This is a genomic window from Haloactinopolyspora sp., from assembly GCF_027324685.1.
Classification (GTDB): Bacteria; Actinomycetota; Actinomycetes; order Jiangellales; family Jiangellaceae; genus Haloactinopolyspora.
The window spans coordinates 1-43,215 of the sequence record NZ_DAHVSH010000205.1 but is presented as its reverse complement, the minus strand read 5'-3'; the positions used below and the strand labels follow the sequence as shown (position 1 = coordinate 43,215).

Below are 43,215 nucleotides of genomic sequence, written 5' to 3'. Positions count from 1 at the left end.
CGGAGGTGGACGTGATCAGCCTGACCGCTGAGCACGCGACGAACCCGCTGGGCTTGCCGGTCGAGGCGCCGCGGCTGGGCTGGCAGTTGCAGTCCGGCCAGCGTGGCGTCGTCCAATCCGCGTACCAGGTGCAGGTCGCCTCCAGCGCACAGGCGTTGGCCGACGGCGCGGCCGACGTGTGGGACAGCGGCCGGGTGGAGTCCGCGGACTCGACTCTCGTCCAGTACGACGGCCCGGCGCTGGAGCCGGCAACCCGCTACCACTGGCGCGTCCGGATCTGGGACGGCGACGGCGTTGCGTCGGACTGGAGCGAACCGGCCTGGTGGGAGACCGCGCTCGCGGACGGATCCGACCTCGGCGCGCAGTGGATCGGGCGCGAGACAAAGGAGCTGCTGCCGCGCAGCAACACCGAGCAGAACACGCCGGCCGAGCTCGAACCCGACACCACGCTGGGGCAGACGTTCACCACCGATCGCGCTTTCGACCTGGTCGCCGCCAAGGCGCCGACGTGGAGCACCACCGACTCCGCGGTCACGCTGACGCTGTACCGCGAAGGTCCCGGCGGCGAGCAGATCGCGTCGCAGCAGATCAGCGACGTCGCGGACAACTCCTGGATCGAGCTCGGCCTCGACGAAGCCGCGGAGCCGGGAACGTACTACCTCGAGATGGCCGACGTCGTCGGCACCGTCGGCTGGTGGAGCCACACGGACGATGTGTATGCGCACGGCGCGGCTTTCGCCGACGGCGAGCAGGTCGACGGCGACCGCACCATCCGGTGGCGCCCGGCCGTCGCTGAGCCCGACGGCCTCAGCCCACAGCTGCGTACCGAGTTCGAGCTCGACAAGCCGGTCGCCAACGCGCGCCTCTACTCCAGCGCGCTGGGGGTCTACGAGGTGCACCTCAACGGTGCCCGGGTCGGCGACCATGAGCTGGCCCCGGGCTGGACGGACTACGACACCCGGGTGCAATACCAGACGTTCGACGTCACCGACCTGCTGGCCGAAGGCGACAACGCCATCGGCGCGATGCTGGGGACGGGCTGGTACGCCGGGCACATCGCGATCTTCGGGCCGAGCCAGTACGGCACCCAGCCGTGGTTCCTGGCGCGCCTCGAGGTCACCTACGCCGACGGCACGACCGAGGTCGTCACCACCGACGACACCTGGCGCACGGCGGACGGGCCGGTGCTCACCTCGGACATGCTGATGGGCGAGACCTACGATGCGCGCGAGCGCACGCCCGGCTGGACCGAGCCCGGCTTCGACGACGGTGGGTGGCAGCCGGCCATCGTCAAGGACGACGTCACCGCCGAACTGGTCACGCAGGCCGACCCGCCAGTGCGCGTGACGGAAGAAATCACGCCGGTGCAGATCACCGAGCCCGAGGACGGCGTGTACGTCGTCGACATGGGTCAGAACATGGTCGGCACGGTCCGCTTGCGCGTCGAGGGCCCGGCCGGAACGACCGTCCAGCTGCGCCATGCCGAGGTGCTCAACGACGACGGCACCATCTACACCGACAACCTGCGCACCGCGGAGGCCACCGACCGGTACACGCTCGCCGGCGACGGCGAGGAGGTGTACGAGCCGCACTTCACCTTCCACGGCTTCCGTTACGTGGAGATCACCGGCTTCCCGGGTGAGCCCGACCTGGACACCTTGACCGGCCTGGTCAAGCACACCGATGCGCCGATGACCAGCTCGTTCGAGACCGGCAACCCGCTTCTGGACCAGCTGTACAGCAACATCACGTGGGGTCAGCGCGGCAACTTCCTGTCCATCCCGACCGATACTCCGGCCCGGGACGAGCGGATGGGATGGACCGGCGACATCAACGTGTTCGTCGGCGCGGCCGCGTACAACATGGACGTGTCGCGCTTCCTCACCAAGTGGCTGCAGGACCTGCGCGATGCGCAGTTCGACAACGGCGCATTCACCGACGTCGCGCCGATCGTCGGGTTCCTCGGCGGCGGATCGGCCGGTTGGGGTGACGCCGGCGTGACGGTGCCGTACACGTTGTGGCAGCGCTACGGCGACCTCGGCCTGCTCGAGGAGCACTACCCCGCCATGCAGGCGTGGATCAGCTATCTCGAAGAGCACTCCGAGGGCTATCTGCGCCCGGCCGAAGGGTACGGCGACTGGCTCAACGTGGACGACGAGACACCCAAGGACGTCATCGGCACGGCCTACTTCGCGCACAGCGCCACTTTGGTCGCCGAGATGGCCGCGACCCTGGGCCACGACGAGGACGCTCAACGCTACGAGCAGCTCGCCGCCGACGTGCGTGCGGCGTTCGTCGAGGCCTACGTCGACGACGAGGGCCGGGTCGAAGGCGACTCGCAGACCGCTTACGTGCTGGCGCTCGGGTTCGACGTGCTCCCGGACGAGCTCCGGGACCAGGCCGCGAACCGGCTGGTCGAGCTCATCAAGGCGCGCGACTGGCACCTGTCCACGGGGTTCCTCGGTACCCCGGACCTGTTGCCGGTGCTGACCGAGACCGGCCACATGGACGTGGCGTACCGGCTGATCATGCAGGACACGTTCCCGTCCTGGGGCTACCAGATCGCCAACGGCGCGACGACGATGTGGGAGCACTGGGACTCGATCAAACCGGACGGCACGTTCCAGGATCCGGCCATGAACTCGTTCAACCACTACGCCTACGGCGCCGTGGGCGAGTGGATGTTCCGCAACATCGCCGGTATCCAGCAGGCCGCGCCCGGTTTCGAGCGGATCGTGATCCATCCTCGTCCGGGGGCCGATCTCGACCACGCTTCGGCGAGCTACCAGTCGGCCATGGGCGAGATCGCGACCTCGTGGCGGCGTACCGAGCGCAGTTTCGAGCTCGACGTCACGGTGCCGCCGAACACGACGGCCGAGGTCTGGGTACCCGCCCGGGTGGCCGCCGCGGTCACCGAGAGCGGCGGACCCGCGGGCGAGGCCGACGGCGTCACGTTCGACCGGATGGCTGACGGATTCGCCGTGTTCGACGTCGGCTCCGGCGATTACCAGTTCGCCGCCGATCAGGTCCTGGGACAGCTGTACCTGGGCGAGCAAGCGGCGCCGGAGGTCAGCGACGCCGTCGACGACGTCCGGTCGAAGCTCAGCGACGACCAGGCCGCCTACCTCGACCAGCGGGCCGAAGCCATCGCGGACGTCGCAGCGGCGGCGCTGGAGAATTACGCACCTGGGGATGACGACGTGACGGTCCGGCAGGTGCATCGCGCGCTCGGAGAGACCGGCCGGGTGATCGACTGGTTGCGCCACCAGGAACGTGCGGGGTTGCCCGCCGACGTGGTGACGCAGCTGACCGATGCCGTGCGCGCGGTGCACACACCGCTGTCCGAAGCCAGCGCTTTGCTGCTCGGGGTGCGCGCGACGGTCAGCGCGGCCGAGGGCTCGGTGTCGGCCGGCGATGCCTTCGATGTCGAGGCGAGCGTCGAGAATGCCGGTGACACACGCCTGCAGGGTGTCGAGATGCGCCTCGACGTCCCCGACGGTTGGACGGTCGAGTCGACCGGCAGCGACCGGACGGCATCGCTGCCGCCCGGCGAGACGTTCACCGCCCGATTCACGGTGACGACTCCGCCAGACCAGCCCGTCACCGCCGGGGTGGACATCACGGCAACGTCGACGTTCTCGCGCGCCGGCGGCCGGGCCGACCTGACGTCGTCGACGTCGGTGGACGTGCGGTCCCCGGTGACGATCGAGGAGCTGACCGCGGATCCGCGCATCGTCGACGAACCCGGATCGACGGTCTCCGTCTCGGCGGTGGTGGTCAACGGCTCGGGAATCGACGTCACCGGTGACGTCCACGCTGCGGTTCCGGACGGCTGGAGCGTGGAGCCGGCAGCCGTGCCGTACGACCTCGCCGCCGGTGAGCGCATGCCGGTGACGTTCGACGTGCATACCCCGGATGAGCCGGCAGCGGCAGATGTGCGGCTCACGGCGTCGTATGCGGGCAACGACGGCGACACGGCGGCGATCCGGCTCACCTACGCCCTGCAATCGTGGCTGTTCGAGACCGACGGCGACGCCGAAGGTTGGCGCCCGGAGAACCACCTCGGCGACTTCGACGTGTCCGACGGGGCGCTGCGCACGACGTCGCTCGGCGGCGACCCGTTCATGGTCAACGACGCCGACCTCGAGATCGACGCCAGCGACGGGCTCACCGTCGAGATCACGATGCAGACGTCGGCCAGCAGCGACGCCCAGGTCTTCTGGACCAGCGACGCCGACCCCAACTTCACCGAGGGCAAGAGTACGAAGTTCAGCGTCGAGGCCGGTGAGATGCGTACGTATCGCGTGCCGATCCGTGCCTTCGACGGCGTGGTGACCGGGCTGCGGCTGGACCCGCTGACGACCGAAGGAGACATCGTCATCGACGCCATCCGGATCGTGCAGTGAGTACGGCTGAGCTCACGCCCGGGTCAGGGCGTGAGCTCAGCCAGCGGTACGTCGACGAAGAACGGTTGCTGCAGGTGTGCAACGCCCTGGTGCCACGATCCGAGTTCGCTGTAGACGTCGTCTCCTGCCCTCAGCGTGTAGGCCGTCAGCGAGACCTGTGGGCGGGTCTCGACTCGCCAGTATGCGGGGATACCGGCTTTGGCGTACTGGGCGGGCTTCGTCACCCTGTCGGTGGTGACCGAGCCAGGGGACACCACCTCGATCGCGAGTAGGACATCGGCGGGAGTCACCAGTTCGCCGTCATCACGCACGACCTTCCGGGGAATGACGCAGAGGTCCGGGGTCCGGTAGCTGGGATGCAAATCGAGCCCGACCGGCCCGAGGACGGTGTGGCTGCCAGGCACTGCCCGGCTCAAGATGAGTAGCAATTGGGCGGATACGAATTCGTGCCGAACGCCTGGCGGCGGCGTCATCGTCAGGGATCCGTCGACGATCTCGTAGCGCCACCCGTCGTCCGGGAGGTCGTGGAGGTCGCTGAATGTCCAGGGATCGAACTCGTGACCGGGTCGCCGAGGTACCGCCACGTGCACCATCCTGCACCTCCAATACGTCCGAGTCTGCCATGTCCAAGGTTCATGAACCCAGCAGACGGCTGGGCGATCACGTGCGCCATCCGGCGATCAGGATCTGTGGAAAACTCGGCGCGGAAACGAGAGCTGTGGACGACCGCGGATCCTGCCCGGCTCAAGATGAGCAGCTCAGGCGAGTTTGTTGGCGCGCATGCTCTCGTGGACCCGTGCCAGCCCTTCGCCGCCGTGCCCGGCCGCGATCTGCTGCCTGATGAGGTCGTGGACCGCCGCGATCGTCGCCGGGTTCACACCCTGGTCGTTACTGGCTCGCACGATGTGGGAGAGATCGGAGAACTCCAGACTCTGCTGGCCCGGAACCGTGTAGTCGCCCCTGTCGATGATCTCCGCGTACCCGGCGAAGGAATCGGTCATGGCTTTGATGAAGGGACCCGTGCGATCAGCGAATTCCTGCGCCGACATTCCTTCGGAGCCCACCATCGCGACGCCGTGGAAGAAGCCGGCGAACATCTGGTACATCCCGGACAGCATCGCCAGGTCGATCAGCGAGGCCATGCCCGCGTCCGCGCCGTCGAACGTGCTGGTGGCCCACGTGTCGAGCACAGGCTTGTGCTGCTCGTAGGCGGTGTGTGAACCGCTGTAGAAGATCTGCGCGTCGGGCGTCCCGATCATCTCCGGCACCGCCAGGATGGCGCCGTCGAGATACGTGATGCCGTGCCCGCCTGCCCAGGCCGCCAGTTCGCGCGCCTCGTTCGGCGTGGTCGTGGTGAGGTTGACCAGGGTGCGGCCACGCAGTTCGGCGGCGACCGGATCGAGTGTCTCGTGGATGGAGGCGTGCCTGAGCAGGCAAGCGACGATCACCGGATGGTGCGCGACTGCGTCGGTGATCGTCGGCGCGCTCACGCCGCCGCGCTCGATCACCGAGGCGTCTCGGCCCGGCGTTCGGTTCCAGACCGTCACGCGGTGACCGGTGTCGAGCAGGCGGGCGGCCAGGGCTGAACCCATCGCTCCCAACCCGAGTACCGTGACCCCGGCCCGTGCCGTGGGTGTTGCCGATTCCGATGTCATGCCGCCATGCTGGGCGAGAACGAGCCAACCGGGAAGTACCCACTATTCCGTGGGGTACTGACCTTTCCGTCAGTCAGGAGTTCAGTGGTGGCCAAGGCACCGAGGTCCGGGCCGTACATCTGCGGGACCGACGCTGCGCTCGACGTCGTCAGCGGTAAGTGGAAAGGGCTGATCCTCTGGGAGCTGCACGACCACGGCGTCCGCCGGTTCGCCGAACTGCGCCGTGCGCTACCCGGCGTCAGCGAGAAGATGCTCACTCAGCACCTGCGTGAGATGGAGGCCGACAGCCTCGTCCACCGTGAGGTCTACGCGGAGGTGCCGCCGAAGGTCGAGTACTCCCTCACCGAAACGGGCGCGTCGCTCAACAAAGCTCTCGGCCCCCTCGGTGAATGGGGCCGAGAGCGACTGCGACGCGAGGGACTCGAGGTCACTCCCGTGCCCCGCGACGATCAGCCGGTCGGCTCGAGTACCCGCGCGACGTAGTCGGGGGCCGGCTCGTCGCCGTCGATCCGTCCACCTGCCACCACGACGACGCGGTCGACCCAGTGCAGCGACTGTGGGCGGTGGGTGACCACGATAGTGGTTCGCCCGGCCGAGGCCACCCGCATCGCCTGATTGACTTTGCGCTCGCTGGCGAGGTCGAGGTTGGACGTCGCTTCGTCGAGGATCAGGATCGACGGGTCGCCCAGTAACGCACGCGCCAGGCACACCAGCTGGCGTTGCCCGGCCGAGAGCGAGCGGCCGCGTTCGGCGACGACATGGTGGTACCCGCCCGGCAGCCGGGTGATGAACTCGTGGGCACCCACCGCCCGGGCGGCCGCCTCGACCTCGGCGTCGCCGGCGTCGGGACGGGCATAGGCGATGTTGTCGCGGATGGTGCGCGAGAACAGGAACGGCTCCTGCGGCACGTAGCCCAGGTGACTGCGGTAGCTGGTGACGTCGAGCTCGTCCAGTGGCTTCCCGTCGATCAGTACCGTGCCGTCGGACGGGTCGTAGAACCGGGCGACCAGCTTGGACAGTGTGGACTTGCCCGCTCCGGTGCGCCCGACGAACGCGATGCGTTGCCCGGCCGGGACGTGCAGATCGACGTCGCGGATCGCGTCGACCGACGCGCTGGCGTAGCGCAGGCGGACCGACTCGAACCGGATGTCGCCCTCGAGTGAATCGACCTTGGCCGCGTCCGGACGCACCGGGGTCGACGTGTCGAGCGCCAGCAGCCGGCGCACTCGGACCAGCCCGGTACGCGCCCGCTGGTAGACGTCGAACACCTGCGACAGCTGTTGGATCGGCGCGAAGACCTGCGCCAGATAGAGCAGGAACGCGATCAACGTGCCGAGTGCGAGACTGCCGGATTCGATGCGCTGCGCCCCGACACCGAGGACGGCGGCGATGGCCAGGACCGAGAGCAGCTCGATGGTGGCGACGTACACCGACGTGGCGAACAGGCCGCGCAGGCTCGCCGTGACGTAGCGCTGCCCGAGCGCAGCGAAGCGGGCGAGGTTCACCGACTCGCGCCGGTAGGCGTGGGTGACGCGGATGCCCGACATGCTCTCCTGGATGTCGGCGTTGAGGGTGGAGACCAGCTCGCGGGCTTCGTCGTAAGCCACCGAGGCGCGCCTGCGGTACCACCACGTCACGGCCGCCGCGAACGGGACCACGCCGAGCACGACCAGCGCCAGCATCGGATCGAGGGCCACGACGACGACCGACATGCCCGCGAAGGTCGCCAGGCTGACCACGGCGTTGATGAGGCCCACCTGGAACAACTGCGCGATGGCGTCGACGTCGGAGGTCATGCGGGTCATGACCCGCCCGGCCTGGGTGCGGTCGTAGTAGTCGATGCCCAGGCGCTGGAGCTGGCCGAAGATCCGTACCCGCATCGCCAGCAAGAGCCGCTCGGTACTGCGCGTGGTCCACAAGAAGCCCGTGCGCTGGTCCCACCACAGCGCGACCACCAGCGCGGCCGCGACGGCACACAGGCCCAGCAGCGTGGGGACCGAGCCCGCGGTCATGCCGTCGTCCACGGCCTTGCGCACGATCATCGGGTTGGCCAGGACGATCACGGCTTCGAGCACCACGAGCACCATGCCGACGACCAACCCGCCGGCGTACGGGCGCAGGAACGACGGCAGCCGCAACGGACCGGACGTGTGGCCTTCACGGGCGAAGTCCACCTGCGGCGGGTCCTTCGGCGGCGGCAGCGCCGCGATCTGGTCGGCCACAGCCTGGGGCATGGTGGTGCGCGCCCCAGGAAGCGAGCCGGTGGCATCCTGCCGGGACTCCCACGCCGACGCCGTCGCCTCGAAATGACCGGCGCGAGCTTGGGACATCAGATCCGGTCGCCGCTCGTCGGGTCCCGTGCCGTCGCCGAACAGGTCGCGGTAGAGCTCTGAACGCTCCATGAGCGCGTCGTGGCTGCCCTGGTCGACCACCACGCCGTCGTCGATCAGCACGACCCGGTCGGCGAGCTTCAGCGTCGACTCGCGGTAGGCGACCAGCAAGACGGTGCGCTCGGCCAGGAACGGCTCGAGGTTCGCATGGATGCGCTCTTCGACCTGAACGTCGACCGACGACGTAGCGTCGTCCAGAAGCAGGATGTCGGGCTCGGCCAGGAGTGCGCGGGCGAGCGCGACCCGTTGGCGCTGCCCACCGGACAACGTGATGCCCTGCTCGCCGACAACCGTGTCGTAACCGTCCGGGAGTTCCTCGATGAATTCGTCAGCGGCCGCGGCCCGGGCGGCGCGACGGATGTCGTCGAGGTCGGCGTCGGGCCGGCCGTAAGCGATGTTCGCGGCGATCGTGTCGGAGAACAGGAAACTGTTCTCGAACACCACGCCGATACGCCGACGCAGCTCGGGCAGCGACCACCGGCGGACGTCGATGCCGTCGACGGTCACCGTTCCGGCGTCGGCGTCGAAGAACCGCGGCAGCATCGTCAATGCGGTCGACTTACCGCAACCGGACGGACCGACCAGCGCGACGGTCTCGCCGGGGGCGACGTCCAGGGTGAACCCGCGTAGCACCTGGTGGCCGTCGCCGTCGGCGTAGGCGAAGCGCAAGTCAGAAAAGGACACCGCGCCACCGCGCGGCTCGACGCCCACCGGGCGCAGCGGCTCGGTGATCTCGGCCTCGAGGTCGAGCAGCTCACCGACCCGTTCGGTCGCCGCCCGGCACTGCGGGGCGTTGGTCATGACCATGCCGGCGACGCGCGCGATACCGACGAGTTCGGCGAGGTAGCCGGTGCAGGCCAGGAAGACGCCGACGGTGAGCTGGCCGTTCATCACCAGCATCCCGCCAACCAGCAAGACGAGGACCTGCCCGGCCAACGGCGCACCCTGCAGCGACGCGATGAACGGCGCACGCAGGCGCACCGCGCGCACCCGGGCGGCGAACATGTCCAGCAGCGAGCGGTGCAGCCGCTTGGTCTCAGCCGGTTGCTGGCCGAACGCGCGGACGACCCGTACACCGGTGACCGCCTCTTCGACGCGGGAGGTCATCTCGGCTTCGCGGTCTTGGGCATCCCAGCCGGCGGCGTACACCCGGCGCCGCTGCCGGTTGGTCACGACGAAGACGACGACGATGACGGCGACCACCAGGGACGCGACAGCCGGCGACAGGGTGATCATGAGCCCGATGGCCAGGAGTGCGGAGGTCATGGCCCCGGCGACGTGCGGGATCCAGCTGAGCATCATGTGCACGTAGCGCAGGTCGCTGCTGATGCGCGAGACCAGTTGGCCGCTCTGCAGCTGCGCGTGGCCGGTGAAGTCCAGCCGCTGCAGCGTGTCGTAGACGTCGTTACGCAGGTCGTTCTGGATGCCGAACGCGGTCTTGCCGCCGATGTAGCGCCAGCCGGCCGAGAACACGAATCGGGCGACTGCGACACCGGCGAGCAGCGCGAGCATGGGGCCGATCGGCGTGGTGCCGCCGATGGCGTCGTCGATGACCCGGCCTTGAGTGACAGGAACCAGGGCGACGGTGACCGCCCACAACAGGGCGAGCACGACGGAGACGATCAGCGTGCGACGGTGGCGGAGGAGATACGGAGCGAGGCGGCGGAACGACCCCGGCGCTGAGGGGTCGGCTGACGCGGCCGGTGAGTCGGCGGAGGTCGAAGTAGGTGAAGGGCGGGCGGACTCGGCGCGATTGGGCACAGGGATCTCCGCGGAAGGAGGCTCGGTGGGCTGTGGGGACGTGTCCGATACGGACCGAAGGCATAGTTTACGCCTGTCGCGGGAAATCGATCAACCAGGTTGGTGAGCGTTTTCCAGATCCGCGATGGGTACCTCGATGGCGAACGGTTCGGTGAATCGGGCGACGTCGCCGACCTTCCAGGTGCCGAGTTCGGTGTAGGTCGAGGCGCCGCCCGGCAGCCTGTATGCCGTCAGCGTCGTATGTGGACGAGTCTCGATCCGCCAGAAGTGCGGGATACCCGCCGCGGCGTACTTGGCCGGCTTGAGGATCCGGTCGGTGGACTGGGAACCGGGTGAGACGACCTCGACGACCAAGCTGAGTTCGGACGGCTCGGCGCGATCCCGACCTGGGCGTACGGCGTCGCCGTCGATCACCACCAGATCTGGGATGAGATACGTCGGGTGCAAGTCGACGCCGACCGGGCCGACCACGCGTAACGTTGTGGGTAACCAGCTGTGGAGCGTGGCCCGAAGGGCGTCGGAGACACCTTCGTGCCAGATGCCGGCAGGCGGGGTCATCAAGAGCGCGCCATCGACGATCTCGTAGCGCCACAACGACTCCGGCAAGGAACGCAGGTCTTCGAACGTCCACGGCTCCACACTGTCGAGTGGTCGTTCGGCTGCGGCCACGCCGTCCATCGTTCATCGCCTCCTGCGGAGAGTGTCGCATCGTTCGTTGTCATCCGGCCACTGTCATCGGTCGTCCATCCCGTCCGCCAGTGCCGCCGATTCATTTGTGGACAAGCGAGCTCGCTGCTGCCGTATGTGGATGACCGGCGCGTTGAGCCGGTAGTCAGCTGGGGTGTCGCCAGCGGATGGCGAACCGTTCCGCGGCCGAGTGCCCGGCGTCCGACGGGGCGAGAACGAGACCGCCGGCGCCACGGCGGGCCGGTACGACGTCGGGTCGGCCCCGGCGGGCGGCGGTCGCCGCGGCGAGTCGTTCACCGCTGCGGCGGTAGAAGCGCCGCTGGGTGCGCCGGCCGAACAGCTGCCACCCCAGAGTGGTGATCAGCCCCAGCGTGGGCGCGCGCTGCGAATAGGCCTGCAGCCGGAAGCTCACCTGGCCGGTGTCGTCATCCTTGATGACCTCGTAGGAGATCCGGCCGCGTTCGAGGTGGCCGTCGAGTGTCTCGTAGGCGAACCCCCACATGCGGCGTGCGGCATCGCCCGGCTTCTCGTCGATGACCTCCGTGACCCGCACACCCAGGTAGAAGCGCAGGCCGTAGAACCGGGCTTCGAGCAACATGTCCCGCCCGAGCAGCGGCGCGGCCGGGGCGTACACGGCCCGCAGCACCGCGGGATCGCAGAACTCGTACGCCTCGACGAGTGCACAGGCGCTCTCCCAGGAGCCGCCCGGCTCCGGCGCACCCGGTCGTTCCCCCGGCAGGGAGCTGGTCCAGGTGTCGAACACCCAAGGGCCGGGACGCACCTCGTCGGGCCGATAATTCACCTCGCGCCGGCTCAGCTCGGCCAGTGCGGGCGCAGCGTCGATCCGGCTCAACAGGTGACCGGTCCGGTTCATTCGGTGGCGCGCAAGGCGTCGCCGATGAGCCACAGAGTGGGTGGCCACAGACCGACGAACAACGCTCGGCGCTCGGCGTTGCCGCGCTCGGCTTGATCCACGGTCTTCGCGCGCACCCACAAGCCGATGCACAGCGCTATTGACCCGATGGACATCGTGTGCAGGTGAGCGCTGCGCAATCCCAGGGCTTTCATCGTCTCGACCATGCGCGAAACCTCCCGCGTACCGGTTGGAGCTTTCCGGATGGGGTACCCCTCCGGTGATCCTCCACCCCTGTCGTCAGGCGATCAGAAGCGAATCGGTGGTTCGATTGCGATCTTCGAGGCGTGCACCCGCGATGCCCTGGCCCGCACTGGCCTCGCGCTGGGCGTACGGAATGGCCCTGATCTCGTGGCGCTACCTGTGGCAGACCACCCCGCTGTATCGAACCGACAGCACCGTCGGGTCGGGCTGTCAGCCGCCACCCGTCCCACCCGAGGTGTCGAGCGCGGACCTGCAGCTCGTCGACGACGGTGTCGGAGAGACGTTTCATCGTCGGTTCATGGTGCGCATCGTCGATGCCCAGATGGGCGCCCGTGAGCTCATGCACCGGGTGCTCGGCGACCTGGGCGGGCACATGCCGCGCGAGGTCGTGCGCATCAGCCATCGAAACGAGTCCGGGCGCCCGCTGCAGCGCAACGACGACTTCGTCGTGGACATGCCCGGGCCGTGGAACGGTCCGGTACGGGTGGTGTTGATCGACGACACGCGACTGCGCCTGGCCACGCGGCAAGGCCACCTCGAGGCCGGGCAGATCGAGTTCCACTCCGCCGACGAGGGCGACCAGCTCGTCTTCGAGATCGAAGCGTGGGCCCGGCCGAGCAACCGTGTCGTCCGGCTGTTGTACTCCAGGATGCGGTTGGCCAAGGAGATCCAGCTCAACATGTGGGTGCGGTTCTGCAAGGCCGCGGTCGCCACGGCGGGCGGGCGGATGCTCGACGGCGTGCACATCGAGACCCGCCGAGAAGTCGCGGGCGGATAGCGCGAGGCTGCCTGGCACTACGAACCCGGGTACTGGTGCTGCTGGAGCAGCCGGGCCAGGTGGCAGGCGTTGGCCGCCAGCGCCGACGTCGTCGCGGCCACGGCATCCGGGGTGCGGTCGAGGTCCTTGTAGTCGCGCGGGTTCATCGCCTCGGAGTTCCAATAGGTCGCCCCCTGGGCCGGCACGGTGAAGCCGGTGTCGTTCAAGCCCTGGAAGAGGTCGGCGACGATCTTGTGTGCGCCGTCCTCGTTCCCGACCACGCCGACCACCGCCACCTTGCCGTACGTGGTCGGCCGGCCGGCCTCGTCGGTCTCGCCGGACTCGGCGTTGATCCGCTCCAGCGCGCGCTGCGCCACGCTGGACATGTGCCCGACCCAGGTCGGCGTGACGAAAGCGAGCACGTCGGCGGCCAGCAACCGCTCGCGCAGTTGCGGCCACTGGTCTCCGTCGCCCATGTCGACTGCCACGCCGGGGCGCACGTCGTAGTCGACCACCCGCGCGACGTCTCGTTCGACGCCGTGCTCGGCGAGGGCGTCGAGGATCTGGTCGGCCATCACCGCACTGCTGGACTCCGCCGGCGACGGCTTCAGCGTGCACACCAAGGCTAGAGCTCTCATGACCAGGGCCTACCCGGAACGTGATCAGCTCACACGGTGGGCGGCCATGAGCCGCACCGGATGGGGTACGGGCCGGGCATGCACCCGACGACAGCGATCGACACGATCCTCGACCGATCAGTGGTCCTGGGCTACTCGAGGATCGGCCCGGCCCTGCGCAGACACTGGTGGCCACCGGATCCGCCGCCAGGGTCGATGGCCGGGCGGCGCGTCCTGGTGGCCGGTGTGGCGTCGCCGCTGGGTGCGGCGATCGCGGCGGGGCTGTCCCGGCTGGGAGCCGACGTCGCGACCGATCCCGCCGAGCCGATGGACCGGCTGGACGCCCTGATCCACGCCTCCGGAGGGCAAGGGGATGCCGCCGCCATACTCGAACCGCATCGGCTGACCGATCGCCTGCGCGAGCCGTTGGCCAGGGCAGGAGGCATCGTCACGTTCGTGTGCTCGACCACGGATGCTCGGTACGCCCGGATGCAGGCGACACTCGCCCAGCTGTGGGCCGACCGGCTCCGCGATGACGGCGTCGAGGTGGTCAGCGTGCACCCGGGCTGGGTGGACGGCGACGGCGTGGCGGCGCCGCTGATGCGTTCGGCCCGCCAAGGCGCGGACACGGTGGTCTGGCTGGTCGCGACCCGCCCGGCCGCCGGCTCGGGACAGTTCTGGCACGACCGCCGGCCGCGCTCCACCGCGTACGGGCTCACCCGCCCGCCTGATGCTGATCAGCGCCGGCAATTCTGGGACCACGTCGCGCAGGCCACCGGGACGGCGCCGTGGGACACCACGGCGGACACCGTGCGTGAGTTCGACTTCGCGTTCGAACCCTCCTACCGGCTGCCCGCGCTGCTGTTCGGGGTCACGCCGGCGACGGCGCAGGTGTGGTTGGACGCGGACGAGTTGCACGTTCGGTTCGGGCCGTGGCGGCTACGCACGCCCCGGGCGAACATCGCCGACTGGACCGAAACCGGCGACTTCTCGTTCGTCAAGACCGCAGGTCCGGCCCACCTGTCGCTCGCCGATCACGGCGTGACGTTCGCGACCAACTCGGAACGCGCGGTGTGCGTGAGCTTCCACCGTCCGGTCCCGGCCATCGAACCGACCGGGCGGTTGCGCCACCCCGGCGCCACGATCACCGTCGCCGATCCGCAGGCCTTCGTCGCCGCCCTCGAGTCCACGTCAGGCCGGGCGGGCTAGCTGGTCCACCGCCGCGGAGAACACTCGCGGCAGCGCAGCGGCCATCGGCACCAGCGCCCGGCGGCCCGGGCGCACCGAGGTCACCGCGACCAGGCTCCTGGTCAGCACGTCGTAGCGCCGAGTGACGCGTCTCCAGGCTTGCTCGTACTGCTGCGGCCGGCCGGCCGCGACAGCGGCGACGGCCTCACGTGCCTGGGCCATACCCAGGGCAATGCCCTCGCCGGTCAACGCGTCGACGTAGCCGCTGGCATCGCCGGCCAACAGGGCCCGACCGGCGACGCGTCGGCGGGTGCGCTGCCGCAGCGGGCCGGCCCCGCGCACGGACGACACGGCGCACCCGCGAACGCGCTCACGAAGGTCGTCGAAGGCGTCGACCTGCTCGTCGAAGGAGGCTCGACGCGTGGTCAGGATCGCCACCCCCACCAGATCGGGCCCGACGGGCGTCACGTACGCCTCGGCCCAGCGCGACCAGTGCACCTCGACATAGTCGGTCCACGGCGCGGTCTGCAGATGGCGGCGCAGACCGAACCGGCGTACCGCCGGGACCGGCGCCTCCAGGCCGAGCTGGCGGCGTAGCCGTGAGTGCAGCCCGTCCGCGGCGATCAGATACCGCCCCCGCGTGTCGTTGGCGACGATCCCGGTGGCGTCCTGGGTCACCTTGGTGACCGGCTCGGCCACGACCTGCACCGCCGTAGCGTCGAGCGCGCAGCGCAGCGCCGCGTGCAGGGTGGTCCGCCGGACACCGAGCCCCGGTCCGGCGCGGAAGTCCGCATGGGCCCGCCGGTCGCCGGCGATGTAGCGGATGCCGCGCAGTCGGTGGCCGGCCGGATGTACGCCCAGGCCGGCCAGAGCGGCCACGGCGCCGGGCATCAGGCCTTCGCCGCACGCCTTGTCGATGGTTCCCGCCCGGGGTTCGTACAGCACGACCGACAACCCGGCCCGCACGGCGTACAGCGCGGCCGCCAGCCCGACCGGCCCGCCGCCGGCGATCACCAGGTCGGTCATGGCGACGGCCCGCCCAACAAGTGGAGCGCGGAGTTCTCGGTACGGATGCGCACCGCGAGCAGCACCGCATTGGCGAGGGTGAACACGACCGCGGTGATCCATGCGGTGTGCACCAGGGGGAGCGCGAACCCCTCGACGACGACGGCGACGTAGTTGGGGTGCGTCATCAGCCGGTAGGGGCCCCGCCGCACGCGGGAAGCTCCAGGCACGACGATGACCCTGGTGTTCCATTGATGGCCGAGCGTGGCGATGCACCACCACCGCAGCGCTTGGGCGAGCACGACGAGCGCGAGCATCGGCCAGCCCAGCGCCGGGACGAACGGCGGCCGCGCGAGCCACACCTCCACGCCGGCGCCGATCAGCAGCGCCGTGTGCAGGGCCACCATCGGCGGGTAGTGCGAGCGGCCCACCTCGACGCCGCCGCGGGACAGACTCCACGCGGCATTGCGCTTGGACACGACGAGTTCGGCGAGACGTTCCAGCCCGACCAGGCCGAGCAACACGGTGAACCAGACCATGCTCGCGGTGACCATGGCTCAGGCCTGCAGCAGGACGAGTTCGAGGGCGAAGCCCGGACCCATGGCCATGGCGATGCCGTAGCTGTCCGGCGGTGGCGGCCGCAGCGTCAGCGTGTCGGCCAGGATGTGCAGCACCGAGGCTGAGGACAGGTTGCCGATGCGTTCCAGCGAGTCCCACGTCAGCGCCAGCGCCTCGGGCGGCAGGTCGAGCGTGTCGCGCAGCGCCTCCACCACCTTCGGCCCGCCCGGATGGCACACCCACCAGGCGATGTCGGCACGGGTGAGGCCGTGCCCGGCCAGAAAGGCGTCGACGTCGCCGCTGACGTGCCGGCGTACGAGGTCGGGCACCTCGGCGCCGAGGACGATGCTCAGACCACTCGCCCCGACGTGCCAGCCCATGGCTTGCTGGGTGTCGGGGTAGAGACGACTGCGCCCGTCCACGACCCGAGGGTGTGCCACGCCGTCGGCGACGACACCCGAGGTCTCGCCGTGCTCGTTTCCGACGGCGACGACCGCGGCGGCCCCGTCCCCGAACAGCCCGCTGGCCACGAGATTGGGCACGGAGCGATCGCCGCGCTGCACGGTCAACGAGCACAGCTCCACGGCGAGCAGGACCGCCACCTCACGGGGGTGCCCGAGCAGATAGTCGTGCATTCGCCCGATACCGGCCGCGCCCGCGGCACACCCCAGACCCACGAGCGGTAACCGCTTCACGTCGTCGCGCAACCCCACGCGCCCGGCGATACGAGCCTCGATCGAAGGCACCGCCAGGCCGGTGATGGTCGTGGACAGCACGAGGTCGACATCCTCCGGACGCAGCCCGGCCGCCTGGACCGCCCGGGTGACAGCCTCCGCGCCGAGTTCCACCGCGACCTCGATGAACGCGTCGTTCGACTGGTCGAAATCGGCCAGCTGGGCATAGCGCTCCAGCGGCAGGGCCAGATGCCTGGACTTCACGCCGGTGTTGGCGTGGAACCGCTCGAGCAACTGGTGATCGTAGGGGCCGGAACTGGCGATGAGATCAGCGAACGCGGTGGTGAGCTGCGCCTGCGAATACTTGTGGACGGGCACCACTGCCTGCACGGACATGAGGCGCGTCATAGCGTCATCGTATGTGCGCAGCAGCAACGGTGGGCCGTACGACGCTCGCCTTGGCTCGAGCGGCCCACGCCGGGCCGACGGCTGCGGTGACGATCGTCGCGGTTCTGCTGGCCCAGAACGCGGGCAACGACGCCGCGACCATCGGCGTCGTGCTCGTGGCCGTGCTGGCCGGGCAGCTGTCCATCGGATGGTCGAACGACCTGCTCGACGCGCGCCGCGACCGGGCCGCGGGCCGGAGGGACAAACCGGTCGCGACCGGTGAGCTGCCGGGCGGCCTCGTCCGTGTGGGCATCGCGGTGGCGCTGACCGGGTGCGTGGTGGCGTCCATGTCGCTGGGGGCGGCCGCCGGATCGGTGCACTTGGCGCTGGTCGGCTGCGGTTGGGCATACAACGCGCTGCTCAAGCGGACGGTGTGGTCGTGGCTGCCGTACGCGGTGGCGTTCGGTGGGTTGCCCGTCGTCGCGACGCTGGCCCTGGACCCGCCGAGCTTGCCCCCGTGGTGGATGGTGGTGGCCGGCTCACTGCTCGGTATCGGTGCGCACATGGCCAACGCCGTACCCGATCTCGACGAAGACATCGCCACCGGTGTCGTCGGCCTCCCGCACCGGCTGGGACGACGAGGGTCGCTGGTGGTGGCGACCGGGGTTCTGACGGCTGCGTCGGCGGCGGTGGTGGCCGGCCCGGCCGGGCCGGTGCCGGGCTGGGCGTGGGCCGGGCTGGTGCTCGTCGTGGGACTGGCCGCGCTGGCGCTGGCCTCGACCGGGCGCACCGCGTTCCGCGCTGCGGTCACCATCGCCTTGCTCGACGTGGTCATGCTGGTGGCGCGAGGATGACCGGATGAACGACCAGTGGGACGTCGTGGTGGTCGGGGCTGGCCCCGCCGGAGCCGCGGCCGCGTTGGCGGTTCTGGCGTCGCGGCCGCACACCTCGGTCCTGCTACTCGACCGGGCTCGCTTTCCGCGCGACAAGGCCTGCGGCGACGGCATCGCGGCGCACGCCGTCGACGTGCTCGCTGCGATCGGTGTGCCGGGTGTGGTCGACGACGACGTTCCGGTCGCCCGCTTCGATCTCACCTACGGCGCCGCCAGGGTGACCCGGCCGATGGCCCGGCCGGCCTGGGTGGTGCCGCGGACGACGTTCGACGCGCGGCTGGCCGACGCGGCCGTGGCCAGCGGCGCGGTGCTCAGACACCATCGGGTGCGCACGGTGCGTTGCACACCCGACGCCGTCATGGTCGACGACACCGTCCGGGCCCGAGTCCTGATCGGTGCAGACGGCGCCTACTCGGCGGTGCGCAGGGCCATCGGTGCCGGGCCGACACGACGGCGTGCGTTCGCCCTCCGCGGCTATGCCCCTACGCCGCCGGCCCGTGCCGGACGGCAGAGCATCGTGTTCGCCTCGGCGAGCGAACCGGCCTACGCGTGGTCGTTCGACATCGGTGACGGCTGGTCCAACGTCGGCTACGGCCTGTACCCGTCGGCTACGGCAAGCACGCCGAGCCGCCAGATGCTGCAGGACCACCTCGAACAGCTGCTGCCCGGTTCCACCCGGCACGCCACCGCGTGGCGGGGCCATCACCTGCCACTGTCGTCGTGGCGATGGTCGAATCCGCGTGGCTCGGTGCTCCTCGCCGGCGACGCCGCGGGGCTGGTCAACCCCCTGACCGGCGAAGGCATCTACTACGCGGTGGCGACCGGCGCCTTGGCCGGGCGGGCCGCTGCTACCGCGCTGGCCACCGGGCGCCCGGCCGCCGCCGGGGCGGCGTACCGGTCTCGAGTGCGCTCGGCGCTGGGCCGGCACCTGCGGCACACCAGCACCGTCGCACGGCTGGCCAGGGTGCCGACCGTCCTGCGCGCCGGTGTACGCGCAGCGGCCGACGAGCAGGAGCTGTTCGACGATCTGGTCGAGGTCGGGCTCGGCCGTGGTCTGGTCACCGCTCGGCTGGTGACGGGACTGGTCCGGCATGCTCGAGGGCCGTGGGCGGCGGGGGCAGGGCCCAGCGGATCGTCCTGACCAACGCGTGTCCGCTCAGGCGTACCGCCGTAGCCTCGGCCATCGGCAGCCGCGGTAGCCGCAATGGCCACCGGGCCCAGGTCGGCAGCGTGGACACCGCGGTGGCGGCCAGTACGGCGTACGGACCGCGGGCGACCAACGGCAACGGTGGATTGAACAACAGGAACCGCGCCGCGGCGCGAGACTCCGGCGTGCTGGCCAGCTGCGGGCGGTAGCGTTCCAGTTGTCGGGCCAGCTCGGCGGTGGTCCGGGGCGGATCGACGACACCCAGGCGCACGGCGATCTCGGCGGCGTCGGCGACGTAACCGTCGCATCCCGCCGCGTCCAGCGGCTCGGCCCCGAAACGCTGGTGGCACGTGAGGAAGCTGTCCACCTCCGCGATGTGCACCCACGCCAGCAACTCCGGATCTGTGGCGTGGTAAGCGCGCCCGTCGGGTGCGACGCCCTTGACGCGCCGGTGGATGCCCCGCACCTTCGCCACGGCTCGTTCGGCGTCGTGCACGGTGCCGAACGTCGTCGTGGCCAGGAACGTGCTGGTGCGCTGGAGCCGGCCCCACGGGTCGCTGCGGAAGCCCGAATGATCAGCCACCGCCGCCATCGCCAGCGGATGCAGCGACTGCAACAGCAGCGCGCGCAGCCCGCCGACGAACATCGACGCATCGGCATGAACCCGGCGGATCGGGCGCTGGGGTGAGAACCACCGCGGCCCCGGAGTCTGGTGGATGCGAGCCCGGTTGGCCATACCGTCGGGCCCCGCGACGCGCTCGAACAGGGCCGCACCGATGCGTTGGCGGACCCCGGTCTCCAGACCGGTCAGCAAACCGGACATATCTCCCATGATGCCTCAGTGCGCCGCAGGCGGCTTGAGGCAAATCTGTGACGAAGATCATGACTTTATGTACACTCCAGGCGAAAAGGAGTGAGTCATGACGCGGACCCTGAAACGAACCGTGACGACGTTCGCCGCCGCAGCCCTCACGCTGGCGGGCACGATGGTGGCGGCACCGATGCAAGCGCACGCCTACGACTGGAGCAGCACGCTGCAACAGGGTTCCACCGGCGCTGACGTCCGCGAGCTACAGATCCGCGTGGCCGGTTGGGCCGCCGACGGCCCGGAGCAGACGTATGTGGCCGTAGACGGCGATTTCGGTCCGGCCACCGAGGCCGCGGTCATCCGCTTCCAGCAGCATTACGGCTTGGAGGCCGACGGTGTGGTCGACGCTGAGACTCAGGAGGCGCTGAACGCCTTGGAGGACTCCGACGGGTCGACCGCGCACTTCGAGTTCTCGGAGTTCCACTCCAAGGACGGCTCCGGATTCAACAGCGGCAAGGTCGACGCCGCGACGGTGAAAGAGAACGTCCGCCGGCTGATGTACAAGCTGGAAGCCGTCCGCGCGAAGGCCGGCGACCGGCCCATCATCGTCAACAGCGGCTTCCGCAGCATCAGCCACAACTCCAACGTCGGCGGTGCGTCGAACAGCCAGCACATGTACGGCATCGCCGCGGACATCGTGATCAGTGACCGATCAGTCAGCCAGGCGATCTCCTACGCGCAGTCGTCGGGCTTCTCCGGAATCATCCGCTACTCCACGTTCACCCACGTCGACAGTCGCGTCGAGTATCCGTACGGCGCCGGCAGCTACTACTGGGCCACATGAGCCGACGCCGTACGCGTGCGGGTCAGGAGCGGTAGACGATGACCTTGTCGCCGACGTTCACCTGATCGAACAGCGCCGCGATACCGCTCTTGTCGCGGACGTTGACGCAGCCGTGCGAGGCGCCGTTGTAGCCGTTGGATGCGAAGTCCGGCGAGTAGTGCACCGCCTGGCCGCCGCTGAAGAACATGGCGTACGGCATCGAGGTGTCATACAGCGACGACACGTGGTCTCGCGACTTGAAGTTCACCTGGAAGGCGCCTTCGCGGGTGGGCGTCAGTTCCGACCCGAAGCGCACGTCGAACGTCATGTGCACCTTGCCGTTGATCACCCAGCGCATGCTCTGCGTCGTCTTGTCGATGCACAGGGCGCGACCGGTGGTGCAGCGTGCGTCGAGTGCGGCGGATTCGCCGGTGTCGTTGTCGGGCTGCCGGTTGTGCATCTCGTCGTCAGTGGGTTCGCGGGTCATCTCGACCAGGCGGTCCCACGTGCGCTGATCGACCTCGCCGGTGGACGGTAAGCCCCGCTTCGTCTGGAACCCGGCCACCGCCTGGCGAGTTTCGTCGCCGTAGTTCGGCGTGATCTCTCCACTGAACCAGCCGATCTGGCTCAGGCGGGCCTGTAGTTCGCGGACCTCGTCGCCGGAGTCGCCGGGACCGATGATGGTGGGGCCGGCGACGATGCGGTTGTGCATCTCGTCATCGGTGGGTTCGCGCGTCATGTCGACCAGCCGTTCCCAGGTGGCCTTGTCGACCTCACCGGTCTGCGGCAGGCCGCGCTTGCCCTGGAATCCGGTGACGGCGTCAACGGTGACGGCGTCGTACGTGCCGGTGATCTTCGGTGCGTACCACTGGATCTGCTTCAGCCGCGCCTGTAGCTCGCGGACGTCGTCGCCGGACGAGCCGGGCGCCATGAGGGCCGTGGGCGTGGGCGTCGGGGTGGGTGTCGGAGTCTCCGTGGGCGTGGAGGTTTCGCTGGGTTCCGGCGTGTCACTGGGTGTGGGCTGCGCGTCCGGCGTGGGTGGGGAGGTGCTGGCATCGCGGGCGTCCGCGGCGGGCGCGGCCGACGCGGGATCGTCGTTGCCGAACCGGTCGAGGCCGAAGATTCCGGCGACCACGACCCCTACGGCGAGCAGCGCCACCAGGACGCTCGTGCCGACTTTCCTCCGTTGACTCACGATGTGTTCCCTTCCTCCCAGCAACGTCGGTCATCAACGTCGCTCACACCCGGGAAGACTCTCGATGCGCACGCCGGGTTGCCCCCACCCGGCAGAAATTAGATGACGATCTGGTTACGACCGTGGTCAGCGACCACGATGCAGGTGTTCGGCGATGTGAATGTATGTCGGTTTCGGCATATATGAGCTGCGGAGTCACAGTTTGTGAGGGTGATCATAGCGGGGAATCCGGGCACGGCGTCGCAGGTTGTTGTCAACGAGTCGGTGACATCACCCGGAAAGGACGCCCATGCCCCTGACGTCGGCGCCCGCCCCGGCCACGATTCGGCGGGTAGCGATGCTCAGCGTGCACACGTCCCCGCTGGATCTGCCCGGCACCGGAGACGCCGGGGGAATGAACGTGTACGTCGTGGAGTTGGCCCGGCGCCTGTCCGCGTGTGGTGTCGAGGTCGAGGTCTTCACCCGGGCGACGTCGTCGGAGCAACCGCCGGTGGCTGAGCTCGTGCCGGGCGTCCTCGTCCGCCACGTCATGGCCGGTCCCTACGAGGCGTTGCCCAAGACCGAACTGCCCGCGGCGCTGTGCGCGTTCACCTCCGAGGTCCTCCGCGTCGAGGCCGCGCACGCGCCGGGACGCTACGACCTCGTGCACTCGCACTATTGGCTCTCCGGGCAGGTCGGATGGCTCGCTTCCGAACGATGGAGCGTGCCGCTGATCCACTCCATGCACACCATGTCGAAGGTGAAGAACCTGGCGCTGGCCGCCGGCGACGAACCCGAGCCCCGATCCCGTGAACTGGGTGAGGAGTTGGTGGTCGGGGCCAGCGACGTCGTCGTGGCGAACACCCCCGTCGAAGCCGATCAACTGATCACGCTCTACGGAGCCGAGCCAGACCGGGTGGTCGTCGTTCCACCCGGTGTCGACCTGCAGCAGTTCACCACCGGTGACCGAGCCGGTGCGCGAGCACGGCTCGGGCTACCCGACGATGCCGTCGTGTTGCTCTTCGCCGGGCGAATCCAGCCGTTGAAGGCGCCCGACGTGCTGGTGCGGGCCGCCGCCGAATGGCTCGGCAGGGATCCGTCGATGCGCCAGCGGCTGGTGGTCGCGGTCGTCGGCGGGGTCTCCGGCTCCGGGGCGAGCGAACCGGACGCGCTTGCGCGCCTCGCTCAGTCGCTGGGCATCAGTGACGTCGTGCACTTCTATCCGCCCGTGGGCCGCGACGAGCTCGCGACCTTCTTCCGGGCCGCCGACCTCACGGCCGTGCCGTCGTACAACGAGTCGTTCGGACTGGTGGCGCTGGAGTCACAGGCGTGCGGGACCCCTGTGGTCGCGGCGGCGGTGGGCGGGTTGCGTACCGCTGTGGCCGACGGGGTGTCCGGTGTGCTGGTCGACGGGCACGACCCGGCCGCCTGGGCGACCGCGATGGCCGACGTCGTCGCCGCGCCACGGCGCTGGCAGCAGCTCAGTGCAGGCGCCGTCGCCCACGCGGCGCGGTTCGGCTGGGACCGCACCGCGACTCGTATGCTCGACGTCTACGCCGACGTGCAGGCGCGGTACCGCGCGCGTACGTGCGGCACGGTCAGCGGAATGGGTGCGTGAGACGAACGTGAGCGAACGAAGCCGGGTGGCTGACGTCGTCCGGTCTCACCTGGCCGAAGCGGGCCAGCCGTGGGACGAGACGGCGGCCGGCGTCTTCTCCGTCGAACTGCCCGGCGAACGCAAACTCAAGACGTCGTGCAGCCTGGCCGTCGGTGACCACAGCCTGGTCGTCAACGCCTTCGTGGCCCGCTGTCCCGACGAGAACCAGGCCCGCGTGCATCGCTGGCTGCTCGAACGCAACGCCCGGCTGTCCGGCGTCGCCTTCGCCGTCGACCACGTCGGTGACATCTACCTGGTCGGCCGGCTGCCCTTGCACGCAGTGACCGAGGCCGAACTCGATCGGCTGCTGGGCGTCGTGCTCGAGGCGGCCGACTCGTCGTTCAACCCGATTCTCGAGATGGGCTTCGCCTCGTCCATCCGCCGGGAGTGGCAGTGGCGGCTCTCCCGCGGGGAGTCCACCCGCAACCTTGCCGCCTTCGAGCACCTGCGCCCGGGTGAGTAGGCTCGTGCCCATGACGTATCAGCTGCTTCTGGTCCGCCACGGCGAGAGTGAATGGAACGCGAAGAACCTGTTCACCGGCTGGGTCGACGTCGACCTGACCGCCACCGGCGAAGCTGAGGCCAGACGTGCTGGTGAGTTGCTGACCGCTCGGGGTGTGCTGCCGGACGTGGTGCACACCAGCGTGCTGCGCCGCGCCATCCGGACCGCCGACCTCACGCTCGGCGCCGCCGGCCGGCATTGGATCCCGGTACGGCGCTCGTGGCGGCTCAACGAGCGGCACTACGGGGCGTTGCAGGGCAAGAACAAGAAGCAGACGCTCGACGAGTTCGGCGAAGAGCAGTTCATGCTCTGGCGCCGCTCGTACGACACCCCGCCGCCGCCCATCGACCCTGACGCGGAGTTCGCGCAGACCGGTGACCCGCGCTATGCCGACCTGCCGCCGGAGCTGATGCCGGCCACGGAGTGCCTCGAGGACGTGCTGCACCGATTCCTGCCGTACTGGTACGACGCCATCGTTCCGGACCTGCGCACCGGTGTCACCGTGGCCGTCGTCGCACACGGCAACTCGCTGCGTGCGCTGGTCAAGCACCTCGACGACATCTCTGACGACGACATTTCCGGGCTGAACATCCCCACCGGTGTGCCGCTGCTCTACGAACTCGACGAGTCGATGCGCCCGGTACGCCGTGGCGGCGAGTACCTCGACCCGGACGCCGCGGCAGCAGCCATCGAGGCCGTGAAGAATCAGGGCCGCTGACTCCGGCGCTCTTGTTTTCACCTTCTGGAGGGTTTTCCACCCTTCAGCTGGAGGTGAAGGGTGGAAGACCCTCCAGAAGACGCGCGGGGTTTTCCACAGGCAAGCTCACTCCCCTGGCATCGGTGACGTCCGGCGGGTGGTATGTGAGCATGCCTCGCGTCGCCCACGTTCCCGACACCCTGCGCCGCATCCCGTTCCGTGGGTCGGACGCCGTCGCATCCGGTTTGCTCACTCGACGCCAACTCGATTCGAAGGTGTGGGTGCGGATCCTGCGCGATGTATACCGTCACGTCGACCTGCCCGAGACTGATGCTGTACGTGCCCAGGCGCTTCGTGCGGTGCTGCCGCCCGACGGGGTCGTCAGGGGCAGGACGGCAGCGTGGTTGCACGGGGTGTGGCAGCCACGACCCGGGCAGGTGGTTCCGCTGGAGTTCGCGCGCCCGACGACGGCGTCGAGCACCGCGTTGGCCGGCGCGCGTCAGCGCCGTCTCGAGTTCCTGCCGACCATGCTGTCGGAGGTGCCTGAACTGTCCGACGGCTGCGTCGGTGACCTGGTCGAAGTCCACGATGCTCCCACCACATCGGTGCTTCGAACATGCTTCGAGCTGATGCGGGATCGCCCACTGGTCGAAGCTGTCACCGTCGCCGACGCGTTCGCCTTCGCCGGAGTGCTGACGCTGCCGTGGCTCAGCGCCTATGTCGAGCTGCACCGCGGCTGGCCTGGGGTGCGGCAGGCGCGCATGGCGGTGGAGCTGGCTTCGTGCCGGTCCCGTTCCCCCGGCGAGTCGCGGTTACGAATGATCGTCGTTCTCGGCGGGCTGCCCGAGCCGATCGTCAACGTCGCACATTACGCCGACCGCGGGCGGACCATGGTCGGGATTCCAGATCTGTACATCAGAGACACACCGCATCCAGTCGGGCTCGAGTACGACGGCGCCTACCACGACGACTCGGTGCAGCGCACGCTGGACAACCGTCGCGAGAACCGCTTTGCCGCCGAGCTGCACATGTCGCTGTTGCGGTTCGGCGCGACGGATGTGCGTTCGCGATATCACGCCTCGCTGGAGCAGATCGTCGAGGCGACCGGGTGGCGTCATCGACAGGACCTGCTCGACGCCGACTTTCGGCGGACAGCACCCGGTCTAGCGTGGTGACGCAAGGTCGCGGGTGTTCAGCGCCGGGTGGTGTTCGCCCACTCGATCTCGCCGGTGACCAGGTAGCGGACGTTCGTGGCGATCTCGACGGCGTGGTCGGCGAATCGCTCGTAGTACCGCCCGAGCAGCGCGATGTCGACGGCGACCTCGACGCCGCGATCCCAGCGCTCGTCGAGCAGCTCCCGGAACAACGAGCGATGCAGCTGGTCGACCTCGTTGTCGTCCTGCGCGAGCTCGGCGGCCGCCTCAGCGTCTCGACTCAGCAGGACGGCCGCGGCCTTGCCGGCCATCTCTTCGGCGGCGCGGCCCATCGCGGCGAAGGTCGAACGCATGTCGTGCGGAACCGCGTTGTCGGGGTAGCGCATCCGGGCGATCTTGGCGACGTGGACGGCGAGGTCGCCCATGCGTTCGGCATCGGCGGTGATCCGCAGCGCGGAGGTCACCTCGCGCAGCTCGGTGGTGACCGGGGATTGGGTCGCCATGAGCTGAAGCACCTGCTCGTCGACGCTGTGCTGATCGCGGTTGATACCGGAGTCGGCCGTCACCACCTGCTCGGCGAGCTCGAGATCGGCCTCGAGCAATGCCGTCGTGGCCCGTCGGATCTGATCGCCGGCTTTACGGATCATGCCGACCAGCTGGCCGGTCACGCCGTCCAGCTGGTCGCGGTAGGCCTGGCGCATGCGTGTCGTCATCCCGTCGTCGTCGTGCTGAGGTCGGGCGTGCTGCCACGTCCCGGCGACCACGCTAGGCGCTGATGGTTGACAGACGGCGTCGCGAGGTGAACCGCTCGGGAAGTCTGCGTGAACAGACGCTCGGAATCGGCAGGTGAACTGTTCGAAGTCGAGAAGAGAGCGCCGCAGGCGCTTACCATCGGTGAACGTGGATGCTGCGACCGTGGGCGCACTGGCCGGGTGTGTGGGCGTCGCCGTCGGGTTGGCGGCCGGGCTCGCCTTCCGGGCCAGCGAACGAGCGCAGCGTAGCCCCGTCCCCGAGCCCCCACCAGTGGTGCCGGAGGGCGTGGACGAAGTGGTGTCCGTCCTTCGCGCGAGCGCGATCCTGCTCGACGGCGACCTGGCCGTCATCAAGGCCAGTGCCTCGGCCTACGCGTTCGGCCTGGTACGCCACGAACGGCTGGCCATCCCGGAACTCGTCGAGCTCACCGAGAACGTTCGACGCGACGGCGCGATCCGCGAGGTGGAGCTAGAGATCCCACGGCCGAGCAGGGCCACGCAGCCGTTGCACGTCGCCGCCCGGGTGGCACCGCTCAATCGACGCCTCCTGCTGGTGCTGATCGAGGACCGCACCCGAGCGGCCCGGTTGGACGAAGTGCGCCGCGACTTCGTGGCCAACGTGTCGCATGAACTCAAGACACCGGTCGGGGCGTTGACGCTGCTGGCCGAAGCGGTCGAGGACGCCAGCGACGACCCCGAGGCGGTTCGCCGGTTCGCCGACCGGATGCACCACGAAGGCACCCGGCTGACCCGGTTGGTGCAAGAGATCATCGATCTGTCCCGGTTGCAATACGACGATCCCGTCGACTCGCCCGAGGTGGTCGACGTCGACGACGTCGTACGCGATGCCCTGGACCGCACTCGTGTCGATGCCGAGAACCGCCAGGTCCGCCTCACCGCGGGCGGCACGCAGGGGCTACAGGTGCTCGGCAACCACGAGCAGCTGGTCATCGCGCTGGGCAACCTGGTCGAGAACGCGGTGATGTACAGCCCGCCGGACACCCGGGTCGCCGTAGCCGCCCGCCGCAGCGACGAGCTGGTCGAGATCAGCGTGACCGATCAGGGCTACGGCATCCCCGAGAGCGAGATCGAGCGCATCTTCGAACGGTTCTACCGCGTCGATCCCGCACGGTCGCGTGCCACCGGCGGCACCGGCCTCGGGTTGTCGATCGTCAAGCACATCGCCGCCAGCCACGGCGGCGACGTCGGGGTGTGGAGCGTGCAAGGGTCCGGGTCGACGTTCACCCTGCGCCTGCCGCTGCACGTCCTCCGGGCCGGACAACCGTCCAGGCTCGACGCACCGGTTGGTAAGGAGTCGCCGTGACCCGCGTGCTCGTCGTCGAAGATGAGGACTCGTTCAGCGATGCGCTGTCGTACATGCTGCGCAAGGAAGGGTTCGACGTGGCCGTCTCGGCCACCGGGGACGACGCTCTGAAGGCGTTCGACCAGGACGGAGCCGACCTCGTCCTGCTCGACCTCATGCTTCCCGGCCTACCCGGCACCGAAGTCTGCCGCCAGATTCGCCAGCGCTCCAACGTGCCGGTGATCATGCTGACGGCGAAGGACTCCGAGATCGACAAGGTGGTCGGGCTCGAACTCGGTGCCGACGACTACGTGACGAAGCCGTTCTCGTCGCGCGAGCTGGTCGCCCGGATCCGCGCCGTCCTGCGGCGGGGAACCGAGCCGCCTGAGCCCAGCTCGTCGGTGCTCAGCGCCGGCCCGATCCGGATGGATGTCGAGCGGCACACCGTCACCGTGGATGGTGCCTCGGTGCGCTTGCCGTTGAAGGAGTTCGAACTGCTGGAGATGTTGCTGCGCAACGTCGGGCGAGTCCTGACCAGGGCACAGCTCATCGACCGGGTCTGGGGTGCGGATTACGTCGGCGACACCAAGACCCTGGACGTGCACGTCAAACGGCTTCGAGCGAAGATCGAGCCCGACCCGGCGGCGCCAACCTATCTCCTGACCGTTCGCGGTCTGGGCTACAAACTCGATGCCTGACGGACCCGCCGGTGCGGGGCCTAGCCGGCGGTGCCGGGGGTCTCTTCGTTGCCCGGGGTTTCCTCAGCGCCGGGGGTCTCGGTGGTGCCGGGTGTCTCCTGGCCGCCGGGTGTCTCCTGGAGCCCAGGCGTCGCTTGCTCCTCCGGCAATGCGTCGGCGAAGTCGCCCTTGGCCTCCATGACCAGGGCCTCCACCGACGCCCGCGACGAGCGTGCGAAGCGGAACTCCACGTCGATGGTGTGCCCGGGCTCGGCGTCGGTGTCGTCGAAGTCGATGCGCTCGGCGTCAGGTCCGATGGTGGCGTATCCGTTGGACGGAATCTCGATCGGGCCTTCGGCGGGCTGGGCCGTCGCGTCGCCCACGACCACCTCGACCAACTCGTCGTCGTCCGCACCCTCGTTCGACACCGAGGCGATGAGGGTGGCCCGCCCGGTGTCGTCAGCGACGACCAGGACATTGCGCAGCAGCAGGTCGTCGGTCTCGGTGCTCACGCCGTTGGCGGGTTCGTACCAGCCCTGCGTCTGCTCGTGGATGCTGCATCCGGCGAGCCCCAGAGCCACGGCGACTGGAACAGCGACGAGAACTCGGCGCCGGACAGCGAACTTCACCTGGTACTCCTTGAATGGTGGTTGACCACAAACCCGCGAACCAGGGTACCGGCGAGGCCTCGGCGGCTTGCGCCGAGGTGCCTGACCGACGACGCGCTCACCGCGTCAGACGGTGGTGTATCGGCGCTCGTGGGAGCTGGTCAGCGGCTGTCGTGTATGGCCGATCCCAACGTGTGACAGGTGGCACCTGCACAGCCAATGGCCATTTGTCAAGCCCCAGCTCCGCTCCTGACCAGCACAAATGCTCGTCCGTTGGCGGAAAATCGTGCTACCATGGCTTGGGGAAAGGGGACAGAAACACATGACTTTCAAGGTCGGCGAGACGGTTGTCTACCCCCATCACGGGGCTGCGCTCATCGAAGCGATCGAGTCTCGTGTCATCAAAGGAGAGGAACGCCAGTACCTCGTCCTGAAGGTCACCCAAGGTGATCTGACCGTGCGCGTCCCGGCGGACAACGTCGATCTTGTCGGCGTTCGCGATGTGGTCAACCAAGAAGGCCTCGATCGTGTCTTCGAAGTGCTGCGGACGCCGCACACCGAAGAGCCCACCAACTGGTCGCGACGGTACAAGGCGAATCTCGAGAAGCTGGCCTCCGGTGACGTCATCAAGGTGGCTGAGGTCGTGCGCGATCTCTGGCGCCGGGAGCGCGACCGGGGACTCAGCGCCGGCGAGAAGCGGATGTTGGCCAAGGCCCGGCAGGTTTTGGTCTCCGAGCTCGCGCTGGCCGAGAACACCAACGAAGACAAGGCCGAGACACTTCTCGACGAAGTGCTGACGGGCTGACCGAACCACAGCGTCGACCCCGCACTGGCCAGGTGCCAGGGCGGGGTCGGTTCGTCATCTGCAAGGATCGGGCGCGTGAGTGCAGCTGACGACGTCGCCTGTGTGCTGGTCGCCGCAGGGCGAGGTGAGCGGCTCGGCGAGTCGCGTCCCAAAGCGTTGGTCGAGGTCGCGGGTATGTCGATGGTCGAGCATGCCGTCCGGGCCATCGCGGCGTCACAGGTACGTCATCTCGTCGTGGTCGCGCCCGAGGCCAACGTCGAACACATGGCCGAGCTCGTCCGTGCTCATGCCGCGTCGTTGGCGACGTCCACCGTCGTGGCCGGCGGCGCCACTCGACAGGCGTCGGTGGCCCGCGGACTCGACGTCGTGCCCGCTGCGGCCGACGTCGTCCTGGTCCATGACGCCGCGCGTTGTCTCGCGCCTGCAGAACTGTACGACGACGTGGCCCGGGCCGTGCTGGATCACCACGATGCGGTGATCCCCGGCCTGCCGGTCGTCGACACCCTCAAGGAGGTCGACGACGAAGGCGGTGTGCGGGCCACGTTGCCACGCGCTCGGCTGCGCGCTATCCAGACGCCGCAGGGCTTTCGGCGCAGCCTGCTCTTGCGGGCCCACGCCGCGGCCGGCGCCGACGAAGCCCCCGATGACGCCTCGATGGTCGAGGCGCTCGGCGTGCCGGTGCAGGTCGTCACCGGGCATCCGGACGCCTTCAAGGTGACCCGGCCCCTCGACCTCGCCCTCGCAGAGATCGTCGCGGCACGATCACGACCAGCACCGAAGCCCGCACCGTGACACCGAGAGTCGGCATCGGCGTCGATGTGCACCCGCTCGAGGCCGGACGGCCGTGCTGGATCGCCGGACTGCTCTGGCCGGACGAGCCGGCCGGATGTGCCGGGCACTCCGACGGCGACGTGGCCGCGCACGCGGCCTGCGACGCGATGTTGTCGGCGGCGGGGCTGGGCGATCTGGGCTCGGTGTTCGGCTCGGACCGGCCCGAATGGGCCGGGGCGTCCGGAGTCGCCTTGCTGACCGAGGCGGCCCGACTCGTGCGGGCGGAGTCCTACGACATCGTCAACGTCGCCGTGCAGGTGATCGGGAACCGGCCGCGGGTCGGCAGCCGCCGTGCGGAGGCCGGGGCGACACTCTCGGCGGCCGTTGGAGCACCGGTCACTGTCAGCGGCACCACGACGGACGGGCTCGGATTGACCGGCCGCGGCGAGGGCGTGGCCGCGATGGCCGTCGCCATGGTGTCCGGACCGTCACGAACCGGGGCGTAGTCGCAGTCCCTGCATGCCACCGTCGACGGCCAGCGACGTGCCGGTGACCGACGCCGCTGCCACCGGGTTCGCCAAGTAGGCGATAGCGGCCGCGACATCGTGAGCCGAGACGAGGCGACCGGTGGGTTGCCGGGCCTCCAGCGCCGCTCGCTCGGCCGCCGGGTCGTCCGCGGCGTCGAGGAGCCGGGCGACCCACGGCGTGTCGGCGGTGCCGGGGGTCACGCAGTTGACCCGGATTCCGTCGCGAACGTGGTCTGCGGCCATCGCCAGGGTGAGCGAGAGGACCGCGCCTTTGCTGGCGCTGTACAGCGCTCGCTGCGGCAAGCCCGCCGTGGCCGCGATGGAACAGGTGTTGACGATGGCGGCATGGCGTGACGAGCGCAGGTACGGCAACGCCGCGCGACTCACCCGGGCCATGCCGAACACGTTGACGTCGAAGACCCGCAGCCACTCGTCGTCGTCGTTGTCGGCCACGGTTCCCGCTGCTCCGATGCCGGCGTTGTTGACGAGGATGTCGAGGCCGCCGAATCGGGCCGCGGCGTCGTCGACGGCTGAGCGCACCGAGGCGTCGTCGGTCACGTCGCAGCGCAGGGGGACCAGGGCGGCCGGTACGTCGTCGATCACCCGGTCGAGGACGGCGACCTGAGCACCCTGCTTGGCCAACAGGGTGGCGGTAGCCAGTCCGATACCTGAAGCGCCGCCGGTGACCACGGCAGAGCGGCCGTCGAAGTCGCCCATCATCTGCTCCCGACTGTCGAGGATGTTTCCACGAGACATCCTATGATAAGGCCGGATCAGTGGTCTGTCCGGTCACCTGAGCCATGGCAATACTGCGCGTTCATGCGATACTGGTCGAAATTCATCGGATGTCCCAGCGTTACCGCGAACCTCAGAAAGGTCTCCGGATGAGCATCATCGCCGCGATCGAGACGTCGGATCTGCGCTTCGCCACGTCGCGATTCCTCGACGGGTCCGACGCCATGAACCCGGACCCGGACTATTCGGCCGCGTATGTCACTGTACGCACCGACGCCGCCGACGAGCTGGAGGGTCATGGCTTCGTCTTCACGATCGGCCGGGGCAACGACGTGCAGGTCGCTGCCATCGACGCGCTGCGTCCGCTGGTGCTCGGGCGCGACGTGGAGGCGATGATCGCCGATCTCGGTGGCCTGTGGCGCGAGCTCGTGCACGATTCTCAGTTGCGCTGGCTCGGACCGGAGAAGGGCGTCATGCACATGGCGATCGGCGCCGTCGTCAACGCCATGTGGGACCTGCGGGCCAAGCGCGAGGGCAAGCCGCTGTGGCAGGTCCTCGCTGAACTGTCGCCGGCCGAGATCGTCGATCTGGTCGACTTCCGCTACCTCACCGACGTGCTCGACCGCACCGAGGCGCTGCGGCTCTTGGAGCGGATGAGCGACGGCCGCGCTGAGCGCATGGCCAACCTTCGTACGCAGGGTTTCCCCGCCTACACCACGACGCCCGGCTGGCTCGGCTACGACGACCAGAAGCTGGCCCGCCTGGCCGGCGAAGCCGTCGAGGACGGGTTCACGCTGATCAAGCTGAAGGTCGGCGCCGACCTCGACGACGACCGGCGCCGGCTGGCCCTCGCCCGCGACGTGGTCGGCCCGGACATCCGTATCGCCATCGACGCCAACCAGCGTTGGGGCGTCGACGACGCCGTGCGCTGGATCAAGGAGCTCGCCGAGTTCGACCTGGCGTGGGTCGAGGAGCCGACCAGCCCGGACGACATCCTGGGGCATGCGGCCATCGCCGAGCGGATCGCGCCGATCCGGGTCGCCACCGGCGAGCACGTCGCCAACCGGGTCATGTTCAAACAGTTACTCCAGGTCGGGGGGACACAGGTCGTCCAGATCGACGCGACCCGAGTCGCCGGCGTGAACGAGAACATCGCCATCCTCCTGCTCGCGGCGAAGTTCGGCGTTCCGGTGTGCCCGCATGCCGGTGGCGTCGGGCTGTGCGAAGTCGTGCAGCACCTGGCGATGTTCGACTACGTGGCCGTCGGCGGCAGTATGGCCGGGCGCACGATCGAGCACGTCGATCATCTGCATGAGCACTTCACCACCCCGGTACGCGTCGACCGCGGCCGATACGTCGCGCCGTCCGAGCCTGGCAGTGGTGCGCAGATCATCGCTTCGTCCCGAGACTCCTTCCGCTTCCCCGACGGTCCGGAGTGGTCGAACGGGTCGTGATGCCGCTGTCACGGTAGGTCGGCCGCGCGCCTGATCCACAACTCGACGCCGGCGATGTGCACGGTCGTCCACGACCGGGCCACGTCGGCAGCGCCCTCAGCCAGAGCGTCGACGATGGCGCGATGCTCGGCGATGGTCCGGTCGACGGCGCTGGCCTCGGTGATGGCGCGCCACACGCGGGCCCGCGAGGTGTCGCTGGACAAGCCCTCGAGCAGCCGGGCGAGGTACTCGTTGCCGGATGAGGTGTTGATCAGCCGGTGGAACTCCGCGTCGAGTTCGACGAGCTCGTCGACGTCCTCGGCCTTCTCGGCCGCGGTGTTGAGTTCGCGCAGGCAAGCGATGGTCTCGGCATCGATCCGTTGCGCGGCCAGTTCGACGGCGGCCGGCTCGAGGATGCGCCGGACGTGCAGCAGATCGAGCACCGAGTCGTCCTGATGCAGGTCGACGACGAACGACAGCGCCTCGAGCAGCAAGCCCGGTTCGAGGCTCGTCACGTACGTGCCATCGCCTTGCCGGACGTCGAGCACCCGGATCAGCTCCAGCGCCTTGACCGCCTCGCGCAACGAGTTCCGTGACAGCCCGAGGCGCTCGCCGAGTTCCTTCTCCGGCGGCAGGCGATCACCGGGACGCAGCTCGCCGGTGACGATCATCGCTTTGAGCTTGTCGATCGCTTCATCAGTGACGGCCATATGAGTCAGAGTCTCACGTCAGGCCCCGCTGAGGTCGGATCGCCGGGGGTGCCCCGGTGTGGTGGTCCGGTGGGTGACCTCCGGACGGATCTCCGCACGTGAACGGCGCCGTGGCCACGGAACGGGCGGCAGCCGCAACACCGTCACCGAAACCATCAGGGCCAGCGCGCCGAGGGCCCAGCCACCGGGGATGTCGCTGAGCCAGTGGTAGTCCAGCGCCGTCATGAGCGCGCCGGACACGAACACCGCCACGGCGGCCGGCTTGATCCAGCGGCGGAACCGTACCGGGTCGGGCTTGAGGCCCTGCTGGCCGAACAAGACGACGACCAGCAGGAGCCAGGTGAGCGTCGCATTCGCCGTGTGCCCGGACGGGAAGGCCTGGCCGACGCCGTACAAGACGTCCTCGCCGCTGGCCGGCGGGGTGCGGCTCAGGCCGAACTTGATCCAGTACCCGATGAAGAAGACCGTCGCCAAGCCTGCGCCGATGGCGATCAGCGGGCGGAGGCTACGCTGCTTGTACGCGACCCACGCCCCGACGCCCACGATGATGGGCAGGGTGTAGAGCCGTTGTCCGCCGAGGCTGGCGAGCGCGTTGAGGATGCTACGCGGCCAGCCGGTCGGCTGCCGGGCGTCCAGATAGACGTGAACGGGCCAGTCCCAGGCCTTGAACGGCCCCTCGATGGCGATCTGCCAGGTCATCAGCCCGAGTACGCCGGCCGCGAGCAGGCCCAGCAGAGCTGACGCCGCCCAAGGGGGCATGCGCCGCCGGTCATTCGAGCGATTCGGCTCGATCACGTCAGGCGCTCCATCGGGCAGGTCAGTGGTCATGGCAGGGCGTCATCGGTGGCATGGCTCACGACCATTGTCCCCCATTCCCGGCTGAGTCGCCGTGATGGTGTGGTGTACCGCCATGCAATGGCTACCCTTGTCCGGTGAGTCTTCGCCTGTACGACACAGCCAGTGGTGCAATCCGCGACTTCGTCCCGATCGTCCCCGGGCGCGTCGGGATCTACCACTGTGGGCTGACCGTGCAGGGCCCACCGCACGTGGGTCACATCCGCAAGGAGGTCGTCTTCGACGTCCTGCGACGCTGGATGGAGTACGCGGGATACGAGGTCACCATCGTCGCCAACGTCACCGACATCGAGGACAAGATCCTCGCGAAGTCCGCCGAGGCCGGCCGGCCGTGGTGGGCGTGGGCCTACGAGAACGAGCGTGCACTCGACGCCGCGTACGAGATCCTCGGCTGCACACCTGCCACGTACCAGCCACGGGCGACCGGACACATCCCGGAGATGCTCGAGTTGATCGATGAACTCATCGGGCGTGGTCATGCCTACGCCGCCACCGACGGCTCGGCCGACGTCTACTTCGACGTGCGGTCCTGGCCGGCCTACGGCGAACTGTCCGGGCAGAAGGTCGACGAGATGGAGCCGGCAGCGGACGCCGATCCACGCGGCAAGCGCGACCCGCGTGATTTCGCGCTGTGGAAGGGGCACAAGCCGGATGAACCGGAGTCGGCGTCGTGGCGTAGCCCGTACGGGCGCGGGCGGCCGGGCTGGCACCTGGAGTGCTCGGCGATGGCGGCCAAGTACCTGGGGACCGAGTTCGACATCCATGGCGGCGGTATCGACCTGCGTTTCCCACACCACGAGAACGAGTTGGCCCAGTCTCGCGCGGCTGGACAGGCCTTCGCACGGTACTGGATGCACAACGCCTGGGTGACCACCGCCGGCGAGAAGATGAGCAAGTCGCTGGGCAATTCGTTGCTGGTGTCCGACGTGGTCCGGCGGGTGCGCCCGATCGAACTCCGGTACTACCTCGTGGCCGCGCACTACCGCAGTCACGTCGAGTTCTCCGAGGAGGCGCTCACGGACGCAGCCGCGGCCTTCCGGCGTATCGAGGGCTACGTCGTGCGCGCCTCGGAAGTCGTCGACGGGGTCCACGCAGGCGTCGAGGTGCCCCCCGCCTTCGGCGAGGCGATGGATGACGACCTGTCGGTGCCGCAGGCGCTGGCGGTGGTGTTCGACACCGTTCGTGAGGGCAACCGGATGCTCTCGGCCGGCGAGCGTGACGGATTGCGGGACAACCTCGCCTCCGTCCGCGCGATGCTCGGGGTTCTGGGTCTCGACCCGTTGGCTGACCCGTGGGTCGGCCTCGACTCCGTCGGCAGCAGCGGCGAACGGCTACGTGAGGTGGTGGACGCTTTGGTGCGCGCCCTGCTCGAACAACGCCAGGCCGCGCGCGCCAACAAGGACTTCGCCACCGCCGATGCCCTGCGTGACCAGCTCAGAGCCGCCGGAATCATCGTCGAGGACAGCCCGGACGGCGTGCGCTGGGAACTGAGCGACCCGACGAGCCCGGGACGTGAGCGCTGATGGCCGGCAACTCGCGGCGCAAGGGCGCGATGCGCAAAGAGGGCACCAAGAAGGGCATGGTGGTCGGCTCCGGCGGCCAACGCCGTCGGGCGTTGAAGGGCAAGGGACCGACCCCGGCGGCGAAGGACCGAACCGGGCATCCCAAGGCGCGGCAGGCGGCAGCGGCCGCGGCCAAAGGCAGGACCAACCGGGCGGCTCCACGCGCGGGTGGACGGGCGGGTTCGGCCGAGGTGGTCTTCGGGCGTAACGCCGTCGTCGAGGCGATGCGTGCCGAGGTGCCGGCCAAGACGCTGCACGTCGGCGAACGTCTCGACAGCGACCCCCGGGTGCGCGAGTCGCTCGAGCTGGCCGTGGCCCAGGGCGTGCCGATCCTCGAGATCTCTCGCGCCGAACTCGACCGCATCTGCGGCGGTGGGGTGCACCAAGGGCTGGCTCTGACACTTCCGCCGTACACCTATGCGCACCCCGATGACCTCGTCATCGCCGCACACGAGACCGGCCAGACCCCGCTGATCGTCGCCGTCGACGGCGTCACCGACCCCCGGAACCTGGGCGCGGTCGTGCGCTCGGCGGCGGCGTTCGGTGCCCACGGTGTGGTCATACCCGAGCGGCGCAGCGCCGGGATGACCGCGGGTGCCTGGAAGACCTCTGCAGGCGCGGCGGCGAGCACTCCGGTGGCCCGGGCCACGAATCTGGCGCGAGCGCTCCGGTCCTTCCAGGAGGCCGGCCTGTTCGTCGTCGGTCTCGACGGCGAAGGCGAGACGACCCTCGACGCTGCTGACGTCCTCGACCAGCCGCTGTGCCTCGTCGTCGGCTCGGAGGACTCGGGTATGTCGCGAGTGGTGGCCGAAGCCTGCGATCTGGTGGTGCGCATTCCCATCGGTGACGCGGTCGAATCGCTCAACGCCGGGGTCGCGGCCGGCGTCGCGCTGTACGAGATCACCCGCGCCAGGGCGGCGTCGGAGCCACGGTAGGCTGAAGTCCGCCGGGCACGTGTGGCGCGGGTCACCATCCTTCGTTGACGTGCACGGACCGTAACGACCAACGCCGGCGGATGATCTCCGGCCGGCGCGAGCCGTGGAGGTACGACGACGTGCCGGTGCACCGGTTGCTGCCAACGCCCGAGGCCCGCGATCTACTCGACCTGGTCGGCGAGATCGCTGAGCGCGAGCTCCGCCCCGCTGCCGGTGCTGCCGAGGAGGCCGGACGCTTTCCCCGCGACACCATCCGCACCCTCGGGCGTGCGGGACTGCTGGGCCTGCCCTACGACGACGAGTTCGGCGGCGGTGACCAGCCGGCCGAGGTGTACCTCCAGGTGCTCGAGGAACTGGGTACCGCGTGGGCGAGCGTGGGGCTCGCGGTGAGCGTGCATGGCCTGTCGTGTTGGCCGGTGGCCACGTACGGCACGCCGGAGCAGCGCAAACGCTGGCTGCCGGAGATGATCGGCGGCGAGTTGCTCGGCGCCTACTGCCTGTCCGAGCCGCATTCGGGCTCCGACGCCGGTGCGTTGACCACACGTGCCGTGCGTGACGGCGACAGCTACGTCCTGACCGGCACCAAGGCATGGATCACCCACGCCGGCGTCGCCGACTACTACAGCGTCTTCGCCCGCACCTCCGACGACGGCCCGCGCGGCATCTCCTGCTTCCTCGTCCCCGCCGACGTCGAAGGACTCTCGATCGGTACCCCTGAGCGCAAAATGGGGCTGATGGCATCGCCGACCGCCGTGGTCCACCTCGACGGCGTCCGGATCTCGGCTGACCGCCGGATCGGCGACGAAGGCGCGGGCTTCGGCATCGCTCTCGAGGCCCTCGACACCGGGCGGCTCGGTGTCGCGGCGGTCGCGACCGGGCTGGCTCAGGCCGCACTCGACTCCGCCGTCGAGTACGCCAAGCAGCGCGAGCAGTTCGGCCAGGCCATCATCGACCACCAGGGCGTGGGATTCATGCTGGCCGATCTGGCCGCGGCCGTGCAGGCGGCGCGGGCGGTCTACCTCGCCGCGGCGCGGCGGCGCGATGCCGACCTGAGCTACCGCACCGAGGCGTCGGTCGCCAAGCTCATCGCAACCGACGCCGCGATGCGAGCTACCACTGACGCCGTACAGGTCTTCGGCGGTGCGGGATACACCCGCGACTTCCCGGTCGAACGCTATTTCCGTGAGGCGAAGGCCATGCAGATCTTCGAAGGCACGAACCAGATCCAGCGCCTGGTCATCGCCCGCTCCCTGGCGCGTGGCTAGGCTGCCTGTTCGAGGTAGGGAAGTAGCTGCTCGAGCGCATACGGGATCGACAGTGGCGACGGTGTGTTCAGGCCGACGATGGTGGCGTAATCCAGGACGGCCACCGTGCCGGGGAGCTGTTCGAAGCCCGCGATGTCGGCGAGGTCGGCTTCGTCGCCGCCGTTGATCAAGAACGCCAGAAAGTCCGCTCTGAGCAGGTCGGAGCGTTCGGTGCTGACGTTGATCCGCGTCTGCCCGGTCTTCTCGCCGTGGTCGCGCACCGGCGGGTACATCGTCATGCCCAGTTGCTGGAAGAACACGCTGGAGCCGTCCGCTTCGTCGGCGACGATGTAGATCGCGTCGCCCACGACGTACTGGGCCAGGGCGAACGTCTTGTTCCGCAGGCCGGGAAGGTCGTCGGCCACGGCGGCGACCTGCTCGTCCACCGATGCGACGAGCTCGTCCGCGGCCTCGGGATCGGCCAGCACCTCCCCAGCGGTGTGGACGAGATCCTGCCACGGCTCGACCTGTGCGGCGTCGAGGGTCGCGATGGTCGGCGCGATCTGCGCGAGCTGGTCATAGACGGCCTCGTCGGTGATCGAGTAGGTGCCGACGATGAGGTCGGGCTGCAACTCCGCGATCTGCTCGACCGGCACGCCGTCGGCCATGTTCAGCGCCTCGGCTGAAGCCGGCAGGTCCTGCCACGGCACGCCGGACTCCGGCATGTTCGGGTCCACCGCATAGCCCACCGGCTCCACGCCCATGGCGAGCATGACGTCGGTCCATTGCACGTCGAGGGTGACGATCCGCTCCGGAGCGGGCTCGACCTCCGTCGTGCCGAACTGGTGCTCGACGGTGACTACGTCGGCACCAGTTCGGGTGTCGGTCGCGGGGTCCTCGTCATCGGTGCCACAGGCGCTGAGGCCTAAGGCGCCGATGAGCAGCGCCGTGAGCACCACCATGCTGTGCCGGTTGAGGATGCTGCGCATGAGGTCAGCCTAACCTAACTTTCGGCTGACGCGACGGTCTGGGTGTAGGAGTTCTTGCACCTCTTTGACCTGCGCAGACGGCGGGCGCTGTGGTGCGGCCGCTATGCACCACCATGCCTCCCTCACCAGCAATAGGCTTGCAACCCTGTTCCTGCTGCAATTCGCCTCGTGATGTTCACAATCGACGACGTGGACCTCAAGTTTCGATGGACGAGTCGTCCGAGTCGATGCTGCGGCGCAGCACGATCAAAGCGGCCAGCCCGAAGACAGCCAGTACGACCGTTCCGAATGTCGCGACGGTGGTCAGGCCTTCGGTGAACGCCGCGCGTGCGGAGCCCAGCAGGGGGACGGCCACGTCGGCCGGCAGGTGCTCCGCGGCTGCGACTGCGCCGGCCAGAGTGTCGCGGCTGGCAGCCGCGAGCTCGCTGGGCAGGCCGGCCGGCACGGTCACCGAATCCCGGTAGATCATGGTGCCGAGGCTGCCGAGCATCGCGATACCGATGGCGATGCCGAACTCGCCACTCGTCTCCGACATCGAGGCCGCCGACCCGGCACGCGAGGGCGGCACCGAACCGACGACGATGTCGGTCACCAGGGCCGCGCCGGGGCCGAGCCCCAGCGTCGCGATGGCCAGGCCGGTGACGACGACGCCGAGCCCGCCACTCGAGCTGGCCTGGGTCAGCACCACGAATCCGATGGCGGTGAAGATCATGCCGCCTCCGATGACCTGGGCGCGGCCGACCCGTTGGGCCAGCGCGGGCGCGAGCATCGACCCGACGATCATGCCCGCGGCCGGGGGGACCAGCCACGACCCCGCGGCGAGCGGCGTCAGCCCCTCGACCAGCTGCAGGTACATGCTGATGAACAGGAACATCCCGCCCATGACGACGGCGCCGACCATCATGACGCCGATCGCCGTGGTGAACGTCCGGTTGGCGAACAGGCGCAGGTCCAGGAGCGGACTGGCCAGCCGCAGCTGACGGCGGACGAAGGCGAGGCCGATCACGAGGCCGGCGGCGATGCTGACGACGGGAGTGGTCTGCATCCCGTCCTTGGCCAGATCCTTCAGGCCGTAGATCACCGGGAGGATGGTGCCCAGCGACAGCGCGACGCTGGCAAGGTCGATGCGCCCGGCGCTGGCGTCGCGGTGTTCTGGCAGCAGGATCGGCGCAGCGACCAACAGAATGACCATGACCGGCACACCCAGCAGGAACGCCGAGCCCCACCAGAACCACTGGAGGAGCACGCCCCCGACCACGGGGCCGATGGCGGTGCCGCCCATGAAGCAGCTGATCCACACACTGATCGCGACCGAACGCTGCTTGGCGTCCAGGAACATGTTGCTGATCAGGCCCAGTGTCGACGGCATCAGCGTCGCCCCGGCGATGCCCAGCAGCATGCGCGTGGCGATGAGCATCTCGGCGCTGCTCGAATAGGCCGCGACCACCGAGGCCACCCCGAACGCGGCTGCGCCGATCATGAGCAGCTTACGGCGTCCGATGCGGTCGCCCAGGGTGCCCATCGTGATCAGGAAGCCGGCCACCATGAAGCCGTAGATGTCGGTGATCCAGAGCAGTTGAGTGCTGCTCGGGGCAAGATCGGCAGTGAGGTGGGGCAGGGCGAGGTACAGCACGCTCATGTCGAGCGAGAGCAACAGGGTGGGCAGAGCCAGCACCGCCAGCCCGATCCACTCACGCCGCCCCGCCCGCTGGTCGCGCTCTGCGGCGATGATCGTCGTCACGGTAGTCCCTCTCGATGGTCCGGATGAAGTTCGTGCCCTTCACCCGGTACGTCGGGGGAGCCGCTCGAAAATCGACGTAGGCGGCAAAAAAAATGACCCACGTCGCATCACTTGGGATGTGACGTGGGTCGTGTGGAGCGTCAGCCGGCCTGGTTCGCTCGCCTGCTGAGGACGAACGCGCCCGCGGCGGCGCCGAACAGGCCGAGGCCGAGGCCGGCCAGGGTGTTCATCCCGGCACCGGTGTCGGGCAGGTCGTCGTCATCGTCCGGCGGCGTGGTCTCGGTCGCCGTGGGTTCCGGGGTGGACGACTCCGTCGGCGTCTCTGTCGCGGTCGGGCTCGGCGTCTCAGTGGGCGTCGGCGTGTCCGTCGGAGTCGGCGTCTCGGTGGGCGTCGGGGTCTCCGTCGGAGTCGGCGTCTCGGTCGGAGTCGGCGTCTCGGTCGGCTCCGGCGTGCAGTCCTGCTCGGCGATGATGTCGATGCCCTTGTGCACCAGATCCTGCGGCGGGTTACCCGTGCTTGCGTGCATGACGTCGATCGGCACTCGGCCACACTCGGCGTCGGGGTCGTCGACGGCGTGCTTGTCCGGCGTGGACACGATGCCCGGGCCCTCGACGAAATCGCCCTCGATCTGGACCTGGTTGTACGGCTGCTCAGCCAGGTTCTCCGGGCTCAGGAACGTCAGCTGGGTCGCGCCTGGCTCGTTGTTGTGCGCGATGATGAAGGCTTCGAGTTCGTCGGAGTACTGCCAGTCGGCCGAGAATGCGTTGACCACCGAGAAGCTACGCGAGTTCTCCTCGGAGTAGGGCTGCCAGCCGTCGGCGGTGAACACCTCGGTGTCGTCGAACGTCGGCGTCGGCGAGCGCCACGCGAACTGCCCGGCGCCGTTGGGTTCCGTTCCGGCGCCGGTCGTGTCGGTGAAGATCATGTAGAACATGCCGTCGACATAGGTCACGCTGGGCTGTCCGGCGCCGTAGTCGTTGCCGTTGTCGACCTGGTGCGACGGGACGACGATCGGGCCGTCGTGGAAGCGTTCCCAACTGATGCCGTCGGTGCTGCGGGCCACCCCGATGGTGGTCTCCTTGTCCGCCGGGTCGCCGCTTTGATCGTCGCGCGCGGCGCCGTAGTACATGTAGTACGTGCCGTCGACCTTGACCACGGACGGATCACACGTGTGCTGAGAGTCGAACGTGCCGGTACCGGTGCCACCGAAGACGACCAGCGGGTCGCCGCCGTCGGGCGCCGTGAACGGCCCACTGGGGCTGGTGGACTCGGCGTAGAGAATGTCATCGCCCGGGACGGGGTCCTGCCCGTCCACGACGCCGCAGTACCACAGCCGGTAGCGGCCGTCGTCGTGGATGACAGCCGGTGCGTACTCGTAAGCGCTGAGGTCGCTGTTGGTGATGGGCGAGGGCGCTCGGTAGTTGTCGGTCGTGAGATCTTCAGCAGCAGAAGCCGGCCAGGCAGATGTCAGGAGCAGCGCTGTGCCGGCTGCCGCACACCCGGCCAAAGT

At 69.1% G+C, this 43,215-nt stretch carries 40 protein-coding genes and 1 pseudogene; 21 read left to right on the top strand and 20 right to left on the bottom strand.

The genetic code is table 11. The features are described 5' to 3' along the window. Window positions 1-809: 809 nt before the first annotated feature. Together M6444_RS23095 and M6444_RS23090 are read left to right on the top strand one after the other, a co-directional pair. Window positions 810-3,017, top strand: a pseudogene (locus tag M6444_RS23095) (glycoside hydrolase family 78 protein); the annotation flags it as partial. 183 nt (window positions 3,018-3,200) lie between these two features. Then, entirely contained in the window at window positions 3,201-4,406 is a 1,206-nt protein-coding gene (locus tag M6444_RS23090) for an NEW3 domain-containing protein (protein ID WP_363326472.1), read from the top strand. A gap of 23 nt (window positions 4,407-4,429) precedes the next feature. Here the strand turns inward: M6444_RS23090 and M6444_RS22085 are convergent, their stop codons facing one another. Together M6444_RS22085 and M6444_RS22080 are read right to left on the bottom strand one after the other, a co-directional pair. Continuing rightward, window positions 4,430-4,990 (bottom strand): Uma2 family endonuclease, encoded by a 561-nt coding sequence (locus tag M6444_RS22085; protein ID WP_298332514.1) that lies wholly within the window; start codon window positions 4,988-4,990, stop codon window positions 4,430-4,432. Window positions 4,991-5,164: 174 nt separating this feature from the next. After that, window positions 5,165-6,061 carry an NAD(P)-binding domain-containing protein gene (locus M6444_RS22080; protein ID WP_298332510.1) on the bottom strand — a complete coding sequence of 299 codons (897 nt, stop codon included), beginning with the start codon at window positions 6,059-6,061 and terminating at the stop codon, window positions 5,165-5,167. 87 nt (window positions 6,062-6,148) lie between these two features. On the opposite strand from M6444_RS22080, the gene M6444_RS22075 reads away from it, so the two are divergent. Next, window positions 6,149-6,544: a helix-turn-helix domain-containing protein gene (locus M6444_RS22075; protein ID WP_298332508.1), complete on the top strand. Its 396-nt coding sequence runs from the start codon at window positions 6,149-6,151 to the stop codon at window positions 6,542-6,544. Here M6444_RS22075 and M6444_RS22070 read toward each other — a convergent pair. The 4 genes from M6444_RS22070 to M6444_RS22055 all read right to left on the bottom strand — a co-directional run bounded on the left by M6444_RS22070 (window position 6,511) and on the right by M6444_RS22055 (window position 11,979). Beyond that, complete coding sequence (locus M6444_RS22070) at window positions 6,511-10,212, bottom strand: ABC transporter ATP-binding protein (RefSeq protein WP_298332505.1); 3,702 nt, start codon at window positions 10,210-10,212, stop codon at window positions 6,511-6,513. The genes M6444_RS22075 and M6444_RS22070 overlap by 34 nt on opposite strands. Before the next feature lie 90 nt (window positions 10,213-10,302). After that, window positions 10,303-10,890, bottom strand: a complete 588-nt coding sequence (locus M6444_RS22065; protein ID WP_298332502.1) for a Uma2 family endonuclease — start codon at window positions 10,888-10,890, stop codon at window positions 10,303-10,305. 154 nt (window positions 10,891-11,044) lie between these two features. After that, complete coding sequence (locus tag M6444_RS22060) at window positions 11,045-11,752, bottom strand: DUF1990 family protein (RefSeq protein WP_298332500.1); 708 nt, start codon at window positions 11,750-11,752, stop codon at window positions 11,045-11,047. Between the two features lie 17 nt (window positions 11,753-11,769). Further along, a complete protein-coding gene (locus tag M6444_RS22055; protein ID WP_298332498.1) occupies window positions 11,770-11,979 on the bottom strand; it encodes a hypothetical protein in 210 nt (69 codons plus the stop codon). A gap of 131 nt (window positions 11,980-12,110) precedes the next feature. On the opposite strand from M6444_RS22055, the gene M6444_RS22050 reads away from it, so the two are divergent. Then, a complete protein-coding gene (locus M6444_RS22050) occupies window positions 12,111-12,794 on the top strand; it encodes a DUF1990 family protein (RefSeq protein ID WP_298332495.1) in 684 nt (227 codons plus the stop codon). A 17-nt stretch (window positions 12,795-12,811) separates the two neighbouring features. Here the strand turns inward: M6444_RS22050 and M6444_RS22045 are convergent, their stop codons facing one another. Continuing rightward, complete coding sequence (locus tag M6444_RS22045; protein ID WP_298332492.1) at window positions 12,812-13,411, bottom strand: NAD(P)H-dependent oxidoreductase; 600 nt, start codon at window positions 13,409-13,411, stop codon at window positions 12,812-12,814. A 36-nt stretch (window positions 13,412-13,447) separates the two neighbouring features. Here M6444_RS22045 and M6444_RS22040 point away from each other — a divergent pair, with 36 nt between their 5' ends. After that, window positions 13,448-14,599, top strand: a complete 1,152-nt coding sequence (locus M6444_RS22040) for a hypothetical protein (RefSeq protein WP_298332489.1) — start codon at window positions 13,448-13,450, stop codon at window positions 14,597-14,599. On the opposite strand, the gene M6444_RS22035 is transcribed toward M6444_RS22040, so the two are convergent. Genes M6444_RS22035 through M6444_RS22025 form a run of 3 tightly spaced genes read right to left on the bottom strand, consistent with a single transcriptional unit; the run spans window position 14,582 to window position 17,223 of the window. Continuing rightward, complete coding sequence (locus M6444_RS22035; protein WP_298332487.1) at window positions 14,582-15,604, bottom strand: NAD(P)/FAD-dependent oxidoreductase; 1,023 nt, start codon at window positions 15,602-15,604, stop codon at window positions 14,582-14,584. The two genes, M6444_RS22040 and M6444_RS22035, sit on opposite strands and share 18 nt — an antisense overlap. Further along, window positions 15,601-16,122, bottom strand: coding sequence for an isoprenylcysteine carboxyl methyltransferase family protein (locus M6444_RS22030; RefSeq protein ID WP_363326471.1), 522 nt, complete (start codon window positions 16,120-16,122; stop codon window positions 15,601-15,603). The genes M6444_RS22035 and M6444_RS22030 overlap by 4 nt, the downstream gene beginning before the upstream one ends. Before the next feature lie 18 nt (window positions 16,123-16,140). Beyond that, entirely contained in the window at window positions 16,141-17,223 is a 1,083-nt protein-coding gene (locus tag M6444_RS22025; protein WP_298332483.1) for a 3-oxoacyl-[acyl-carrier-protein] synthase III C-terminal domain-containing protein, read from the bottom strand. Between the two features lie 11 nt (window positions 17,224-17,234). Between M6444_RS22025 and M6444_RS22020 the strand changes: the two genes are divergently transcribed. Further along, the gene (locus tag M6444_RS22020; protein WP_298332481.1) at window positions 17,235-18,056 is read left to right on the top strand and encodes a UbiA family prenyltransferase; all 822 of its coding nucleotides are present in this window, start codon (window positions 17,235-17,237) and stop codon (window positions 18,054-18,056) included. A 4-nt stretch (window positions 18,057-18,060) separates the two neighbouring features. Then, on the top strand, window positions 18,061-19,236 hold the full coding sequence (locus M6444_RS22015; protein WP_298332478.1) for a geranylgeranyl reductase family protein: 1,176 nt from the start codon (window positions 18,061-18,063) through the stop codon (window positions 19,234-19,236). On the opposite strand, the gene M6444_RS22010 is transcribed toward M6444_RS22015, so the two are convergent. Beyond that, the gene (locus M6444_RS22010) at window positions 19,154-20,065 is read right to left on the bottom strand and encodes an oxygenase MpaB family protein (protein WP_298332475.1); all 912 of its coding nucleotides are present in this window, start codon (window positions 20,063-20,065) and stop codon (window positions 19,154-19,156) included. The two genes, M6444_RS22015 and M6444_RS22010, sit on opposite strands and share 83 nt — an antisense overlap. A gap of 163 nt (window positions 20,066-20,228) precedes the next feature. Here M6444_RS22010 and M6444_RS22005 point away from each other — a divergent pair, with 163 nt between their 5' ends. After that, window positions 20,229-20,894: a D-Ala-D-Ala carboxypeptidase family metallohydrolase gene (locus M6444_RS22005; RefSeq protein ID WP_363326470.1), complete on the top strand. Its 666-nt coding sequence runs from the start codon at window positions 20,229-20,231 to the stop codon at window positions 20,892-20,894. Between the two features lie 22 nt (window positions 20,895-20,916). Here the strand turns inward: M6444_RS22005 and M6444_RS22000 are convergent, their stop codons facing one another. Next, window positions 20,917-22,068: a L,D-transpeptidase family protein gene (locus M6444_RS22000; RefSeq protein ID WP_298332469.1), complete on the bottom strand. Its 1,152-nt coding sequence runs from the start codon at window positions 22,066-22,068 to the stop codon at window positions 20,917-20,919. Window positions 22,069-22,357: 289 nt separating this feature from the next. On the opposite strand from M6444_RS22000, the gene mshA reads away from it, so the two are divergent. From mshA to M6444_RS21980, 4 genes are all read left to right on the top strand, one after another. Next, entirely contained in the window at window positions 22,358-23,665 is a 1,308-nt protein-coding gene (mshA, locus tag M6444_RS21995; protein WP_298332466.1) for a D-inositol-3-phosphate glycosyltransferase, read from the top strand. Between the two features lie 7 nt (window positions 23,666-23,672). Then, window positions 23,673-24,167 carry a YbjN domain-containing protein gene (locus M6444_RS21990; RefSeq protein ID WP_298332462.1) on the top strand — a complete coding sequence of 165 codons (495 nt, stop codon included), beginning with the start codon at window positions 23,673-23,675 and terminating at the stop codon, window positions 24,165-24,167. Between the two features lie 10 nt (window positions 24,168-24,177). Beyond that, complete coding sequence (locus M6444_RS21985) at window positions 24,178-24,924, top strand: phosphoglyceromutase (protein WP_298332459.1); 747 nt, start codon at window positions 24,178-24,180, stop codon at window positions 24,922-24,924. A 149-nt stretch (window positions 24,925-25,073) separates the two neighbouring features. Beyond that, a complete protein-coding gene (locus M6444_RS21980) occupies window positions 25,074-26,078 on the top strand; it encodes a hypothetical protein (RefSeq protein WP_298332458.1) in 1,005 nt (334 codons plus the stop codon). Window positions 26,079-26,095: 17 nt separating this feature from the next. Here the strand turns inward: M6444_RS21980 and phoU are convergent, their stop codons facing one another. After that, on the bottom strand, window positions 26,096-26,758 hold the full coding sequence (phoU, locus tag M6444_RS21975) for a phosphate signaling complex protein PhoU (protein ID WP_363326469.1): 663 nt from the start codon (window positions 26,756-26,758) through the stop codon (window positions 26,096-26,098). A gap of 193 nt (window positions 26,759-26,951) precedes the next feature. On the opposite strand from phoU, the gene M6444_RS21970 reads away from it, so the two are divergent. Continuing rightward, entirely contained in the window at window positions 26,952-28,133 is a 1,182-nt protein-coding gene (locus M6444_RS21970) for an ATP-binding protein (RefSeq protein ID WP_363326466.1), read from the top strand. Continuing rightward, window positions 28,130-28,810, top strand: a complete 681-nt coding sequence (locus tag M6444_RS21965; RefSeq protein ID WP_298332450.1) for a response regulator transcription factor — start codon at window positions 28,130-28,132, stop codon at window positions 28,808-28,810. The genes M6444_RS21970 and M6444_RS21965 overlap by 4 nt, the downstream gene beginning before the upstream one ends. 20 nt (window positions 28,811-28,830) lie before the next feature. Here M6444_RS21965 and M6444_RS21960 read toward each other — a convergent pair whose 3' ends face one another. Next, complete coding sequence (locus M6444_RS21960; protein ID WP_298332447.1) at window positions 28,831-29,418, bottom strand: hypothetical protein; 588 nt, start codon at window positions 29,416-29,418, stop codon at window positions 28,831-28,833. A 301-nt stretch (window positions 29,419-29,719) separates the two neighbouring features. Here M6444_RS21960 and M6444_RS21955 point away from each other — a divergent pair, with 301 nt between their 5' ends. The 3 genes from M6444_RS21955 (at window position 29,720) to ispF (ending at window position 31,479) form a co-directional block, all read left to right on the top strand. Then, the gene (locus tag M6444_RS21955) at window positions 29,720-30,202 is read left to right on the top strand and encodes a CarD family transcriptional regulator (protein WP_298332444.1); all 483 of its coding nucleotides are present in this window, start codon (window positions 29,720-29,722) and stop codon (window positions 30,200-30,202) included. 75 nt (window positions 30,203-30,277) lie between these two features. Beyond that, entirely contained in the window at window positions 30,278-30,994 is a 717-nt protein-coding gene (ispD, locus tag M6444_RS21950; protein ID WP_298332441.1) for a 2-C-methyl-D-erythritol 4-phosphate cytidylyltransferase, read from the top strand. Continuing rightward, complete coding sequence (ispF, locus tag M6444_RS21945) at window positions 30,991-31,479, top strand: 2-C-methyl-D-erythritol 2,4-cyclodiphosphate synthase (RefSeq protein ID WP_298332438.1); 489 nt, start codon at window positions 30,991-30,993, stop codon at window positions 31,477-31,479. The genes ispD and ispF overlap by 4 nt, the downstream gene beginning before the upstream one ends. Here ispF and M6444_RS21940 read toward each other — a convergent pair. Next, window positions 31,462-32,217 carry an SDR family oxidoreductase gene (locus M6444_RS21940; RefSeq protein ID WP_363326468.1) on the bottom strand — a complete coding sequence of 252 codons (756 nt, stop codon included), beginning with the start codon at window positions 32,215-32,217 and terminating at the stop codon, window positions 31,462-31,464. The two genes, ispF and M6444_RS21940, sit on opposite strands and share 18 nt — an antisense overlap. A 167-nt stretch (window positions 32,218-32,384) precedes the next feature. On the opposite strand from M6444_RS21940, the gene M6444_RS21935 reads away from it, so the two are divergent. Then, entirely contained in the window at window positions 32,385-33,689 is a 1,305-nt protein-coding gene (locus M6444_RS21935) for an enolase C-terminal domain-like protein (RefSeq protein ID WP_298332431.1), read from the top strand. A gap of 8 nt (window positions 33,690-33,697) precedes the next feature. Here M6444_RS21935 and M6444_RS21930 read toward each other — a convergent pair whose 3' ends face one another. Next, window positions 33,698-34,378, bottom strand: a complete 681-nt coding sequence (locus M6444_RS21930) for a FadR/GntR family transcriptional regulator (RefSeq protein WP_298332428.1) — start codon at window positions 34,376-34,378, stop codon at window positions 33,698-33,700. An 18-nt stretch (window positions 34,379-34,396) separates the two neighbouring features. Continuing rightward, window positions 34,397-35,137, bottom strand: coding sequence for a phosphatase PAP2 family protein (locus M6444_RS21925; protein WP_298332425.1), 741 nt, complete (start codon window positions 35,135-35,137; stop codon window positions 34,397-34,399). Between the two features lie 173 nt (window positions 35,138-35,310). Between M6444_RS21925 and cysS the strand changes: the two genes are divergently transcribed. From cysS to M6444_RS21910, 3 genes are all read left to right on the top strand, one after another. Then, complete coding sequence (cysS, locus tag M6444_RS21920) at window positions 35,311-36,756, top strand: cysteine--tRNA ligase (protein ID WP_298332423.1); 1,446 nt, start codon at window positions 35,311-35,313, stop codon at window positions 36,754-36,756. Next, window positions 36,756-37,730: a 23S rRNA (guanosine(2251)-2'-O)-methyltransferase RlmB gene (rlmB, locus tag M6444_RS21915; protein WP_298332420.1), complete on the top strand. Its 975-nt coding sequence runs from the start codon at window positions 36,756-36,758 to the stop codon at window positions 37,728-37,730. Before cysS ends, rlmB begins: the two co-directional genes overlap by 1 nt. A 119-nt stretch (window positions 37,731-37,849) precedes the next feature. After that, complete coding sequence (locus tag M6444_RS21910; protein WP_363326467.1) at window positions 37,850-38,995, top strand: acyl-CoA dehydrogenase family protein; 1,146 nt, start codon at window positions 37,850-37,852, stop codon at window positions 38,993-38,995. On the opposite strand, the gene M6444_RS21905 is transcribed toward M6444_RS21910, so the two are convergent. From M6444_RS21905 to M6444_RS21895, 3 genes are all read right to left on the bottom strand, one after another. After that, window positions 38,992-39,963 carry an ABC transporter substrate-binding protein gene (locus M6444_RS21905; RefSeq protein ID WP_298332414.1) on the bottom strand — a complete coding sequence of 324 codons (972 nt, stop codon included), beginning with the start codon at window positions 39,961-39,963 and terminating at the stop codon, window positions 38,992-38,994. The genes M6444_RS21910 and M6444_RS21905 overlap by 4 nt on opposite strands. A gap of 196 nt (window positions 39,964-40,159) precedes the next feature. After that, window positions 40,160-41,704 (bottom strand): MFS transporter, encoded by a 1,545-nt coding sequence (locus M6444_RS21900; protein ID WP_298332411.1) that lies wholly within the window; start codon window positions 41,702-41,704, stop codon window positions 40,160-40,162. A 140-nt stretch (window positions 41,705-41,844) separates the two neighbouring features. Beyond that, window positions 41,845-43,215 (bottom strand): LPXTG cell wall anchor domain-containing protein (locus M6444_RS21895; protein ID WP_298332408.1); only part of this gene is annotated, 1,371 nt, incomplete at its 5' end.

Coding starts and splice junctions, on each gene's coding strand:
- M6444_RS22025 (WP_298332483.1), bottom strand. CDS start 17,223: ATGACGCGCCTCATGTCCGTGCAGGCAGTGGTGCCCGTCCACAAGTAT.
- M6444_RS22045 (WP_298332492.1), bottom strand. CDS start 13,411: ATGAGAGCTCTAGCCTTGGTGTGCACGCTGAAGCCGTCGCCGGCGGAG.
- M6444_RS22065 (WP_298332502.1), bottom strand. CDS start 10,890: ATGGACGGCGTGGCCGCAGCCGAACGACCACTCGACAGTGTGGAGCCG.
- M6444_RS21980 (WP_298332458.1), top strand. CDS start 25,074: ATGCCTCGCGTCGCCCACGTTCCCGACACCCTGCGCCGCATCCCGTTC.
- M6444_RS21955 (WP_298332444.1), top strand. CDS start 29,720: ATGACTTTCAAGGTCGGCGAGACGGTTGTCTACCCCCATCACGGGGCT.
- M6444_RS21935 (WP_298332431.1), top strand. CDS start 32,385: ATGAGCATCATCGCCGCGATCGAGACGTCGGATCTGCGCTTCGCCACG.
- M6444_RS22010 (WP_298332475.1), bottom strand. CDS start 20,065: ATGTCCGGTTTGCTGACCGGTCTGGAGACCGGGGTCCGCCAACGCATC.
- M6444_RS22005 (WP_363326470.1), top strand. CDS start 20,229: ATGGTGGCGGCACCGATGCAAGCGCACGCCTACGACTGGAGCAGCACG.
- M6444_RS22055 (WP_298332498.1), bottom strand. CDS start 11,979: ATGGTCGAGACGATGAAAGCCCTGGGATTGCGCAGCGCTCACCTGCAC.
- M6444_RS22030 (WP_363326471.1), bottom strand. CDS start 16,122: ATGGTCTGGTTCACCGTGTTGCTCGGCCTGGTCGGGCTGGAACGTCTC.
- M6444_RS22035 (WP_298332487.1), bottom strand. CDS start 15,604: ATGACCGACCTGGTGATCGCCGGCGGCGGGCCGGTCGGGCTGGCGGCC.
- M6444_RS22020 (WP_298332481.1), top strand. CDS start 17,235: ATGTGCGCAGCAGCAACGGTGGGCCGTACGACGCTCGCCTTGGCTCGA.
- phoU (WP_363326469.1), bottom strand. CDS start 26,758: ATGCGCCAGGCCTACCGCGACCAGCTGGACGGCGTGACCGGCCAGCTG.
- M6444_RS21940 (WP_363326468.1), bottom strand. CDS start 32,217: ATGGGCGACTTCGACGGCCGCTCTGCCGTGGTCACCGGCGGCGCTTCA.
- M6444_RS21985 (WP_298332459.1), top strand. CDS start 24,178: ATGACGTATCAGCTGCTTCTGGTCCGCCACGGCGAGAGTGAATGGAAC.
- M6444_RS22015 (WP_298332478.1), top strand. CDS start 18,061: ATGAACGACCAGTGGGACGTCGTGGTGGTCGGGGCTGGCCCCGCCGGA.
- M6444_RS22080 (WP_298332510.1), bottom strand. CDS start 6,061: ATGACATCGGAATCGGCAACACCCACGGCACGGGCCGGGGTCACGGTA.
- rlmB (WP_298332420.1), top strand. CDS start 36,756: ATGGCCGGCAACTCGCGGCGCAAGGGCGCGATGCGCAAAGAGGGCACC.
- M6444_RS21930 (WP_298332428.1), bottom strand. CDS start 34,378: ATGGCCGTCACTGATGAAGCGATCGACAAGCTCAAAGCGATGATCGTC.
- M6444_RS21905 (WP_298332414.1), bottom strand. CDS start 39,963: ATGCGCAGCATCCTCAACCGGCACAGCATGGTGGTGCTCACGGCGCTG.
- M6444_RS22050 (WP_298332495.1), top strand. CDS start 12,111: ATGCCCTGGCCCGCACTGGCCTCGCGCTGGGCGTACGGAATGGCCCTG.
- M6444_RS21925 (WP_298332425.1), bottom strand. CDS start 35,137: ATGCCCCCTTGGGCGGCGTCAGCTCTGCTGGGCCTGCTCGCGGCCGGC.
- mshA (WP_298332466.1), top strand. CDS start 22,358: ATGCCCCTGACGTCGGCGCCCGCCCCGGCCACGATTCGGCGGGTAGCG.